The 56,978-nt window shown below is 66.9% G+C and carries 47 protein-coding genes (1 of these 47 running past the window's edge); 29 read left to right on the top strand and 18 right to left on the bottom strand.

Features of this window, described 5'->3' with window-relative positions:
• The 4 genes from otsA to AC1VXD_RS06375 all read right to left on the bottom strand — a co-directional run.
• Positions 1-884, bottom strand: the 5' portion of a protein-coding gene (otsA, locus tag AC1VXD_RS06390) for an alpha,alpha-trehalose-phosphate synthase (UDP-forming) (RefSeq protein ID WP_482991363.1). The gene continues 481 nt to the left of window position 1, outside the view; the window shows 884 of its 1,365 coding nt (coding positions 1-884); the start codon lies at positions 882-884; the stop codon falls past the left edge of the window.
• Complete coding sequence (locus tag AC1VXD_RS06385; RefSeq protein ID WP_482991362.1) at positions 881-2,662, bottom strand: glycoside hydrolase family 15 protein; 1,782 nt, start codon at positions 2,660-2,662, stop codon at positions 881-883. Before AC1VXD_RS06385 ends, otsA begins: the two co-directional genes overlap by 4 nt.
• A 39-nt stretch (positions 2,663-2,701) precedes the next feature.
• On the bottom strand, positions 2,702-3,460 hold the full coding sequence (otsB, locus tag AC1VXD_RS06380) for a trehalose-phosphatase (RefSeq protein WP_482991361.1): 759 nt from the start codon (positions 3,458-3,460) through the stop codon (positions 2,702-2,704).
• Positions 3,461-3,725: 265 nt separating this feature from the next.
• On the bottom strand, positions 3,726-6,170 hold the full coding sequence (locus AC1VXD_RS06375) for a TonB-dependent receptor plug domain-containing protein (protein WP_482991360.1): 2,445 nt from the start codon (positions 6,168-6,170) through the stop codon (positions 3,726-3,728).
• 243 nt (positions 6,171-6,413) lie between these two features.
• Between AC1VXD_RS06375 and AC1VXD_RS06370 the strand changes: the two genes are divergently transcribed.
• From AC1VXD_RS06370 to AC1VXD_RS06355, 4 genes are all read left to right on the top strand, one after another.
• Positions 6,414-6,890, top strand: coding sequence for a DUF3574 domain-containing protein (locus tag AC1VXD_RS06370; RefSeq protein WP_482991359.1), 477 nt, complete (start codon positions 6,414-6,416; stop codon positions 6,888-6,890).
• A 35-nt stretch (positions 6,891-6,925) separates the two neighbouring features.
• Positions 6,926-7,783 carry an XAC2610-related protein gene (locus AC1VXD_RS06365; protein WP_482991358.1) on the top strand — a complete coding sequence of 286 codons (858 nt, stop codon included), beginning with the start codon at positions 6,926-6,928 and terminating at the stop codon, positions 7,781-7,783.
• A 110-nt stretch (positions 7,784-7,893) separates the two neighbouring features.
• Positions 7,894-9,612, top strand: coding sequence for a thiamine pyrophosphate-dependent enzyme (locus AC1VXD_RS06360; protein WP_482991357.1), 1,719 nt, complete (start codon positions 7,894-7,896; stop codon positions 9,610-9,612).
• A gap of 626 nt (positions 9,613-10,238) precedes the next feature.
• Positions 10,239-11,846, top strand: coding sequence for a SulP family inorganic anion transporter (locus AC1VXD_RS06355; RefSeq protein ID WP_482991356.1), 1,608 nt, complete (start codon positions 10,239-10,241; stop codon positions 11,844-11,846).
• Positions 11,847-11,862: 16 nt separating this feature from the next.
• Here the strand turns inward: AC1VXD_RS06355 and AC1VXD_RS06350 are convergent, their stop codons facing one another.
• Positions 11,863-12,573 (bottom strand): glutathione S-transferase, encoded by a 711-nt coding sequence (locus AC1VXD_RS06350; protein WP_482991355.1) that lies wholly within the window; start codon positions 12,571-12,573, stop codon positions 11,863-11,865.
• Positions 12,574-12,914: 341 nt separating this feature from the next.
• On the opposite strand from AC1VXD_RS06350, the gene AC1VXD_RS06345 reads away from it, so the two are divergent.
• Together AC1VXD_RS06345 and clpB are read left to right on the top strand one after the other, a co-directional pair.
• A complete protein-coding gene (locus tag AC1VXD_RS06345; RefSeq protein WP_482991354.1) occupies positions 12,915-13,559 on the top strand; it encodes a DUF3014 domain-containing protein in 645 nt (214 codons plus the stop codon).
• A 184-nt stretch (positions 13,560-13,743) separates the two neighbouring features.
• Positions 13,744-16,329: an ATP-dependent chaperone ClpB gene (clpB, locus tag AC1VXD_RS06340; protein ID WP_482991353.1), complete on the top strand. Its 2,586-nt coding sequence runs from the start codon at positions 13,744-13,746 to the stop codon at positions 16,327-16,329.
• Positions 16,330-16,350: 21 nt separating this feature from the next.
• Here the strand turns inward: clpB and AC1VXD_RS06335 are convergent, their stop codons facing one another.
• From AC1VXD_RS06335 to AC1VXD_RS06325, 3 genes are read right to left on the bottom strand one after another with little or no spacing between them, the layout of a single operon-like run.
• Positions 16,351-16,926, bottom strand: a complete 576-nt coding sequence (locus AC1VXD_RS06335; protein WP_482991352.1) for a relaxation protein — start codon at positions 16,924-16,926, stop codon at positions 16,351-16,353.
• Between the two features lie 18 nt (positions 16,927-16,944).
• The gene (locus AC1VXD_RS06330) at positions 16,945-18,192 is read right to left on the bottom strand and encodes a Tle-like phospholipase domain-containing protein (RefSeq protein ID WP_482991351.1); all 1,248 of its coding nucleotides are present in this window, start codon (positions 18,190-18,192) and stop codon (positions 16,945-16,947) included.
• Complete coding sequence (locus AC1VXD_RS06325) at positions 18,189-18,872, bottom strand: hypothetical protein (protein ID WP_482991350.1); 684 nt, start codon at positions 18,870-18,872, stop codon at positions 18,189-18,191. Before AC1VXD_RS06325 ends, AC1VXD_RS06330 begins: the two co-directional genes overlap by 4 nt.
• Positions 18,873-19,111: 239 nt before the next feature.
• Here AC1VXD_RS06325 and AC1VXD_RS06320 point away from each other — a divergent pair, with 239 nt between their 5' ends.
• Together AC1VXD_RS06320 and AC1VXD_RS06315 are read left to right on the top strand one after the other, a co-directional pair.
• Complete coding sequence (locus AC1VXD_RS06320; protein WP_482991349.1) at positions 19,112-19,675, top strand: hypothetical protein; 564 nt, start codon at positions 19,112-19,114, stop codon at positions 19,673-19,675.
• Between the two features lie 91 nt (positions 19,676-19,766).
• A complete protein-coding gene (locus AC1VXD_RS06315) occupies positions 19,767-21,053 on the top strand; it encodes an O-acetylhomoserine aminocarboxypropyltransferase/cysteine synthase family protein (protein WP_482991348.1) in 1,287 nt (428 codons plus the stop codon).
• Positions 21,054-21,236: 183 nt separating this feature from the next.
• On the opposite strand, the gene ybaL is transcribed toward AC1VXD_RS06315, so the two are convergent.
• Together ybaL and AC1VXD_RS06305 are read right to left on the bottom strand one after the other, a co-directional pair.
• A complete protein-coding gene (ybaL, locus tag AC1VXD_RS06310) occupies positions 21,237-22,934 on the bottom strand; it encodes a YbaL family putative K(+) efflux transporter (RefSeq protein WP_482991347.1) in 1,698 nt (565 codons plus the stop codon).
• A 219-nt stretch (positions 22,935-23,153) separates the two neighbouring features.
• Positions 23,154-25,541: a TonB-dependent receptor plug domain-containing protein gene (locus AC1VXD_RS06305; RefSeq protein ID WP_482991346.1), complete on the bottom strand. Its 2,388-nt coding sequence runs from the start codon at positions 25,539-25,541 to the stop codon at positions 23,154-23,156.
• Between the two features lie 336 nt (positions 25,542-25,877).
• Between AC1VXD_RS06305 and AC1VXD_RS06300 the strand changes: the two genes are divergently transcribed.
• Positions 25,878-27,743 (top strand): ABC-F family ATP-binding cassette domain-containing protein, encoded by a 1,866-nt coding sequence (locus AC1VXD_RS06300; protein WP_482991345.1) that lies wholly within the window; start codon positions 25,878-25,880, stop codon positions 27,741-27,743.
• A 98-nt stretch (positions 27,744-27,841) separates the two neighbouring features.
• On the opposite strand, the gene ampR is transcribed toward AC1VXD_RS06300, so the two are convergent.
• On the bottom strand, positions 27,842-28,705 hold the full coding sequence (gene ampR / locus AC1VXD_RS06295; protein WP_482991344.1) for a LysR family transcriptional regulator AmpR: 864 nt from the start codon (positions 28,703-28,705) through the stop codon (positions 27,842-27,844).
• Positions 28,706-28,879: 174 nt separating this feature from the next.
• On the opposite strand from ampR, the gene blaL2 reads away from it, so the two are divergent.
• Both blaL2 and AC1VXD_RS06285 read left to right on the top strand, forming a co-directional pair.
• Complete coding sequence (gene blaL2, locus AC1VXD_RS06290) at positions 28,880-29,785, top strand: L2 family extended-spectrum class A beta-lactamase (RefSeq protein WP_482991343.1); 906 nt, start codon at positions 28,880-28,882, stop codon at positions 29,783-29,785.
• 60 nt (positions 29,786-29,845) lie between these two features.
• The gene (locus tag AC1VXD_RS06285; protein WP_482991342.1) at positions 29,846-30,487 is read left to right on the top strand and encodes a hypothetical protein; all 642 of its coding nucleotides are present in this window, start codon (positions 29,846-29,848) and stop codon (positions 30,485-30,487) included.
• Positions 30,488-30,642: 155 nt separating this feature from the next.
• On the opposite strand, the gene AC1VXD_RS06280 is transcribed toward AC1VXD_RS06285, so the two are convergent.
• Positions 30,643-31,383 carry a DUF3011 domain-containing protein gene (locus AC1VXD_RS06280; RefSeq protein ID WP_482991341.1) on the bottom strand — a complete coding sequence of 247 codons (741 nt, stop codon included), beginning with the start codon at positions 31,381-31,383 and terminating at the stop codon, positions 30,643-30,645.
• Positions 31,384-31,542: 159 nt separating this feature from the next.
• Here AC1VXD_RS06280 and aspS point away from each other — a divergent pair, with 159 nt between their 5' ends.
• The 12 genes from aspS (at position 31,543) to AC1VXD_RS06220 (ending at position 44,387) form a co-directional block, all read left to right on the top strand.
• Positions 31,543-33,294 (top strand): aspartate--tRNA ligase, encoded by a 1,752-nt coding sequence (gene aspS / locus AC1VXD_RS06275; RefSeq protein WP_482991340.1) that lies wholly within the window; start codon positions 31,543-31,545, stop codon positions 33,292-33,294.
• A gap of 16 nt (positions 33,295-33,310) precedes the next feature.
• On the top strand, positions 33,311-33,634 hold the full coding sequence (locus AC1VXD_RS06270; RefSeq protein ID WP_482991339.1) for a DNA primase: 324 nt from the start codon (positions 33,311-33,313) through the stop codon (positions 33,632-33,634).
• A gap of 32 nt (positions 33,635-33,666) precedes the next feature.
• A complete protein-coding gene (locus AC1VXD_RS06265; RefSeq protein ID WP_482991338.1) occupies positions 33,667-34,188 on the top strand; it encodes a GNAT family N-acetyltransferase in 522 nt (173 codons plus the stop codon).
• A 78-nt stretch (positions 34,189-34,266) separates the two neighbouring features.
• Complete coding sequence (locus AC1VXD_RS06260) at positions 34,267-34,899, top strand: esterase/lipase family protein (RefSeq protein ID WP_482991337.1); 633 nt, start codon at positions 34,267-34,269, stop codon at positions 34,897-34,899.
• A 136-nt stretch (positions 34,900-35,035) separates the two neighbouring features.
• Positions 35,036-35,767, top strand: coding sequence for a YebC/PmpR family DNA-binding transcriptional regulator (locus tag AC1VXD_RS06255; protein ID WP_482991336.1), 732 nt, complete (start codon positions 35,036-35,038; stop codon positions 35,765-35,767).
• A 105-nt stretch (positions 35,768-35,872) separates the two neighbouring features.
• A complete protein-coding gene (gene ruvC, locus AC1VXD_RS06250; RefSeq protein WP_324808187.1) occupies positions 35,873-36,394 on the top strand; it encodes a crossover junction endodeoxyribonuclease RuvC in 522 nt (173 codons plus the stop codon).
• Positions 36,395-36,407: 13 nt separating this feature from the next.
• Complete coding sequence (gene ruvA, locus AC1VXD_RS06245; RefSeq protein WP_482991335.1) at positions 36,408-37,001, top strand: Holliday junction branch migration protein RuvA; 594 nt, start codon at positions 36,408-36,410, stop codon at positions 36,999-37,001.
• 55 nt (positions 37,002-37,056) lie between these two features.
• Complete coding sequence (locus AC1VXD_RS06240; RefSeq protein WP_482991334.1) at positions 37,057-38,976, top strand: potassium transporter Kup; 1,920 nt, start codon at positions 37,057-37,059, stop codon at positions 38,974-38,976.
• 586 nt (positions 38,977-39,562) lie between these two features.
• Positions 39,563-41,173 carry a sensor domain-containing diguanylate cyclase gene (locus AC1VXD_RS06235; RefSeq protein WP_482991393.1) on the top strand — a complete coding sequence of 537 codons (1,611 nt, stop codon included), beginning with the start codon at positions 39,563-39,565 and terminating at the stop codon, positions 41,171-41,173.
• A gap of 34 nt (positions 41,174-41,207) precedes the next feature.
• Positions 41,208-41,930: a pseudouridine synthase gene (locus AC1VXD_RS06230; RefSeq protein ID WP_079221222.1), complete on the top strand. Its 723-nt coding sequence runs from the start codon at positions 41,208-41,210 to the stop codon at positions 41,928-41,930.
• Between the two features lie 114 nt (positions 41,931-42,044).
• Positions 42,045-43,115, top strand: a complete 1,071-nt coding sequence (locus tag AC1VXD_RS06225; RefSeq protein ID WP_482991333.1) for a sensor domain-containing diguanylate cyclase — start codon at positions 42,045-42,047, stop codon at positions 43,113-43,115.
• A 111-nt stretch (positions 43,116-43,226) separates the two neighbouring features.
• A complete protein-coding gene (locus AC1VXD_RS06220; RefSeq protein WP_482991332.1) occupies positions 43,227-44,387 on the top strand; it encodes an AAA family ATPase in 1,161 nt (386 codons plus the stop codon).
• A gap of 9 nt (positions 44,388-44,396) precedes the next feature.
• Here the strand turns inward: AC1VXD_RS06220 and AC1VXD_RS06215 are convergent, their stop codons facing one another.
• A complete protein-coding gene (locus tag AC1VXD_RS06215; protein WP_200753503.1) occupies positions 44,397-45,344 on the bottom strand; it encodes a DMT family transporter in 948 nt (315 codons plus the stop codon).
• Between the two features lie 79 nt (positions 45,345-45,423).
• Here AC1VXD_RS06215 and AC1VXD_RS06210 point away from each other — a divergent pair, with 79 nt between their 5' ends.
• Positions 45,424-46,035, top strand: a complete 612-nt coding sequence (locus AC1VXD_RS06210) for a Pr6Pr family membrane protein (RefSeq protein WP_482991331.1) — start codon at positions 45,424-45,426, stop codon at positions 46,033-46,035.
• Here AC1VXD_RS06210 and AC1VXD_RS06205 read toward each other — a convergent pair.
• Together AC1VXD_RS06205 and AC1VXD_RS06200 are read right to left on the bottom strand one after the other, a co-directional pair.
• A complete protein-coding gene (locus AC1VXD_RS06205; protein WP_482991330.1) occupies positions 45,956-46,819 on the bottom strand; it encodes a DUF72 domain-containing protein in 864 nt (287 codons plus the stop codon). The genes AC1VXD_RS06210 and AC1VXD_RS06205 overlap by 80 nt on opposite strands.
• Positions 46,816-46,953 (bottom strand): hypothetical protein, encoded by a 138-nt coding sequence (locus tag AC1VXD_RS06200; protein ID WP_482991396.1) that lies wholly within the window; start codon positions 46,951-46,953, stop codon positions 46,816-46,818. Before AC1VXD_RS06200 ends, AC1VXD_RS06205 begins: the two co-directional genes overlap by 4 nt.
• Positions 46,954-47,063: 110 nt before the next feature.
• Between AC1VXD_RS06200 and AC1VXD_RS06195 the strand changes: the two genes are divergently transcribed.
• The 3 genes from AC1VXD_RS06195 (at position 47,064) to AC1VXD_RS06185 (ending at position 51,289) form a co-directional block, all read left to right on the top strand.
• Positions 47,064-48,635 (top strand): serine hydrolase, encoded by a 1,572-nt coding sequence (locus AC1VXD_RS06195; protein WP_482991329.1) that lies wholly within the window; start codon positions 47,064-47,066, stop codon positions 48,633-48,635.
• Positions 48,636-48,786: 151 nt separating this feature from the next.
• Complete coding sequence (smrA, locus tag AC1VXD_RS06190) at positions 48,787-50,619, top strand: multidrug efflux ABC transporter SmrA (protein ID WP_482991328.1); 1,833 nt, start codon at positions 48,787-48,789, stop codon at positions 50,617-50,619.
• Positions 50,620-50,692: 73 nt separating this feature from the next.
• The gene (locus AC1VXD_RS06185) at positions 50,693-51,289 is read left to right on the top strand and encodes a hypothetical protein (RefSeq protein ID WP_482991327.1); all 597 of its coding nucleotides are present in this window, start codon (positions 50,693-50,695) and stop codon (positions 51,287-51,289) included.
• A 446-nt stretch (positions 51,290-51,735) separates the two neighbouring features.
• Here the strand turns inward: AC1VXD_RS06185 and AC1VXD_RS06180 are convergent, their stop codons facing one another.
• A complete protein-coding gene (locus AC1VXD_RS06180; protein ID WP_482991326.1) occupies positions 51,736-53,544 on the bottom strand; it encodes a DUF885 domain-containing protein in 1,809 nt (602 codons plus the stop codon).
• Between the two features lie 159 nt (positions 53,545-53,703).
• Between AC1VXD_RS06180 and AC1VXD_RS06175 the strand changes: the two genes are divergently transcribed.
• The gene (locus tag AC1VXD_RS06175) at positions 53,704-54,474 is read left to right on the top strand and encodes a DUF4349 domain-containing protein (protein WP_482991325.1); all 771 of its coding nucleotides are present in this window, start codon (positions 53,704-53,706) and stop codon (positions 54,472-54,474) included.
• Positions 54,475-54,593: 119 nt separating this feature from the next.
• Here the strand turns inward: AC1VXD_RS06175 and AC1VXD_RS06170 are convergent, their stop codons facing one another.
• Positions 54,594-54,887: a hypothetical protein gene (locus AC1VXD_RS06170; protein WP_005408721.1), complete on the bottom strand. Its 294-nt coding sequence runs from the start codon at positions 54,885-54,887 to the stop codon at positions 54,594-54,596.
• A gap of 68 nt (positions 54,888-54,955) precedes the next feature.
• On the bottom strand, positions 54,956-55,900 hold the full coding sequence (locus AC1VXD_RS06165; protein WP_200753776.1) for a LysR substrate-binding domain-containing protein: 945 nt from the start codon (positions 55,898-55,900) through the stop codon (positions 54,956-54,958).
• Positions 55,901-56,015: 115 nt separating this feature from the next.
• Here AC1VXD_RS06165 and AC1VXD_RS06160 point away from each other — a divergent pair, with 115 nt between their 5' ends.
• Positions 56,016-56,888 (top strand): DMT family transporter, encoded by an 873-nt coding sequence (locus AC1VXD_RS06160; RefSeq protein WP_108768286.1) that lies wholly within the window; start codon positions 56,016-56,018, stop codon positions 56,886-56,888.
• Positions 56,889-56,978: the final 90 nt, after the last annotated feature.

Raw genomic sequence — 56,978 nt, 5'->3', positions numbered from 1 at the left:
AGGTAGGTCAGCGAGCCCCGCTGGTCGGGGTGCCGCTCCAGGTAGCGCTCGAAGCCCTGGAAGCGTTCGGGCAGGCCCTTGGAATAGTCCAGACGGTCCACGCCGATGGCGAGCTGGCGGTCGCGCAGGCTGCTGCGCAGGTTCTTCACCGAGGACTTGGTCGCTGCCGTGGCGGCCTGGCGGGCAATCAGGTCGGTATCGATGCCGATCGGGAAGGCGGCCGCGCGGAAGCGGCGGCCGCCCGGGGCTTCCAGCCGGCCGTCGTCCAGCACGCGGCCACCGCCGAACAGGCGCAGGTAGGTCTGGAAACGGTCGGCATCGCGCTGGGTCTGGAAGCCGACCAGGTCGTAGGCATACAGCGAGGAGAACAGCCGCAGGTGGTCGGGCATGGCCTGCAGCAGGTCCGCCGACGGCATCGGGATGTGCAGGAAGAAGCCGATCCTGCAGCCGATGCCGCGCTCACGCAGCATCGCGCCCAATGGAATCAGGTGGTAATCGTGGATCCAGACGATGTCGTCCTCGCGCAGCAGCGGCGCGAGCTTGTCGGCAAACAGCGCATTGACCTTGTGGTAGGTCTCGCGGGTGCCGCGGTCGTAGTCGACCAGGTCCAGCCGGAAGTGCAGCAGCGGCCACAGCGTGCGGTTGGAGAAGCCGTTGTAGTAGCCATCCACATCACGCTTGGCCAGGTCCATGGTGACGTACTCGATGTCACCGTCCTTCTGCTGGTGCAGCGTGCCGCTGGCATCCTTCGCGTTCTTGCCGCTCCAGCCGAACCACATCCCGCCGCGCTCCTTCAGTGCGGCCAGCAGGCCCACGGCGAGGCCGCCGGCGCGGCTTTCACCGGGCACGGCGACCCGGTTGGAGACAACCACCAGGCGGCTCACGAGGCCTCCTGCCAGGAACGCGACAGGCGCATGGCGGCGGTGATCAGGCCGACGTGCGAGTAGGTCTGCGGGAAGTTGCCCCACGCTTCGCCACCATCGAAGGCCAGATCCTCGGAGAGCAGGCCCAGATGGTTGCGCTGCTTCAGCAGCAGCTCGAACATCTCGCGCGCTTCGTCCATGCGGCCGATCGCTGCCAGTGCGTCGATGTACCAGAACGTGCAGATGGTGAAGCTGGTTTCCGGTTCGCCGAAATCATCCGGCGCCACGTAGCGGTACAGCGAATTGCCGTGCTTGAGATCGCGGCCGATGGCTTCGACGGTGGCTATGAAACGCGCGTCCAGCGCATCGATGAAGCCGATGTCGGCCAGCAGCAGCAACGAGGCATCCAGGCGGTGGCCATCGAAGGTATCGGTGAAGTGGCCGAGCTCTTCGCTCCACGCCTTTTCCATGATGCGTGCGTGGATGGTGTCGGCACGCTCGCGCCAGTAGTTCGCGCGGTCGTCGAGCTTGAGGCGAACGGCGATCTTGCACAGGCGGTCACAGGCCGCCCAGCACATCGCGCTGGTGTAGGTGTGCACTTCGGTGCGGCCGCGGAATTCCCACAGGCCGGCATCGGGCACGTCGTGCAGGGCGAAGGCCTGCTCACCCAGCGGCTCCAGGCGCGCGAAGGTATGCGCATCGCCCGGATCCTGCAGGCGACGGTCGAAGAACAGTTGGGTCGATGCCAGCACCACGCTGCCGTAGACATCGTGCTGGCGCTGCACCCAGGCCAGGTTGCCGCGGCGAACCGGGCCCATGCCGCGGTAGCCGGACAGGCTGGGCACTTCGTCCTCGTCCAGCTTGGCCTCGAAGCCGATGCCGTACAGCGGCTGCAACGTGCCATCGGTGGTGGCGAGGTTGAAGATGTAGCCGAGGAACTGTTCCATCGTGCGGGTGGCGCCGAGGCGGTTCAGCGCACGCACCACGAATGCCGCATCACGCAGCCAGCAGTAGCGGTAATCCCAGTTGCGCACGCTGCCGGGTGCCTCGGGAATGGAAGTGGTCATCGCCGCGATGATCGCGCCGCTGTCCTCGTACTGGCACAGCTTCAAAGTGATCGCGCTGCGGATGACTGCGTCCTGCCATTCCAGCGGAATGGACAGGTAGCGCACCCATTCGCGCCAGTAATTGGCGGTGCGCTGGAAGGCTTCCTGCACGTAGCCGCTGATGGAGCGGTTGAGCGATTCATCCACGCCCAGGATCAGGTGGACGGGGTGGTTGAGCACGAACGGCAGGCCTTCGCGCACCATGCGTACGGGCACGTCGGTGGTCAGCCGCAGCACGTGCTCGGGCAGGATCCAGCGCACGTGGTTGCTGCCCCAGGTCGATTCGGGCACGCGTGCGCCCCAGTCGGCCAAAGGACGCGCCAGCACGGTGATGCGCGGGCTGCCGGTTAGTGGACGTACCTGGCGGATCAGGCTGACCGGACGGTAGAAGCGGTCGTTCTGTCGCCAGCGCGGGGCGAAATCGAGGATTTCCAGCGAACCGCCGTGGCTGTCGTGCAGCACGGTGCGCAGGATCGCGGTGTTGGTCAGGTATTCCTGCTCGCTGCGGGCGAAGTCTTCCAGCTCGATGGCGAAGTCGCCGCCGGTCTGCTGGTTGGGACCGAGCAGGGCACAGAAGGTGGGATCGCCGTCGAAGGTGGGCAGGCAGCTCCAGACAACGCGGGCATGTTTGTCGATCAGGGCGCCGAAGCTGCCGTTGCCGACCACGCCCAGATCAAGATCGGGTTGGGTCATCACGCGGTACATCTCGGTTGCGGCCGTGGGGTGGCCGGGTCAGTACGCATTCTCACGCAGCCAGGCGTGCACGCTGCGTATGTCGGGCAGTGCGAACACCGCCGCGCTGGGTTCACGTTCGCCGATCAGCACGCTCCAGCCGTGCTGTCCGTTGGCGGCCTCGAAGCCGAACTCATCGGTGAGGTCATCTCCAAGGAATACGGGCAGGCGGCCACGGAAGGGCAGGTACTGCATCAGCCGGCGCACGGCGCGGCCCTTGTCGGTGCCGACGGGCACGAATTCAATCACGTGATCGCCGGGTTGCAGCCGATAGCTTGGCCGGCCGCGGGCATGCCTTTCGGCAAAGGTGCGTACCTCCTTGCCGGCATCCGGTGCGCCGCGCCAGTGCAGGGCCAGGCCAGCGCCTTTTTCCTCCACCAGCACGCCGGGGTAACCATGGGCGAAGCGCATGGCCTGCTGGTGCAGGGCATGCAGCCATTCGGCCGTGTCGTCGTCCTGTTCTTCACGCAGCACGCGCCCGTCCTGGGCACGCAGCTCGTGGCCGTGCAGGCCAGCGGCCGGCAGCTGCAGGGGGGCGAACAGCTGGTCCAGCTGTTCCAGTGGGCGGCCACTGACGAGAGCCACTGCGCCTTCGAGGCGATCACTGATACGGCCGATGGCTTCACGCACATCCGGCAGGAGCTGCACGGCATCCGGGCGCGCAGCGAATTCTATGAGGGTGCCGTCGACATCGAGGAACAGCGCACAGGCGTCGTCCAGCAATGGCGGTGGCGGACGCAGGGGGAGCGATTCAGCCATACCGACCAGCTTGCCAGCAGCGGCGTGTAGGGCAGGTCGAGGCGGGGCGACAACTCGTCGGGGATGCCGATCATCGTTCGGTGGGTGCCGACCACTGCCAACCGGTGGGTGCCGACCCTTGGTCGGCACGAAGGGGCAGTGCGGACCAACGGTCCGCACCCACCCGAGGAGGTGGGTTTCGCAGCGACCATGATATCGGTAGGTGCCGACCGTTGGTCGGCGCCGAAGGCAGTGCGGGCCAACGGCCCGCACCCACCGAGGGCGGTCAAAACGTGTAACGCACGCGGCCGTAGTAGTACGCGCCGTTGCTGCCGATCGGCGACAGCACGTCGTACGGCAGGTTGCCGTAGTAGTAGATGTCCTCGTTGGACTTGTCCGGATAGTTGTCCGTCAGGTTCTGCCCGCCGATGGCCACGCTCCACTGCTTGTTGAAGCGGTATTCCACTTCGGCATCCAGCTGCCACTCCGCCTGGTAGGTCTGGCGCGGGATGTAGCCATCACCGAAGTTGAACACGCGGGTGGCACTGCCGTAGCGGTTCACGCGGCTGCTCAGCGACCAGTGGTCGTTGCTCCAGGCGGCCGACAGGCTGGCACGGGTACGCGGGGTCGCGTCGGTCAGCGTGTTGGTTTCTTCGATGCCGAACAGCACGTAGTCCGCGTCCAGCGCCCGCAGCTGGGCCGGGGTGGCCAGCACGTTCTTCAGCGTTGTCCTGGTGTAGGCGTAGGTGCCGGTCAGCAGCAGCTGTCCATCGCCCAGCGCCTGGCGCCAGTTGGTCACCAGCTCGGCACCGCGGGTGCGGGTGTCGGCGGCGTTGACGAAGAAGCTGGCGCTCTGCAGGCCGGTGACGCCGTAGTTGGCGGCCACGAAGTCGGTCAGTGCATCGCCGGTGATGCTTTCCGACAGCGCGATGCGGTCGTCGATGTCGATCTGGAAGAAGTCCAGCGACAGGTCGAAGTGCTCCCCGATGCGGCTGGTGAAGCCCAGCGAAGTGTTCAGCGACTTCTCCGGCTTCAGGTCCTGCGCGCCGAGGCCGCGGGCGATCGGGTTGTTGACCGACAGCAGGCGGCCCTGCACCAGCTGGCCGGCGGCGTTGTAGCCGGTGGAGGTGGATTCGTAGCCGATCTGCGCCAGCGACGGCGCGCGGAAATTGTTGGAGATGGCACCGCGCAGGGCGAAGGCCGGGGTGAACTCGTAGCGCAGGCCCAGCTTGCCGGTCAGCTCGCCACCGAAGTCGTCGCTGTGCTCGTAGCGTGCGGCCAGGTCGGTGGAGAAGTGGTCGCCGAACTGGCTGGCCAGGCTGGCATAGGCACTGGCCACGTCACGTGCCAGCGACGCAGCATCCTGCGGGGTCAGGCCGCCACCGGCCTGCGAGCCGGTCGGGCGATCGGTGTACGGGCCGGCCGCGTAGCTGGACGGATCACCCGGACGGGTCTGGTAGCGCTCATGGCGCACTTCCGCGCCCAGGCCCAGGGTGTGGGTGATGCTGTCGCTCTGTGAGAACACGCGGCTCAGGTCGAGGTTGCCCACGGTCTGCGCGTACTGGTAATCAGCGGTCTTGAAACGGGTCGGGCTGGTCGGGCCGAGCGAAGCGTTGATCGAATCGCGCAGGCGGTAGGTGAAGTCGTTCTGACCGTAGTCCACGCTGCCGTCATAGCTCCACTCGCCCCACTGGCCGCGCACGCCGGCCACGGCCTGCACGTCGCGGTTCTCGCCTTCGGAAATCGGGCGGTAACCGTTCGGGTACACCTCCTTCCAGTTGGCGTCGCTGTCGGGGTAGCGGAAGTAGTTCGCGCCTTCGGTATCGCGCTGGTTGAAGGTGCCGAAGGCATAGAACGTGGCGGTCTTGCCCACCGCGATCTCGGTGTTCAGCCACAGGTTGATGTCCTTGCTGGCGCCATCGCCGAGCACGTAGTTGCGCTGGCCCTGCAGCGCCAGATTGGCTTCGGTCTGGTCCCACGGCGGGATCAGGTCGTAGCCGGCGCGGTTGGTGCCGTTGCGCTTCTTGTATTCCAGGCCCACGCGCAGGAAACCACCATCCTCGCCCAGCGAGGTGCCAACCTTGGCGCTGATGTTGCCGGCCTGGCCATCGGTGAGGGTGCGGCCGATCGGCTTGAGGTCGGTGTGGTTGGCACCGTAGCTGGCTTCGATCTCGCCGCCGTCGCCGCCGTTGTCCAGGATCACGTTGATCACGCCGGCCACCGCATCGGAGCCGTACAGCGCGCCGGCGCCATCGCGCAGCACTTCGATGCGCTTGATGGCGCTGACCGGGATCGAGTTGAAGTCGACCGGGGTGGTGCCCTTGCCGATCTTGCTGTCGGTGTTGACCAGCGCGGTGTGGTGGCGGCGCTTGCCGTTCACCAGCACCAGCACCTGGTCAGGCGACAGGCCGCGCAGCTGCGCGGCACGCACGTGGTCGGCACCGCCGGAGTTGGACTGGCGCGGGAAGTTGAACGACGGCAGCAGGGCCTGCAGCGCACTGCCCAGCTCGCCGTTGACCACGCCGGCCTTGCGGATGTCCTCGGCGGTGAGCACGTCCACCGGCGAGGTGGATTCGAGCACGGTGCGGTCGGCGGCGCGGGTACCGGTGACGATCACCGTGTCCAGGTTGGTGGCAGCATCCTGGGCAGAGGCCTGGGCAGAGGCCAGGGCGGGGGGCAGGGCGAGCGCGATGGCGAGGCCGAGCGGCGACGCGGACAGGCGGGGGGACATGCAGACTCCGGCAACGACGACGTGGGGAAGGGGCGGGGGAGAGATGGTTTCACTTACATCCATCCGGATGAAGCGATATATTATCTTGGCGTGAGGAGGGGGTGTGACGCAAGCCCCGCTTCCGATCGCATCAGCTGAAGCCCCTGCGGCATGAGTTATTGGTTGCAGCCGCAACCGAAACGCAGGTGTACCCTCCGTGCCCCTTCGACCTGCTTTTACCCCTTCCCCGGAGTGCTGTCCCCCATGAAACACCTTGGCCTGATCTTTGCCGTGCTGCTGGCCACCAGCGGCTGCGCCAGCCTGTCCTCGAAGACACCCAGCGCCCATGCCGCCACCGCCGAGATGCAGGGCGATGCCGCGCGGCCGTCCAACGGCACGGGCTGGGTGCGCAGCGAGCTTTACTTCGGCGTGGGCGAGGAGCAGGGGGGCGGCGACCGTCCGCAGGCCGACACCATCAGCGAGGCGCAGTGGCGCGCGTTCCTGGACAAGGAGGTGACCCCGCGCTTCCCCGATGGCCTGACTGTGTTCGATGCCTACGGCCAGTGGCTGTTCCGCGGCGATGCCTCGCCCAACCGCCTGCGCACCAAGGTGCTGGTGGTGCTGCACGAAGACAGCCCGCAGCGCCGCGCCGACATCGAAGCGATACGCCTGGCGTGGAAGCAGCAGACCAAGCACCAGTCGGTGCTGTGGTCGCGGCAGGCGGTTGACGTATCGTTCTGACCTGGAGGCGCCAGCGTGGCGCCGCAGGAGTGACCATGAAACACAGTGAAATCGTGGTTGGCCTGCTGCTGGCGGGCCCGATGGTGCCGCTGGCGCACGCCGATGACAGCGATGCGCCGCTCCGCTTTGAAGCTTCGCCCGGCATCCGCGTGCAGGCTGAGGTCACCGAGGACGGCAGCATCGACGTGCAGCTTCTGCCCTCGGGCAGACGGCTGAGCCTGCCGGGCGCCCCCGATGCCGACGGCAATTCCCGGCTGTCGGCCGAGGATGTTGATTTCGATGGGCGTCCCGAGCTGGTGGCGCGGGCGCCGGTCGGCATGGTCAACGAAGCGGTGGCGGTGTATCGGTTCGACCCGGCCAGCGGCGGTTTTCGCGCACTGCAGGCCGAGACACACGGGCATGACAACTGCGGCGGCCTGATGGGCCTGACCGTCGACGCCGCCTCGCGCACCCTGACCAGCAGCTGCCGCAGTGGACCGATGTGGTACACGGATCAGTATCGGTTCGACGGTACGAAGTTGTATCTGTACCGCTCCGAAGACGTGCTGCGGCTGGGCGATGCGCTCGATGCCGCCCTGCAGTGGGAGCAGACCGACGAGCAGGGGCCGCTGGCGGTATGGCGTACGTACGATGGATCCGGCCACGTGCTGGAAAGTGCCATCGCCGATGGGCTGAGCGCGCCCGCCAGTGGCGAACCGCTGCGCGGCCAGCAGGCCACGGTGGGGCCGGCGCGCCTGTTCCTGTTCGACCGGCCCGGTGCGGCAAGCACCAAGCGCTACCTGGTGCAGGGCGATCGCGTGGAGATGCTGGATGCGCAGGACGGCTGGATGAAGCTGCGCTATCGCAATCCGAAGCGGGGCGCGATCGAGGGCTGGATCAACGTCAACGATTGACGTGTCGCCGGTCCGCAGTTTGCTCAACAAGGCGGTCGGCTTCTTGCCCACGGGGGCATCACCTGGCCGGGTCTAGCCTCGGGTATCTCCCCCGAACCGGCTGTGCCCCCATGAGCAAGCGCGTTGCAGAGATCGTCATCGACACCCTCCAGCAGGCGGGTGTCCGCCGCTGTTACGGCATCGTGGGCGATACCTTGAACCACGTGACCGATGCGATGCATCGCAGCGACATCGAATGGGTGCACGTGCGCCACGAAGAGGTGGCTGCCTTTGCCGCCGGTGCCGATTCCCTGGTGAGTGGACAGCTGACCGCCTGCGCCGGTTCCTGCGGGCCCGGTGGCCTGCACTTCATCAACGGGATCTTCGAAAGCAACCGCAACCGTGCGCCGATGGTGCTGATCGCCAGCCAGATCGTCACCAGCGAACTGGGCATGGAATTCCCGCAGGAAGTGGATTTCAAGGCGGTGTATGGCAGCTGCACGGTGTTCTGCGAGCAGGTGCACAGCCCCGAGCAGGCGCGGCGCGTGGTGGCATTGGCTTGCCAGGCGGCCATCAGCCGCCGCGGTGTGGCGGTGGTCATCCTGCCGGCGGATATCAGCGAGGCCGAGGTGAAGCACGATGTGCCGTTCTCGGTGCACTACACCCAGCCGGTGCTGCGCCCCTCCGATGCGGAACTGCAGCGCATCGCCGAGCTGCTGGGCCAGGGCAAGCGCATCGGCATCTATGCCGGCGCCGGCTGCCAGGGCGGGCATGCGCAGCTGCTGGAACTTGCCCGGCGTCTGCAGGCGCCGGTAGCGCACACGTCGCGGGCCAAGGATTTCGTCGAACCGGACAACCCCTACAACATGGGCATGACCGGCATCTTCGGCATCGAATCGGGCTTCCACACGCTGATGGAGTGCGACACGCTGCTGCTGCTCGGCGCCGACTTCGCCTGGGGCCAGTTCTACCCGGACAAGGCGACGATCATCCAGGTCGACCGCGATGGCAGTCATCTGGGCCGCCGCCACCCGGTCAATCTGGGCGTGGTCGGTGATATCGCACCGACGCTGGATGCACTGCTGCCGCTGCTGCCGCCGCGCGAGGACAGCACCTTCCTCGACGAGTGCATCACCCACCGCGACAAGGCGCTGCAGAAGCGCGAGCAGGAAGAACAGCCCGGCGAAGGCGAGCTGATCCATCCGCAGCACCTGACGGCGCTGCTGTCGAAGCACGCCAGCGACGATGCGTTGTTCACCGCAGATGGTGGCTCGCCGATGGTCTGGGTGCTGCGCCATATCCGGGTGAACGGCCGCCGCCGCACCCTGACCAGCCTGCTGCACGGCACGATGGCCAATGCGATGCCGCAGGCACTGGGCCTGCAGAAGGCTTTCCCCGGTCGCCAGGTGATTTCGCTGTCCGGCGATGGTGGCCTGGCGATGCTGCTGGGCGATCTGCTGACCGCGGTGCAGGAAAACCTGCCGATCAAGGTGGTGGTCTTCAACAACGGCTCGCTGAATTTCGTCGAGCTGGAACAGAAGGTGGAGGGCCTGCTGGACAACTACACCGACCTGAAGAATCCCGATTTTGGTCGCCTGGCCGAGGTGATTGGTTTCCACGGCCGTACAGTGACCCGCAGCGAGGACCTGGAGGAAGCGGTGCTGGACTTCCTGGCCCAGCGCGGCCCGGCGCTGCTGGATGTGCATACCAGCCGCGCGGAGCTGGTGATGCCGCCGCAGATCGAAGCCAAGCAGGTGGCGGGCACGGCGTTGTATGCGGCCAAGGCGGTGTTGAATGGCCGCTTCGATGATGTGAAGCACCTGCTGGTGGACAACTTCCTGAAGAAGTAAGGGGGATGCAGGGCTGCGCCCTGCACCTGCCGAATCAACGTCGACGTCAAAAGCGGGCTATCCGTGGGTTGGCGGGGTGGGTCCGGTTGAGGGGGACGCTGCAAGTACGTCCCTGTAAGCTCGGTCGCCGCATCCATGCGGCTCACGCCCCCTCAACCGGACCCACCTCGCCTTCGACAGTTTCCCGCGATCTGTCGGAACGGCATTCTGCTCTGGTAGGTGTCGACCTTGGTCGACACGGTGGATCCACGCCATGCGTGGATATCGAAAGGATGATCGGAGTGATCTTCTGTGGAGCCGAGCCATGCTCGGCTCTAAAACGAGAGCCTGCCTTTGATCTTTTGATTCTCTTCCGTGGCTGGCACGCGCAGGAAACTGTCAGGGACCGGGCGGGGTGTGCTGCGCAGGACCGTTGGCGCCATGGATGGCGCCATCGAGCCCCCCAGGGACGGGTTTACGGCGTGTCCTGCGCAGCCCATCCCGCCCGGCCCAGTCCGGAGTTCGCCGTTCGAGACCCAGCCACGAGGGGCGCCGCCGTTGGCTGGAAGCCATCATTCCACGACGGAATTGGCGCCCGGGCCCCGCTGGGCCTACCATCGGCGGTCCCCACCGCCATCGCCCCTTCCATGTCCGCTCCCGCTCCCGCCGCACCACGCCGCTGGTTCGTCGCCGGCGATTTCAATGGCTTCTTCGGCCTGGTCGTCGACAACCTCTCCATCCTTGGCTTCATCGCCATGGCCCTCATCGGAATGTTCCAGTTCCCCGCCGACGTGGTGTTTGGCCGCATGTTTCCCGGCACCGCCTTCGGTGTGCTGGTCGGCAACCTGCTCTACACCCTGATGGCGCGCCGCTTGGCCGCGCGTACCGGCCGCGATGATGTCACCGCCATGCCGCTGGGCCTGGACGCGCCGACCAGCATCGGCATGGCTTTGCTGGTGCTTGGCCCGGCCTTCGTCGCCTTCAAGCAGCAGGGCATGGACCCGCACGCTGCGGCCATCGCCACCTGGCAGCTGGGCATGGCAGCGCTGGTCATCATGGGCATGCTGAAGTTGATCCTGTCCTTCTTCGGGGAAGCGGTGACCCGCGCACTGCCGCGTGCGGCGCTGCTGGGCTCCATCGCCGGCATCGCCCTGGTGCTGATGGGCCTGCTGCCGCTGCTGGAAACCCTGCGTTCGCCGCTGGTCGGTTTCACCACCCTGGGCCTGCTGCTGTACGTGCTGATCGCCAAGGGCAAGCTGCCGATTCGTGGCCCGGGCGTGCTGCTGGCCTTCGTGTTTGGTACCGTCCTCTACTACGGCCTCGGCCTGGCGGGGCTGGGCGTGCCGGGCTTCCAGGTGCCGGCCTGGGTGCCGCCGCAGGTGGTGCTGCCGCTACCCACGCTGGGCTTCATCGACGGCCTGCCGACGGCGATGACCTACCTGCCGCTGCTGCTGCCGTTCGGCCTGCTGATGGTGGTCGGTGGCATCAACGTATCCGAGAGCGCGCGCGCGGCCGGCGATGACTACCGTACCCGCGACATCCTGCTGGTGGAAGCGGTGGCCACGCTGGTGGCCGGCGTCTGTGGCGGCGTCGCCCAGACCACGCCGTACATCGGCCAGCCGGCGTACAAGCACATGGGCGCGCGCAGCGGCTACACGCTGCTGACCGGCCTGTTCGTCGGCATCGGCGGCATGCTCGGCATCATCTCCGGGCTGGTGCAGTGGCTGCCGCTGGCGGTGCTGGCGCCGATCATCGTCTACGTGTCCATCGACATCACCACCCAGGCCTTCCAGGCCACCCCGCGCCAGCATGCCGGTGCGATGGTGCTGGGCTTCCTGCCATCGGCGGCGTACCTGCTGGCCATCAAGGCGCCGGGCTGGATTCCCGCCGATCAGATGGGCGCGCTGCTGACCCACGTCGATGGCCACGGCCTGCCGGAACTGGCGGTGATCTTCGCGCTGGGCAACGGCTTCATCATCACCTCGATGCTGTGGATCGCCACGGTGTCGGCGATGGTCGATGGCCGCCTGCGCCGCGCCTGCGGCTTCCTGCTGGTGGCGGCGGTGCTGACCCTGTTCGGCCTGATCCACTCGGTCGACCCGCGCGGTGGCATCTACCTGCCGTGGGATCTGCAGGGTCTGGCGCGCATCATCAGCTGGCAGTTCACGGGTGCCTACGTGGCGCTGGCCGTACTGCTGGGGCTGCTGTCGCTGCAGAAGCAGCCGGTGCAGCCGTTGGCTGACGCCGGACATTGAGGGGCCATGGCGGGCGTCAGGTGGCCCCGTCCAGTTCGGGGTAATGGCGGAAGATGCCGTTGGTGTTGAATGCCAGCCGCCGCTCCGAGGCCAGGTACGCCGCGATGTTCGGCCGCTTCGCCACCCGCTCCTGCAGCGCCCGCAGCAGGGGCAGGGTGGGCGACAAGGCCTGCATCCGCTTCGGGAACATGTAATCCAGCCCGCTCAGCAGCTGGAACAGCGAGAGATCCACATAGGAATGCTCGCGCAGCGGGTGGCGGCCACCATTGGCTTCGATCACCTGTTCAAAATAGCCAAGGAATTTCGGTAGGCGCTCGCCGCGCATCGCCGTGGCGCGCGCCCGAGCCTCGGCTTTCTGGTCCTCGTAATACTTCGATGCGGCAATCGGATGATGGGTGTCGTGTACTTCGGCGACGAGGTCGGCAATCGTCAACTGCAGCTGCAGGGCCTGCATCCGCCGTGAAGCAGCCTGCGGCACCAGATCCAGCGTGGGGCCGAGGAAATCCAGGATCGCCGCGACCTGTGCGATCACCTGCCGCCCGGCTTTCAGGAACGGCGGTGCGAAGGGTTGGCCGCCGTCTGCCTTGCCCTGCAGGAACGGCTCCATCACCGCATCGCCGTGGAGGCGTGCCATGTCTTCGTACGCGGCACCGGCATCTTCCAATGCCAGACGTACGAACTCGCCACGGCCCTGGATGCCGGTCCAGTAATACAGGGCGTAGTGCATGTCGATCTCCGCAAGGAATTTCCTGCAGCCTCGCGTGTCGCCCGCAAAGCAGGCGTGAGCATGGCGTTCATGCCAAGCACAACGCAGGCCAAACAGCGGGGGAACCGCCTGCGGTGAAGCGGGTCATACTCGGATCGTGCACGTGAAAAACGAGGTGCTGCATCATGCAGAAGAGTGGAAAGGCAGTGTGGCCCTGGGTATTGGGCGTAGTGGTGGTAGGCGGTGCGGGGGCGTGGTTGTTCCGCGATCAGTGGCAGGGTCTGGCGGATCAAGTGGAGGTGCCAACGCAGGCTGCACAGCCCTCGACCGCTGCGCCACCTGCAGCGCCCGCCGCTGAACCCGTGTCGTCGACAGCCGCCATCCAGCATCCGCTGGACACCGACGCTGCAGCCGACCCTGCGCTGCCGACGATGGAAGACAGCGATACCGCAGCATGGACCGCACTGAGCGGCCTGTTCAATGGCGAAGGTGGACTGGCCGTGCTGCTGCGTGACCACCTGATCCAACGTCTGGTCACCCACGTGGACAACCTGGACAAGACCAGCGTGCCGCCGTCTGCGCTGGCCACGCGGCCGCTGCCCGGCAGCCTGCAGGTGGAAGCCGGTGAGAATGGCGAGCAGATCGCCGCAGGCAACGCGGCCCGCTATGTACCCTACGTCCAGGCGTTCACCGCGCTCGATCCTGCTGCAACGGGTGCGGCGTACAGGCGCTTCTACCCACTCATCCAGCAGGCCTACGTCGACCTCGGGCGGCCGCAGGGCTACTTCAACGACCGCCTGGTGGCGGTAATCGATCATCTGTTGCAGACCCCGGAGCCGGCGCGTCCGCTGGCGGTGGTGCGTGATGAGCGGGGCCGCTACCGCTTTGCCGACCCGGATCTGCAGTCGCGCTCGGTGGGGCAGAAGGCCCTGCTGCGGCTGAATGCGGACCAGCAAAAGCTGGTCAAGCAGCAGCTGCGCGCCATCCGCGGGGCGATCACCCGCTAGCCGCATGCGGGTCGCCGGGGCGTCTGATCCAGATCAACGCTCCGCCAACACCCCATCGGTCATGCTGGATGCTGCTTGAACGGCTCGGATGCCCAGTCGCAGCCACCCTTGAAACCGGGTGGGGCAACCGCATCTTCCCTGCATCGCCGGCGCGGCCGGCACTGATGACCGATGAGGATTCGCCATGCGAATGGACAAGCTTACTTCGCGTTTCCAGCAGGCGCTGGCCGACGCGCAGTCGCTGGCCGTGGGCCGCGACAACAGCATCATCGAACCGGTTCACCTGTTCAGCGCGCTGCTGGACCAGCAGGGCGGCAGCACGCGCCCGCTGCTGGCCCAGGCCGGCGTGAACGTGCCGGTGCTGCGCGAGCGCCTGGCCGAGGCGCTGGATGCGCTGCCGAAGGTGTCCGGCCAGGCCGGCAACGTGTCGATGGGCAATGACCTCGGACGCCTGCTCAACCACACCGACAAGCTGGCCCAGCAGAACGGCGATGCCTTCATCGCCAGCGAGTGGTTCGTGCTGGCTGCGCTGGAAGACAGCGGCACGCTGGGCATGGCGCTGCGCGCCGCCGGCGCCGACAAGGCGCGCCTGCAGACCGCCATCGACAAGCTGCGTGGCGGCGAGAACGTGCAGTCGGAAAACGCCGAAGAACAGCGGCAAGCGCTGGAGAAGTACACCATCGACCTGACCGCGCGCGCCGAGAGCGGCAAGCTCGACCCGGTGATTGGCCGCGATGAGGAAATCCGTCGCACCATCCAGGTCCTGCAGCGCCGCACCAAGAACAACCCGGTGCTGATCGGCGAACCCGGCGTGGGCAAGACCGCCATTGTCGAAGGCCTGGCCCAGCGCATCATCAACGACGAAGTGCCCGAGGGCCTGCGCGGCAAGCGCGTGCTGTCGCTGGACATGGGCGCGCTGATCGCCGGCGCCAAATTCCGCGGTGAGTTCGAAGAGCGCCTGAAAGGCGTGCTCAACGACCTGGCCAAGAGCGAAGGGCAGATCATCCTGTTCATCGACGAGCTGCACACCATGGTCGGTGCGGGCAAGGCCGATGGCGCGATGGATGCGGGCAACATGCTCAAGCCGGCGCTGGCCCGTGGCGAGCTGCACTGCGTGGGTGCCACCACGCTGGACGAGTACCGCAAGTACATCGAAAAGGATGCTGCACTCGAGCGTCGCTTCCAGAAGGTGTTCGTGGGTGAGCCGTCGGTGGAGGACACCATCGCGATCCTGCGCGGCCTGAAGGAAAAGTACGCGGTGCACCACGGCGTGGAGATCACCGATCCGGCCATCGTTGCCGCCGCCACGCTGTCCAACCGCTACATCACCGATCGCCAGCTGCCCGACAAGGCCATCGACCTGATGGACGAGGCCGCCTCGCGCCTGCGCATGGAGATCGACTCCAAGCCGGAGGAACTGGACCGCCTGGAACGCCGTGTGATCCAGCTGAAGATCCAGCGCGAGATGCTGAAGAAGGAAAAGGATGATGCCTCGCGGCAGCGCCTTGCTGATCTGGAAAATGACATCGAGGGCCTGGAGCGCGAGTTCTCCGACCTCAATGAAGTCTGGAAGTCGGAGAAGGCTGCGCTGCAGGGCGCGACCAGGATCAAGGAACAGGTCGAGCAGGCGAAGCTCGATCTGGAAGCTGCGCAGCGCCGGCAGGATTTCGCCCGCATGAGCGAGATCCAGTACGGCCTGCTGCCGCAGCTGGAAAAGCAGCTGGCCGCTGCGCAGGAACTGGATGCCAACGACTTCAAGCTGGTGCAGGACAAGGTCACCGACGAGGAGATCGCCGAGGTCGTGTCGCGCTGGACCGGCATCCCGGTCAACAAGATGCTGGAAGGCGAGCGCGACAAGCTGCTGCGCATGGAAGACGTGCTGCACAACCGCGTGGTCGGCCAGGAAGAAGCGATCAAGGTCGTCTCCGATGCGGTGCGCCGTTCGCGCGCCGGGCTGTCCGACCCGAATCGCCCGGGCGGCTCGTTCCTGTTCCTCGGCCCGACTGGTGTGGGCAAGACCGAGCTGTGCAAGTCGCTGGCCGAATTCCTGTTCGACAGTGCCGATGCGATGATCCGCATCGACATGAGCGAGTTCATGGAAAAGCACAGCGTCGCCCGCCTGATCGGTGCGCCCCCGGGTTACGTGGGCTACGAGGAAGGTGGCTACCTGACCGAGGCCGTGCGCCGTCGCCCGTACTCGCTGATCCTGCTGGACGAGGTGGAAAAGGCCCACCCGGATGTGTTCAACATCCTGCTGCAGGTGCTGGACGATGGCCGCCTGACCGATGGCCAGGGCCGCACTGTGGACTTCCGCAACACCGTCATCGTGATGACTTCAAACCTGGGCTCGCACCAGATCCAGGACATGGGCAGCGATGACAGCCCGGAAGCCTACACGCAGATGAAGGCCGCGGTGATGGGCGTGGTGCAGGCGCACTTCCGTCCTGAATTCATCAACCGCCTGGACGACATCGTGGTGTTCCACCCGCTGGACAAGCAGCAGATCAAGCAGATTGCCCGCATCCAGATGCGTGGCCTGGAGCGGCGCCTGGCCGAGCGTGGCTTGAAGCTGGCGGTGTCCGATGCAGCGTTCGACCTGCTCGGCAACGTCGGTTTCGATCCGGTGTATGGCGCGCGGCCGCTGAAGCGTGCGATCCAGGCACAGCTGGAGAACCCGCTGGCACAGAAGATCCTCTCGGGGGCCTTCGTCAACGGCGATACCATCGAGGTCGGCAACGACGGCGGCCACCTGGTGTTCGCCAAGGCGTGACGCGGTTGCGTTCGTCCCCGTCTACGGGCGGGGACGAATCTGCCGGTAGCGCCCGTCCTCGCCGATGCCTTTGCTGCGGGTGTCGACGTTGGCGCAGAGCTGTTCTTTTCCGCACAGCACCACGTCGGCGCGGTTGTAGGCACGCAGTAGTGCGGCCTCGACCTGGTTGCGCTCGATCTCCGCGCGATACTGACCGCCCAGCCACGCGGCACCCCCGAGCAGGATCGCCACGGCAGTCGCGGCCGTGGCCACGGTCTTCCAGACGACGCTGCGCGACGCAAGTTGCAAGCGCTTCACTTCCGCAGCCAGTGCTTCGGTGCTGCGGCCCACGCCCTTGGTCGATGCCGCCAGTTGCTGCTCATAGGCGCTTACCGGCGCGAGCAATGCCTGCTTGACGGCCGCTGTGCTGTCCCGGCTCAACCCAGCCACGGCAGCATCGGCGCTGGCTCTGAACTGCGCAGGCAGTGATTGTGCAAGCCCATTCAACGCGGCCGCCAGCTGCGATTGCTGCTGGCCCATGTCCGTGCACATCCGCTGGTAGCGCTCCATCAGCAAGGCGGTCTTGCTGATCAGATCTTCCAGTTCGCGTTCATCCATGAGGGTGTCTCCGGTAGGTCAACGGCGCATGGCCGAGGCTGTCTGTTCCTGTTGTGCGGCCTGCTGGGCGGCCTGCTCCTGGCTGTGCGCGCGCGCCTGGTCCTCGGCATTCACCTGGGACTGCGCCTGCTGGTCCAGCACCTGGCCAGCATTGAGCGTGGACAGCTGCTGGTTGAGGACCTTGAAGCGGTCGGGGTCGGCGTTGAGCAGTTCATTCAAGCGCTGGCCCAAGGGGGAGGGCGTCTGGAACTCTGGCTGCTCGCGTAGCGGTCCGCCGTGGGAGCCCGGCGCATTCCGTTGCTCGGCCGGATTGAACGGATGCGCGGCAAGTCTTGCTGCCTCCGCTTGGCGCTCGGCGTAGGCACCGGGTTCGTCCAGGCCACGGAGCTTGTCCACGGCGTCCAGCACCAGACCGGGGGAGCCACGGGTAATCACCGTCGCGGTGGCGCGCACCTGATGGATGCTTGTTCGATAGGCATCGACCCTTCGCTGATCTTCGGGATCAGTGATCCGCGCCGAAGGGTCATCCAGTACAGACTTGATTTCGACGCCATTCTCGACGCGATCTACAAAATGCTTCATCCGGTGCGAATCGGACAGAGCGAGCGCCGGCAGTGGGTTGCCACCTGTGCTGCCTATTCCGCCGGCCAAGCGGGAAGCAAGCTCCGCATTGCGCAATAGGGTGAGCTCTCCGGGCGCGGCATACATCTCGACGCTTCCGTAATGCTTGCCTGCCGCGCTGACGAAGTCACCGGCGGTGACATGATTGACGAAGGGGGCCGCATTCGCAGGCTGGCCACTCGGGATGCGATAGCCCAGGCTGGCCGCGCCATACGGATTGAATCCTTCGCCCGGGATGTTGTAATGATGTCCGGTGACTTGTGCCATGCAAGCGCCGAGCGAGTGGCCGGTCACCGAGAGTTTGGTGCCATCTCGTTCGGCCATTTCCTTGGCCTGTCGTGTCAGCTCCAAAGCATCCTTTACTTGAGCATTAAATCGCGTAGTGACCATGCCGAGATCGACCGCGCCATCCATCAGCAACTCACGGTCGAATTCGGTGCCGCGATGGGCAACGACGTAATCGCCAGTGTCCATGTTCCTGTAAATGTATCCCTGGTAGCCGTTGGGCATATCAACCTGCCTGACGACCTCGTATCGCTCTTGCCCATCCTTGCCCGCCTTCACCGTTCCTGGCGTTCCGTCGGCCTTGCGCGGCGGTGGGTCATAGACAGCCATTGCCAGATCGGCGCTTGCTGATCTGCTCATTTTTCATACTTCCTTGTATTGATCGAGATGGTGTACGAGAAGAAATTGTCCTTATCAGACGTCGGGATTTCACGCTCGAATCGCTCTTGCGAGAAGGCTGCCGCCGGGTGTGCCTGCCCATCATCGAATACCGGCTTAATCGACTTTTCTGCGAATCTTGTTTGCGCACCCGTCTCCGGAGTGGCGCCGATTGAAAAGTAGATGAGCTTGCCGGTAGAGGGCATTCTCAGATTTGCATTGATGCCTGTGAACTTCCACTTGCAATCGCCCCGCCCAAAATAGTTCGCGACCTTCAATCCGTCGCGGTAGTACACCCCTGCAAATGTTGTGGAATCCAGTCGGGTTAGCTGGATGGGAAGCGAGTACTTCTCGAGCCCATATCTCACGCCCTCGACGTTGTCGATAGGCGGGAGGCAAGCTTCGTCTGCAATCTCAAAGTCCACGGACGTCGCGGTGATGAACATTTCTTCAGGCGCATCATGCGTCGTGATGACGACCTCATACGCTTCCTTGGGCGAAGGATTGGCCTCATAGGGCGGCGGCTCGCGCTCCTTGATCCCACACGCCGTCAGCAGCGGCAGCAATGCCAGCAACAGGGGGCAGAGCGCATGGGAAACCACCCGTGACCTGGCCGACTGCCTTTCCATCATCAACCGATCCATCATCAATCGACCCAGCATCCTTGAATGCTTCTACGATACGGCTGCGGATGGGCGGAATTCAAATCAATACACGTCTACACTCAATTGAGTGACGAAAATCTCACTTTTAACGTTGTAACTGATTTCGGGCAAGACGCTTGTCGTGCGAATACGTCACAGACACTCACGGGTTGTCGCATACGGCTCGGCGAACATTCCAAATGGCTTCATGCTGTGCGCGTCCCATGCAGTTGCCGCTTACCAGGAGAAGGAGTTCCATGAAGAAGTTTCGCGCGGTCCCGTTGTGTCTTGCCCTGGCCTTGAGCCTGATCACCGCCACTGCGATGGCAGCCAGCAGCGAACAGGTGCTGATGCCAAGGTTCGAGGGCTACGTCAAAGCTTTCGAGGCATCCGATCCGAAGACCGGCGACATCACCGAGTTCGTGCCTGAGGGACAGACGGTGGAAGCCTGGACCGACATGATTACGGTCAACATCGCGCCGGGCTCCGCATCGGTTTCGCCGCGCGAATTCCTGGGCATCATGGAAGCCGGCTGGCGCGGTGCCTGTCCGAACACGCAGGCAAACTGGCTGCGTGAGGGCGAAGAACACGGTCGTCCGATGGCGGTGCTGATGCTCAGTTGCCCGCTCAACCCCGCCACCGGCAAGCCTGAAACCTCCTGGATCAAGGGCATCCAGGGCCAGGAGGGCTTCTATACCGTGCAAAAGGCGTTCCGTACCGAGGTGAAGGAAGCTGACGTCGTGACCTGGGTGAAGTGGCTCAGTGGCGTGATGTTGTGCGGTAGCGGCGAGGGGCCTGCGTGCCCGGGCGACGGCCGCTGATAACCCGCAGTAAGGGCCTGATTGCCAGTGGGACTGACCCGCGCGACACGGCTGCCCTATGGTGGCCGTTTCCCGGATGGAGTCAGGTACGATGAGTGACCCGCAGTGGCAACTGGAAACCCTGGCCGTGCACGGCGGCTATCGTCCCGACCCGACCACACGTGCGGTGGCGGTGCCGATCTACCAGACCGTGGCCTATGCCTTCGATGACACCCAGCACGGTGCGGACCTGTTCGACCTGAAGGTGCCGGGCAACATCTACACCCGCATCATGAACCCCACCACCGACGTGCTGGAACAGCGCCTGGCCGCGCTGGAAGGCGGCATCGGTGCGTTGGCTCTGGCCTCGGGACAGGCGGCCATCACTTACGCCATCCAGACCATTGCCGAGGCCGGGGACAACATCGTAGCGGCCAGCGCGCTGTACGGCGGCAGCCTCAACCTGCTGGCGCACACCCTGCCGCAGTACGGCATCACCGCGCGCTTTGCCGATCCGGCGGACCCCGCTGCGTTCGCCGCGCTCATCGACGAACGCACCAAGGCCGTGTTCGTCGAATCCATCGGCAACCCACGCGGGAACGTCACCGACATCGCCGCGATCGCCGAGGTGGCGCATGCGGTCGGCGTGCCGTTGATCGTCGACAACACCGTGGCCACGCCGTTCCTGCTGCGCCCGTTCGAGCATGGCGCCGACATCGTGGTGCATTCGCTGACCAAGTACCTCGGCGGCCACGGCACCAGCCTGGGCGGCGCGATCGTCGACTCGGGCCGTTTCGACTGGGCCGCGCAGCGCAAACGCTTCGCCCGTTTGAACGAACCCGACCCCAGTTACCACGGCGTGGTCTACACCGAAGCGCTCGGCCCGGCGGCGTACATCGGCCGTGCGCGGGTGGTGCCGCTGCGCAATACCGGCGCCGCACTGTCGCCGTTCAACGCCTTCCTGATCCTGCAGGGCATCGAAACCCTGGCCCTGCGCATGGAGCGGATCAACGCCAACGCACTGGCGGTGGCGCAGTACCTGCAGGCGCACGCCAAGGTGGCCTGGGTGCGTTACGCCGGCCTCGCCGACGACCCAGAACATACCGCCGCGCAGCGCTACCTGGGCGGGCACGGCTCCGGCGTGTTGACCTTTGGCCTGCCCGGCGGCCGTGAGGCCGGTGCGCGCTTCCTGGATGCGCTGAAGCTGTTTACCCGGCTGGTAAACCTGGGAGACGCGAAATCGCTGGCCACGCATCCGGCCTCGACCACGCATCGCCAGCTGGATGCCGACGAACTGGCACGTGCCGGCGTCAGCGAAGACACCGTGCGGCTGTCGATCGGCATCGAACACATCGGCGACCTGCGCGCCGACCTGGAGCAGGCGCTGGCGGCGGCCTGATAGCTGCAGGCTTGGTCGTCATCGCCAGCGACCATCACCACGCGGGGCAGGATGGGTTACGGTGGAACTGCCTCTCCAAGGCGTGGCAGAACTGGCAACTCCAGCAAGACGAATCCCCGACGGGTGCGGGCCCGCCGGGGATTTTTTTTTGTGTCGACCAAGGTCGACACCTGCCAACAGCCGTTACACCACCGGGATGCTGTGCTGCCCCAGATTGCGGTACGGCGGCGTCGACATGATCATCTCCGCCAGCGAATACGCCAGCTCGCGCTCGGCCATCACCGTGCCATCGGCACCGTGTTCCAGCAGATGCTTCACTTCCGCATCGCTGTGCGCCCGCGCCAGCAGGGTCAGGTCCGGGTTGATCGCCCGCAGCTTGGCCAGCGCCTCACCGGCTTCCAGTGGCTGCGGAATGGCCAGCACCGCGATCTTCGCGCGCTCCGGATGGGCCTCGGCCAGCACCCGGTCGGCCGCCGCGCTGCCGCGGATCGCCGCCAGGCCCTTGGCATGCGCCTGCTCGACATGTTCCTTGTTGTCATCGATCACCAGCACCGGCACGCCACGGTCGCGCAGCACCTGCGCCAGCTCGCTGCCCACGCGGCCGTAGCCGATCACGATGGCGTGGCCATGCAGGTCGCGCGAGGGCCCGGTGGCCTCTTCGGGCTCGGCCGCCTGCGGCGACTGCTCCTGCCTGGCCTGCCAGCGATCCAGCAGGCCGAATACCAGCGGGTTCAGCATGATCGACACCAGCGCGCCGGCCAGCACCAGCGACTGGCCTTCCTTGGGCAGGATCTGCAGCGCCACGCCCAGGCCGGCGATGATGAAGGCGAATTCTCCGATCTGCGCCAGGCTGGCCGAGATGGTCAGCGCGGTGCTGGTGGGGTGGCCAAAGGCGCGCACGATGAAGAACGCCGCCGCCGACTTGCCGAACATGATGATGGCCACCGTCGCCAGCACCTGCCACGGGTGCTGCACGATGATGTTGGGGTCGAACAGCATGCCCACCGAGACGAAGAACAGCACCGCGAATGCATCGCGCAGCGGCAGCGAATCGGTGGCGGCCTTGTGGCTCAGCTCGGATTCGTTGAGCAGCATGCCGGCGAAGAACGCGCCCAGCGCGAAGGACACGCCAAACAGCATGGCCGAGCCGAACGCCACGCCCAGTGCGATGGCCAGCACCGACAGGGTGAACAGCTCGCGCGAACCCGTACCGGCGATGCGCTCCAGGATCCACGGGATGACCCGGCGGCCGACGACCAGCATCACCGCCACGAACAGGCCCAGCTGCACGAAGGTCCAGCCGATGTCAGCCAGCACGCTGCCGACGGTATGGGTCTCCTTGGCTGCATCGGGCCCGAACACGCCAGCCAGCACCGGCATCATCACCAGTGCCAGGACGCAGGCCAGGTCCTCGACGATCAGCCACCCTACCGCGATCTTGCCGCGCATGGTTTCCAGCAGGCGACGTTCTTCCATCGCACGCAGCAGCACCACGGTACTGGCGGTGGCCAGCGAGAAACCGAAGATGACCCCGTGCAGGGCAGGCCAGCCCATCAGCCAGGCCACGCCCCAGCCCAGCAGGGTGGCCACGGCGATCTGGCCGATGGCACCGGGGATGGCGATGGCCTTCACCGCCATCAGGTCCTTCAGCGAGAAGTGCAGGCCGACGCCGAACATCAGCAGCATCACGCCCAGTTCGGCCAGCTGGTTGGCCAGCGCCTGGTCGGCGACGAAGCCGGGGGTGAACGGGCCGACGCAGATGCCAGCCACCAGGTACCCGACCAGAGGAGACAAGCGCAGCTTGTTGGCCAGCGCGCCGAAGATGAAGGCGAGCCCCAGGCCAACGGCCACGATGTTGATCAGGTCGGTGTCATGGTGCATCGGCACTCGCAGGAAATCGGGGGGATGTCCCGATTTTCACCGATGAGGCCAGATACGGCAAACCCGCCGGCCACGTGCCGCGGCCGGCGGGTTTGCCCACGCATTTCTCCTCTACCCCCGCCGTCGGCGCGCCCCTTCAACAAGAAGGGGCTCTCCTCCAGATACGGCAAGGGTCGGCCGGCCAGCGGCCGGCACTACCAGCGAGATGCCCGTTACCGCTTACCAGTTGTACTTGATGCGCCCGTAGACATACGCGCCGTTGAAGCCGAACGGTGAGTAGTTGCTGTAAGGCAGCATGCCGAAGGTCGAGTTCTGCAGGTCTTCGGTGCGGTCCGGGTACTCGTCCAGCAGGTTGTCCGCGCCCAGGGTCAGGGTCCAGTTACTGCTCGGCTTGTAGCTCACCGAGGCGTCCAGCACCCACTTGTCACCGTAGGTCTGGTCGCGCAGGGCGGTGGCCGAGTTGCGCACGGTGAATTCGCCGTAGCGGGTCGCGGCCAGGCCCAACTCCCAGTGGTCCGAGCGCCAGGTGCCGCTCAGCACGGTCTTGTCGCGCGGGTAGCTGTCCTCGATGCGGCCGATCTCATCACGGCCGATCAGCGACTGGGTCAGGCCCAGGGTGCCGAACACGGCCGGGGTGCCGCCCACGCGCTGCACTTCGGTCTCGTTGTAGCTGTAGGCCGCGGTCAGCTCCAGGCTGCTGGCGGCGAACGGCACGGTGTAGCTGGAGACGAAATCAACACCGCGGGTGCGGGTGTCCAGGCCGTTGGTGAAGTAGGAGAACGCGGTCACCTGCGGCAGGCCCAGCGTGCCCAGCAGTGCGCTGGTGGCGGCGTTGGTGGTGATGCTGGACGACAGCGCGATGCGGTTGTCGATATCGATCTGGTAGGCATCGACGGTGATGTACAGGCGGTCCACCGGCTGCAGCACCAGGCCCAGGCTGTAGGAGGTGGACGTTTCCGCCTTCAGCGGGGATGCGCCCAGCGCCTGTGCGGCCTGGCTGGTGGTGGGGAAGGTGCCGCGTTCGACGAACACGCCGTTGGTGAACTGGCTGGTCACCGCCTGGTAACCCTGCTGGGCCAGCGACGGGGCGCGGAAACCGCTGGAGGCGGTGGCACGCAGCGCGACCTTGTCGGTGAAGGCATAGCGCGCCGACAGCTTGCCGGAGAAGCGGTCGCCGAAGTCCGAGTAATCCTCGTAGCGGCCGGTCACGCCGGCGGAGAACTTGTCGGTCAGGTCTGCTTCCAGGCCGGCATAGACCGCGTAGTTGTGGCGGTCGGCGTGCACTTCATTGGTGGGGGTGAAGCCGGCGAAGCCCTGCGCACCGGTGCCGGTGTAGGAGTTCAGTTCGCCCGGATTCTGGTCCCACTTTTCCTTGCGGTATTCACCACCGAGGGACAGGGTGACCGGGTAGGCCAGGCCCCAGTCCAGCGACTTGGTGAAGTCGGCATTGAAGATGTCCTGCTGGTACTTCAGCGTGCCGTCGTAGAACGAGCTCGGGCTGGTGGTGCCCAGGCTGTAGTTGATGCTGTTGCGGGTGTTGAAGTCGAGGGTGTTCTCACCGTGGTTCAGGCTCAGGTCCCAGGTCCAGCCGCTGTCGGTGCTGCCCTTGACGCCTGCCACCAGCGAGCGGTCCTTCGAGTACTGGTTGATCTCCGGCACGTAGCCGTCCGGGTAGATCTGCGACAGCAGCGCGGTCTGGCCGCTGTGGTTGGGCGAGCGGTAGAACGCGAACGAGGTGATGTCGCGATTGCTGAGCAGCGCGCTGGCGTAGCCGGTGACGTGGTCGCTGAAATCAAAGCTGGCATTGGCCGAGGCCGCAGTGGCATCCACGCGCGGGTCGCCAACGACGAAGGTGGTTTCACCGATGGCCGGGAAATTGCCGGTGTTCGGGGTGGTACCGCGGTAGGGGCCGGCGCGGTTGCTTTCGTCCTGCTGGCTGATCTGGCCGGCCACGTGCACGCGGCCACGGCCGTTGGCGAACTCGACGCCGGTGTCGCCGGAGAGCTGGTACTTGTTGCCGTCACCGGCCGAGTACTGGCCGTAGTCCACGGCCAGGCTGCCGCCACTGCCGCTGCCCTTCAGCACGATGTTGATGACGCCGGCGATGGCGTCCGAGCCGTACTGGGCCGAGGCGCCGTCACGCAGCACTTCCACGCGCTCGATGGCGGCGATCGGGATGGCGTTGATGTCCACCGCCGAGGAGCCACGGCCGATGGTGCCGTTGACGTTGATCATCGCCGAGGTGTGCTGGCGCTTGCCGTTCACCAGCACCAGCACCTGGTCGGGCGAGAGGCCGCGCAGCTGCGCCGGGCGCACGCCACTGGTGCCGTCGGTCAGGGCCGGGCGCGGGAAGTTCAGCGAGGGCAGGGCGCGCGACAGCGCGGTGGCCAGTTCGCCGGAACCGGTGGACTGCAGGATTTCCGGGGTGATGATGTCGATCGGCGACTGCGACTCGGCGACCGTACGGTCGGCCACGCGGGTACCGGTGACGATCACCGTGTCGAGGGTGTTGGCGGCGGTGCCGGTCTGCTGGGCAGCAGCGGCGAACGAAGCGCCACCGAGTGCGGCAGCGATGGCGGCGGCGATCAGGCTGGTCTTGCGGTTCATCGGGGTGGGGCTCCGGTTGGCGGGAACTGGCACCGGAATCGACATCACGGGGGTGAGGCGGACGACGGTTGTTGCGGTGCGCAATACAGCAATTAACGGGAATTTAAGCAGCTGTCAAATGCGCGTCATGTGAAAAAACGTTGCAAAAGCAAGCATTTAGCTGTGGCGGGCATTGGCGGGGGAGGGGCCCGGGAGGCGCGCGGACTCGACGAGGGAGAGATGTGGAGCGACCGCGTCGCTTCCCGGGGCGCGTCAAGTATTCGTTAACGCTAGAATTGCGTCGCAGGAACAGTGCTCACCAGCACATTCCATTTGGTTATATGGACCCCTTCCCCCATGATTTCGCTTCGTAATTTCGCCTTGCGCCGCGGCGAGCGGCTGCTGTTGTCCAATGTCGACCTGACCCTGCACGCCGGTTACCGGGTGGGTGTGGTCGGCCGCAACGGTGCTGGCAAGTCCAGCCTGTTCGCGGCGGTGAAGGGCGAGCTGGAGGCGGACAAGGGTGACGTCGATCTGCCCGGCAAGGTGCGCATCGCCAGCGTCGCCCAGGAAACCCCGTCGCTGCCCGACCCGGCGCTGAGCTTCGTGCTGGGCGGCGATACCGAGGTGGCCGCGGTGCTGGCCGCCGAGGCTGATGCCACCGCCCGCGAGGACTGGGAAGCCGTGGCCGAGGCGCATACGCGCATGGCCGAGCTGAACGCCTACGACGCCGAAGCGCGCGCCGGCAAGCTGCTGCACGGCCTGGGCTTCCCGGCCGAGACCCACCACCGCGCGGTGTCCTCGTTCTCCGGCGGCTGGCGCGTGCGCCTGAACCTGGCGCGCGCGCTGATGATGCCCAGCGACCTGCTGCTGCTCGACGAACCGACCAACCACCTCGACCTGGACGCGGTGTACTGGCTGGAACAGTGGCTGCTGAAGTACCCCGGCACCCTGCTGCTGATCTCGCATGACCGCGAGTTCCTCGACAACGTGGCCACCCACACCCTGCACCTGCACGGTGGCGGCGCCAAGCTCTACCCGGGCGGCTACACCGATTTCGAGCGGCAGCGCGCCGAACAGCTGCGCCAGCAGCAGATCGCGCACGAGAAGGAGCAGGCCGAGCGCGCCCACCTGCAGAGCTTCATCGACCGCTTCAAGGCGCAGGCCAGCAAGGCCGCGCAGGCGCAGAGCCGCATGAAGCGCCTGGCCAAGCTGGCCGGTACCGAAGCGGTGCGTGCCGAGCGCGAGTTCCGCATCGAGTTCGCCCCGCCGGCAAAACTGCCGTTCTCGCTCATTCGCCTGAACCACGTCGAGGCCGGCTACGGCGCCGATGCGGTGATCCTGCACAACGTCGGCTTCGGCCTGGAAGCCGGCCAGCGTATCGGCCTGCTCGGCCCCAACGGCGCGGGTAAGACCACCCTGGTGAAGACCCTGGTGGGTGAGCTGATGCCGATTGCCGGCGAGCGCTCGGCGCACCCGGACCTGAAGATCGGTTACTTCGCCCAGCACACGGTGGAATCGCTGCACGAAGGCCAGTCGCCGATGGAGCACTTCCGCGAGATCGCCCCGGATGCGCCGAACCAGTCGTTCCGCGATTTCCTCGGCAAGTGGAACTTCCCCGGTGACCGCGCGTTCGAGCCGGTCGACGGCTTCTCCGGTGGCGAGCGCGCGCGCCTGGCGCTGGCGCTGATCGCCTGGCAGCAGCCGAACGTGCTGCTGCTCGACGAACCGACCAACCACCTTGATCTGGAAATGCGCGAAGCGCTGGCCGAAGCGCTGGCTGATTTCGACGGTGCGATCGTGATGGTCTCGCATGACCGCCACCTGATCGGCCTGGTCTGCGACACCTTCTGGCGCGTGGCCGATGGCGTGGTCGAGCCGTTCGACGGCGACCTCGATGCCTACGCCGCCTGGCTGCGTACCCGTCCGCAGGCGCAGGGCACCAAGGCGCGCATGGAGCAGGTGGAAGAGCCGGCGGTGGTCAAGACCGTCCCGGTAGCGCAGGTGGTGCAGAAGAAGCCGGCCAACCCGCACAAGCTGGCCGCGGCCGAAACCAAGGTGTCCGAGCTGGAAAACAGCCTGGCCGAGCTCGACCGCCAGCTGGCCGACCCGGCCAACTACGCCGATGCCACCCGCATGGCCGTGCTCGGCCGCGACCGCGAAACCACCGCCGCGCAGCTGGAAAAAGCCGAAGCCGCGTGGATGGAGCTGCTGGAGTCGTGATTGCAGCGGTAGCGCCGGGCCATGCCCGGCGGCTTTGCCACCCGCTGCGCTCGCCGGGCATGGCACATGAAGCAGCCAAGCGTAGGCTCGGCTCTATATCACCCCTGCGCCTGCAGCCATTCGCGGAAGCGGCGGGCGGGTTCGCGTTCGGCGCGTGAGCGCAGCCGCGTCAGCCAGTAGCGGCCCAGTTCCACTGTGGTCGTGAACGGCTGCAGCAGGCGGCCTTCGGCCAGTTCCTGTTCGAACATGCGCAGCGGCAGCAGGGCCACGCCGGCGCCACCGGCCGCGGCCATCGCCACGGTCAGCGACGAATCGAACACCGGGCCGCGTGCTTCCACGCCGCTCACCCCGGCCGTCTGCAGCCAACGCGGCCACTCATCGCTGCGGTACGAACGCAGCAGCGGCACCGTGCCCAGGTCGCGCGGCTGCTTCAGCCGTCGCGCCAGCGCGGGTGCGCACAAGGGCGCGAACGGCGCATCGAGGATCGCAGTGCAGGCCTGGCCCTGCCAATCACCGTCACCGAAGCGGATCGCCAGGTCCAGGCCTTCGCCGGCCAGGTCGATGCGGTTGTTGTGGGTCTGCAGGCGCAGCTCGATATCCGGGTGCGCCGCTTCAAAGGCCGCCAGCCGCGGCAGCAGCCAGCCGGTGGCGAAGGTGCCGACCACGCCCAGGGTCAGCACTTCCCGCGCCGGACCGCCGGTGTAGCGGGCGATGCTGGCCGAGATGCGTTCGAAGGATTCATTGAGCACCGGGAACAGCGCCGCACCCTCGTCGGTCAGGGCCACCCCGCGCGGCAGGCGGTGGAACAGGCGGATGCCCAGCCGGTCTTCCAGCCCACGGATCTGGTGGCTGAGTGCGGCCTGGCTGACGCACAGCTCCAGGGCCGCGCGGGTGAAGTTCTGGTGCCGGGCGGCGGCCTCGAAGGCGCGCAGGGCGTTGAGCGGCAGGGTAGGGTGCAGCATGGCCAGGTGTGAGGCGGGATGATGGCTGATCCTAGCGTGACCAGTCACGCCCTCGCCATGGCAGAGGTCTGTTAGCGAAAGGCATGAATGAAATTCATGCCTGCCCCTGAAAATTGCCGCTGGTGGCGGGGCAGCGGGCTTCCAATAATCGGGTCTCGTTTATCGGAGCCCGCCATGCACGCCCGCCGTCGATTCCTGCAGTTCAGTGGTGCCGCCCTCGCATCCTCCCTGCTCGCACCCGCATTGGCGCGGGCCGCTGGCCCCGCGCCGGGTGCGCCTGCCGCGATTGCCAGCGCCGCCGATTTCGCCGCGCTGGAAAAAGCCAGTGGTGGCCGCCTGGGCGTGACCGTGCTCGACACCGGCAGCGGCCGTCGCATCGGCGGGCATCGCCAGGACGAGCGCTTCCCGATGTGCAGCACCTTCAAATCGATGCTGGTGGCCCATGTGCTGAGCCTGGCCGACGCCGGCCGCATCTCGCTGGACACCCGCGTGGCGATCGCCGAAAAAGACCTGTTGTCCTACGCCCCGGTGGCCCGCCGCCACGTCGGCAAGGACCTGAGTGTGCGCGACCTGTGCCGCGGCACGCTGACCACCAGCGACAACACCGCTGCCAACCTGCTGCTCGGGGTGAGTGGCGGCCCGCCGGCGCTGACCGTCTTCCTGCGCGCGCAGGGCGACACAGTCACCCGTAACGACCGCTACGAGCCGGACATGAACCGGTTCGCCAAAGGTGATCCGCGCGATACCACCAGCCCCGCGGCGATGGCGGCCAGCCTGGCCCGTTTCGCAGTAGGGGATGGTCTGTCGGAGAAATCCCGGCTGCAGCTCGCCGACTGGCTGATCGACAACCAGACCGGTGATGCCTGCCTGCGCGCCGGCATCGGCAAGCGCTGGCGAGTGGGTGACAAGACTGGCAGCAATGGCGAGGACACCCGCAACGACATCGCCGTGCTGTGGCCGCGTGCCGGTGGTACGCCGTGGGTGGTGACGGCGTACCTGCAGGGGGCCTCGGTGGACGACGACCAGCGCGCGGCGGTGCTGGCGCGGGTGGGTGCGCTGGCCGATGCGATGATTGCCTGAGACGTGTGGGACAGGGCGCTGCCGTTTGCGCCTGCCGGGCATGGCCGTTAGGGTTGGGGCATGAATGTACGTGCCCCTCTGCTTTCCGTTGCCGCGCTGTGCAGCCTGGCCGCCTGTTCGCAGCAGCCGCCTGCGATCAATCACGACCTGTCCACGGCCCCGGCCGATGCGTTCATGGCGGCCATCGCCGCCCACTGCGGGCAGGCCTACGCCGGCAAAGTGGTGGAAGACACACCCGCACCGACCGGCGAGGATCCCTTCGCCGGCAAGCGCCTGGTGATGCATGTGCGCGGCTGTGCCGACCCGGGGCACGAACTGCGCATTCCGTTCCATGTCGGTGCCGACCATTCGCGGACCTGGATCATCACCCGTACCGAAAACGGCCTGAAGCTCAAGCACGACCACCGTCATGCCGATGGCAGTCCGGATGCGATCACCCTGTATGGCGGCGACAGCAAGCCACCGGGTACCGCCGAGCGTCAGCAGTTCCCGGCCGATGGCGATTCGGTGGCGATGTTCCGCCGCGCCGACATGCTGGCGTCCACGTTCAACACCTGGGCGATGGAAATCGAACCGGACCAGCGCTTCGTCTACGAGCTGACCCGGCCGGAGGGGCGCCGCTTCCGCGTCGAATTCGACCTCAGCACGCCGGTACCGCTGCCGCCGGCACCGTGGGGCGACCAGGCCCCGCCGGCGCACTGACCAGCGCACAGGGTCGGATCCTTGTCGCAGGCAAGGGCTCTGACCCGGCCGGCTGGGTAGCGCCGGGGCGCGCCGGGCGGCTTTCCTGCGGTTGACCGCGTCGCTGCGCTCGCCGGGCATGGCCCGGCGCTACCTTCGGCAGCGCGACCCCGTTCTCAACGCGTACCGAAACGCGCCCGGCAGCCGTTGCTCACCCACACCTGCCCACGCGAATAGCCCCAGCTGCGGCCTTCCTGGCAGGCGCTGCCGGAGAGCTGCTGCTGCAGCACCGGGCGGCCTTGGCGCTCGTCCCAGTCGCAGTTCTGGGTGCGGTTGTTGTTGCTGCTGCAGGTGACGGAGTAGTTGCTGTTGCCGCCGCCCCAGTTGCCGCCATTGCCGCCGCCCCAGCCGCCGCGCGATTCGGCGAACTCGCCACGGCAGCCGCGGTTGACCCAGATGCTGCCGCGCCGGACGCCCCAGGTCTGGCCCTCCACGCAGGCCGAGCCGGAAATCTGCCGGACCAGGGTCGCGCCGCGCCAGTTGGTGGGACAGGTACGCTCGCGGTTGTCCTGGCTTTCGCACCGGATGGTGCCGCCGCTGCCGCCGCCCCAGTTGCCGCCATTGCCACCGCCCCAGCCGCTGCGGCCCTCGACGAACTCGGCCCGGCAACCATTGGTGACCCAGATGCTGCCGTTGCGGCTGCCCCAGGTGCGGCCCTCCACGCAGGATGAGCCGGACAGCTGGCGCACCATCTGCGCGCTGCGCCAGCCGGTATTGCAGACCCGCTCGCGGTTGTTCTGGCTCTCGCAGCGGACGACGCCATTCTGCGCAGCGGCGGGGGCGATGGGCAGGGCGAGGCCGGCAAGGCCGCCCACGGACAAGGTCAGGGCCAGGCTGGCCAGGGACAGCGGTTTCATGGCGAATCCCCATACGGTGTGTGGTGCGCGACTATAAGGACGGGGCGGATAAAGCCCGTGTGACTGTCCGCATTTGCCCCGGCCGGGGGCTCGGCCGCAGAATACGGGGCTTTCCGGTCCCCGTCGGGCGCCGGCGTTCTCCAGCGGAGCTTTCCCCCCATGCGTACCCACTTCTGCGGCCTGGTCGATGAGACCCTGATTGGCCAGACTGTCACCCTCGCCGGCTGGACCGACGTGGCCCGTAACCAGGGCGGCGTCTGCTTCATCGATCTCCGCGATCATGAAGGCATCGTGCAGGTGACCGTCGAGGTCGACAACGCCGAAGTGTTCGCCGTGGCCGCCTCGCTGGGCTATGAGGACGTGCTGCAGGTCGAAGGCGTGGTGCGCGCCCGCCACGCGGTGAACGACAAGATCGCCACCGGCAAGGTGGAAGTGATCGCCACCGCCATCACCGTGCTGAACAAGGCCGCCCCGCTGCCGTTCCACGCGCACGAGAACCCGGGCGAAGACACCCGCCTGAAGTACCGCTACCTGGACCTGCGACGCCCGGAAATGCAGCGCATGCAGCGCACCCGCATCAAGCTGGTGCAGGCCCTGCGCCGCCACCTGGACGAGCGCGGCTTCCAGGACATTGAAACCCCTATCCTGACCAAGGCCACCCCGGAAGGCGCCCGCGACTTCCTGGTGCCGGCGCGCATGCACCCGGGTGAGTTCTACGCCCTGCCGCAGAGCCCGCAGCTGTTCAAGCAGATCCTGATGGTGGCCGGCTTCGACCGTTACTACCAGATCGCGCGCTGCTTCCGCGACGAGGCCCTGCGTGCCGACCGCCAGCTGGAATTCACCCAGCTGGACATGGAATTCGCCTTCGTCCGCGAGCAGGACGTGCAGGACTTCGTGGAGTCGATGATCCGCGCCATCTTCAAGGAAGTGGTCGACGTCGAGCTGGCCGCCCCCTTCCCGCGCATGACCTGGGCCGAGGCGATGCGTCGCTACGGTTCGGACAAGCCGGACCTGCGCATCGCGCTGGAACTGGTGGACGTGGCCGAGCTGGTCAAGGACAGCGAGTTCGCCGTGTTCACCGGCCCGGCCAATGACGCCGAAGGCCGCGTGGCCGCGCTGCGCATCCCGGGCGGCGCCACCCTGTCGCGCAAGCAGATCGACGAATACGCCGCGCACGCCGCCAAGTACGGCGCCAAGGGCCTGGCCTACATCAAGATCGCCGACAACGGCGAAGTCAGCTCGCCGATCCAGAAGTTCTTCAGCGAGGCATCGTTCGCCGCCCTGGTCGCCCACGTCGGCGCCGGCAACGGCGACATCGTGTTCTTCGGTGCCGGTGGCTACAACAAGGTGTCCGACTTCATGGGCGCCCTGCGCCTGAAGGCCGGCAAGGACTTCGGCCTGGTCGCCGACGGCTGGGCCCCGCTGTGGGTCACCGACTTCCCGATGTTCGAATGGGACGACGAAGACCAGCGCTACGTCGCCCTGCATCACCCCTTCACCGCACCGGCCGTGGACGACATCGCCGACCTGCGCGCCAACGCCCGTACCGCCGTGTCGCGCGGCTACGACATGGTGCTCAACGGCAATGAAATCGGCGGCGGCTCGATCCGTATCCACCGCCCGGACATGCAGAGCGCGGTGTTCGAGCTGCTGGGCATCGGTGCCGAAGAGGCCCGTGCCAAGTTCGGCTTCCTGCTCGACGCGCTGAACTACGGCGCGCCGCCGCACGGCGGGATCGCCTTCGGCATTGACCGCATCGCCGCCCTGATGGCCGGGACCGAGTCGATCCGCGACGTCATCCCGTTCCCGAAGACCACCGGTGCGCAGGACCTGATGACCGATGCGCCGTCGCCGATCGTCGATACGCAGCTGGCCGAAGTGCACATCCAGGTCCGCCCCAAGACCAACTGATCAGGAGATCCAGGCAATGACCGAGTTTGCGTTTTCGCTGGAGTGGGAAAAGCTGGGCAATGAAGGCTCCGAGGCCAACCTGGTCACCGAGCGTGCACGCGTCTTCGGTGGTTGGCTGGTCCGTGTTGGAAACAACCCGGCGGCGATGGCCCTGACCTTCGTCGCCGACGGCGAAGGCCGTTGGGACGGCGAAGACTTCGGCGTCGAGGATTACGAGGACGACGAAGAGGAAGAGTTCGACGAGGACGAGGAAGAAGAAGGCGAGGACGAGGAAGAAGAGGAATACGAGGAAGAGGACGAGGAAGAAGAGGGCGAAACCGAGTCGTCGGAACGGGCTTGACCCCGACCGTCGCCCTGGCGTCCACTCGACCCATGTATTCCATCCGCCGCGCCACCGTGGACGATGCGCCGACCCTGTCGGTGCTGGCTGCCCGCACGTTCACCGAGACCTTCGGCCATCTGTACCCGCCGCAGCACCTGCAGGACTTCCTTGAGGAGTCCTATACGGTGGAACGGCAGCGCACCATCCTGGGCCACCCCGATTACGCGGTGTGGCTGCTGGAGCTGGACGGGGAGGCGGTCGGCCATGCCGCTGCCGGCCCCTGCGGACTGCCGCACCCGGACGTGAAGCCCGGTGACGGTGAGCTCAAGCGCCTGTACCTGATCAAGACCCAGCAGAGTTGTGGCTGGGGCAGCCGCCTGCTGGAAACCGCACTGGCCTGGCTGGAACAGGACGGCCCGCGCACCCTGTGGCTGGGGGTGTGGTCGGAAAACTTCGGCGCCCAGCGCTTCTATGCCCGCTACGGCTTCGAGAAAGCCGGCGAGTACCTGTTCCCGGTCGGCGAAACAAACGACCTCGAATTCATCCTGCGCCGGGTTCCGCGTCCGGCGTAAGGTCGTTCACCGGCGCTTGCCGGTCGATTCTGTTCAATCGCCGTACGTCCCGCCCCGCCGAACGCCAGGCTGTAACGCATGACTCCCCCCGTACTGCTGCTGCATGGCATCTGGAACGCCCGCGCCTGGGTCGGGCCACTGGCCTGGCGCCTGCGCGCCCGTGGTTTCCAGGTGCATACCTTCGGTTACTCCTCGATCTTCGGTGGCCCCGATGTGGCCGTGCCGCAGCTGCTGGAGCGGCTGGCCGACGCCGGCCCGCTGTCGCTGGTCGGCCACAGCCTGGGCGGCCTGCTGGCGCTGGAGGCCCTGCGCCGCCAGCCGGAGCTGGACGTGCAGCGCGTGGTCTGCCTGGGGTCGCCGCTGCGTGGCAGTGGCACGGCGCGCTCGCTGTCCGACCATGGCTGGGGCCTGGCCCTGGGGCGCAGCAGCGAACTGCTGCTCGATGGCCTGCCGGACTGGCAGGGCAGGGCGAAGGTCGGCCTGATCGCCGGCTCGGTGCCGCATGGCCTGGGCAGCCTGCTGGGCGCGCTGGATGACGTATCCGACGGCACCGTGGCCCTGGCCGAGACCCAGCTGCCGGGCCTGGCCGACCACTGCGTGGTGCGCACCAGCCACAGCGGCCTGGTGGTATCGCCCGACGCCGCACGGCAGACCGCGCATTTCCTGCGCCACGGCCAGTTCGACCACAGCCGCGACGCCGCGGCGGCGTAATGCGATCCGCCGGACATGGCCCGGCGCTACCGTGGGGCACCATTCCCGGCGGCAACTGCCCGCCCTAGACACGGTTGCCGCCGCCGATCAGGTAGAATCCGCGCCTTGATCCTGAAGCAGCCAGACGGTAACACCCATGGGAAGAGGTCCCTCGATCGAAAACCGCAAAAACGCGTCTGACGCGAAGCGCGGAAAGATTTTCACCAAGATCATCCGCGAGATCGGCGTTGCCGCGCGCGGCGGTGGAGGCGACCCCAACAACAACCCGCGCCTGCGTGTTGCCATGGACAAGGGCCTGAGCGTGAACATGTCCAAGGACGTGATCGAGCGCGCCATCAAGAAGGCCACCGGTGAGCTTGAAGGCGTCGATTACGAGGAAATCCGCTACGAGGGCTACGCCCCGGGCGGCGTCGCCGTCATCGTCGACTGCCTGACCGACAACCGCGTGCGTACCGTGGCCGATGTCCGCCACGCGTTCAGCAAGTGCGGCGGCAACATGGGCACCGAAGGCTCGGTCGCCTTCATGTTCAAGCGCCTGGGCGTGCTGCATTTCGCCGCCGGTGCCGATGAGGAAGCGATCACCGAAGCCGCCATCGAGGCCGGCGCCGACGACATCGTGGTCTACCCGGAAGACGGCGCGATCGACGTGATCACCAGTGCCGACGTGTTCAACGCGGTCAAGGATGCAATGGCCGGGGCCGGCCACGTCGCCGACCACGCCGAGATCACCTTCCGCGCGGACAACGACATCAAGGTCGAGGGCGACGTCGCCCTGCAGGTCAAGAAGCTGCTGGACATGCTGGAAGACCTGGACGACGTGCAGGACGTGTACTCCAACGCCGAACTCGGCGCCGACGCCTACGCCTGAGCCGTCCTCGACGGTCTGGGCGCGGGCCGTTGAACGGTCACCGCGGACAGTCATGAGCCCATACGCCTGCCAGCGTTTCCCGTTCCACCCGGCCAGGAGTGCCGCATGACCCGCATCCTCGGCATCGACCCCGGTTCCCAGCGGACCGGGGTCGGCATCATTGATGTCGACGCTACCGGCAAGGTCAGCCACGTGCACCATCAGCCGCTGGTGCTGCTGGGCGCCGACGATTTCCCCCAGCGCATGAAGCTGCTGGTGCTGGGCCTGGCCGATCTGTGCCAGCAGTTCCAGCCGGACGAAGTGGCCATCGAAAAGGTCTTCATGGCGCGCAACCCCGATTCGGCGCTGAAGCTGGGCCAGGCCCGTGGCGCGGCCATCTCGGCGGTGGTCCTGCGCGACCTGCCGGTGCACGAATACGCCGCCAGCGAGATCAAGCTGGCCGTGGTCGGCCGCGGTGGCGCCGAAAAGCAACAGGTTCAACACATGGTCGGGCTCATGCTCAACCTGAAAACCAAGCTGCAGGCCGACGCGGCCGACGCGTTGGCGGTGGCAATCACCCATGCCCACGTAAGGGCGACGGCCAACCGCCTTGGGCTCAGTGCCCGCCAGGCCTGGGGCCGCAAATGAGGAGCTGCACGCAATGATCGGTCGACTGCGCGGCATCGTCGCCTACAAGGCACCGCCGTGGCTGGTGGTGGACGTGAACGGGGTGGGCTACGAATTGGAGGCGCCGATGAGCACCTTCTACGACCTGCCCGAACTCGGCCGCGAGGTCACCCTGTACACCCACTACGCGCAGAAGGAAGACAGCGTCTCGCTGTACGGCTTCCTGCGCGAGGGTGAGCGCCGGCTGTTCCGCGATGTGCAGAAGGTCAGCGGCATCGGCGCGAAGATCGCGCTGGCCGTGCTGTCCGGCGTCACCGTCGAGGAGTTCGCGCGCATGGTCCAGGCCGGTGACATCACCGCGCTGACCCGCATCCCGGGCATCGGCAAGAAGACCGCCGAGCGCATGGTGCTGGAGCTGCGCGACCGCGCCGCCCAGTTCGGTGCCGGCGGCGCCCTGCCCACCGGCAGCGGCCCGGCCCCGGCCGATCCGCTGTCCGACGCCACCGTGGCCCTGCAGCAGCTGGGCTACAAGCCGACCGAAGCAGCGCGCATGGCGCGCGAAGCCTTCAATGAAGGCGACGAAGTGGCCACCGTCATCCGCAAGGCCCTGCAGTCGGCGCTGCGCTGAAGCGCGCGCTGGCTCTTTCCCACTCCCCCATCGCCTGAGCTTCGCCAGGAGTCCCATGTCCAGCAGTCAAACCCCGCACGCAGCCGCCCCCGGCGGCCATGGTCACGCGCCCCCGGCCGGGGGATTGGCGCTGATCATCGGTGCGATCGGCGTGGTCTTCGGCGATATCGGTACCAGCCCGCTGTACACCCTGAAGGAGGCGTTCTCGCCCCACTACGGGCTCAACAGCGACCACGACACCGTGCTGGGCGTGCTGTCGCTGGCGTTCTGGGCGCTCAACATCGTGGTCACCCTGAAGTACGTGACCATCATCATGCGCGCCGACAATGACGGCGAGGGCGGCATCATGGCGCTGATGGCGCTGACCCAGCGCACGCTGCGCAACGGGTCGCGCTCGGCGTACGTGGTCGGCATCCTCGGCATCTTCGGCGCCTCGCTGTTCTTCGGCGATGGTGTCATCACGCCAGCGATCTCCGTGCTCGGCGCGGTCGAAGGCCTGGAAGTGGCGGCCCCGGGCCTGCATGCCTTCATCGTGCCCATCACCGTGGTGGTGCTGATGGCCGTGTTCGCGGTCCAGCGCTTCGGCACCGAGCGGATCGGCAAGCTGTTCGGGCCGATCACTACGATCTGGTTCCTCTCGCTGGCCGCCATCGGCATCTACAACATCGTCGATTCGCCGGAAGTGCTGAAGGCCTTCAACCCGTGGTGGGCCATCCGCTTCTTCATGGAGCACGGCTGGCACGGCATCTTCATCCTCGGCGCGGTGGTGCTGGCGGTGACCGGTGGCGAAGCGCTTTACGCCGACATGGGCCACTTCGGTGCCAAACCGATCCGCCACGCCTGGTACTTCTTCGTGCTGCCGTGCCTGGTGCTGAACTACCTGGGGCAGGGCGCACTGGTGCTCAACCACCCCGAGGCCCTGAAGAACCCGTTCTTCGAGGCCGTGCCGGACTGGGCGCTGTACCCGATGATCATCCTGGCCACCATGGCCGCGGTCATCGCCTCGCAGTCGGTCATCACCGGTGCGTTCTCGGTGTCGCGCCAGGCGATGCAGCTGGGCTACATCCCGCGCATGCGCATCAAGCACACCTCGCACGACACCATCGGCCAGATCTACATCCCCGGCATCAACTGGGGCATCGCGGTGATGGTCATCGGCCTGGTGCTGGCGTTCCGCAGCTCGTCCAACCTGGCCGTGGCCTACGGCATCTCGGTGTCGGCCACCATGCTCATCGACACCCTGCTGCTGGCCCTGGTGGCCCGCTCGCTGTGGCCGAAGGCGCGCAACTGGATCCTGCCGCTGTGCGTGGTGTTCTTCATCATCGACCTGGGTTTCGTCATCGCCAACGGCGCCAAGCTGCTGCAAGGCGCGTGGTTCCCGGTGGTGCTGGGCATCTTCCTTTTCACCATGATGCGCACCTGGCGCCGTGGCCGCGAGCTGCTGCGCGATGAGATCCGCAAGGACGGCATCCGCATCGACACCTTCCTGCCGGGCCTGATGCTGGCGCCGCCGATGCGCGTGCCGGGCACCGCAGTGTTCCTCACCGCCGACCCGACCGTGGCCCCGCATGCGCTGATGCACAACCTCAAGCACAACAAGGTGCTGCATGAGCGCAACGTGTTCCTGCACGTGGAAACCCTGCCCATTCCCTATGCGGTGGAAGGGCAGCGGCTGAAGATCGAATCGGTGGGCGATGAGTTCTACCGGGTCTACGTGCGCTTCGGCTTCATGGAAACCCCGGACGTGCCGCTGGCGCTGATGCGTTCGTGTGACCACGGCGGCATCTACTTCGACCCGATGGACACCACGTTCTTCGCCAGCCGCGAAACCATCGTCGCCACCGCCAACCGCGGCATGCCGATCTGGCGCGACAAGCTCTTTGCGCTGATGCATCGCAACGCCGCCCCGGCGACGGGCTTCTTCCGGATACCGGGCAACCGCCTCGTCGAGCTGGGTGCGCAGGTGGAGATTTAATCTCCATCTGCGCTGCGTCCCACGATTTGCTGCGCAAATCGCGGGCCCCGCGCGCATTCCACCTTATCCCCGCGCCTGTCGGCGCGCCCCCTTGAACAACAAGGGGGGCTCCACTTGCGGAGATGCCGCGCGGCTGAAGCTGAGCCCACTTTCCTCCTCTGTTCCATCCACGCATGGCGTGGATCTACCGTGTCGACGAAGGGCGACACCCATTAGATCCGACCCCGTGCCGACCAACGGTCGGCCCCCACCAACAGCAGCAGGCTCCAACAGCCGCGACCAACTGTCGAAGGCGGGGTGGGTCCGGTTGAGGGGGTGTGAGCGGCATGGATGCCGCGACCAAGCCCCCATGGATGGGTTTACGGCGTCCCCCTCAACCGGTGCTTACGCTCTGGCTCGAAGCAGGTGCAGGGCTGCAAGCCCTGCCGTACTACCACCATTGGCCTACACATTCCTGGCTCATTCCGCTGCGATAATGCCCGCCAGGGGCGACGCGCAGCGGGCGCGGGCGTAAGCAGAAGCAGGATGTAGCGTGGTCGGCAGGCAGTGGCGTTACGGAACGGGGGCGGTGCTGGTCGTGCTGCTGATGGTGCTCGCCGCGCCATGGCTCGGCCATGCACGAACGGTCGAAAACGGCCGCGATTACCTGCTGGTCGGCGCCGCCACCGATGAGCCCACCCCGCATCGCGCCTGCACGCCGCAGATGCTGTCCGGCGACCGCCAGCAGGTCACCGTCGACGCCCCGCCCGAAGGCTGGTCCGGCGAGCCGCAGGCGCTGGATGTGTTCAACGTATTCGCTGGCGAAGTACGCCTCAAGCATGGCGACCGCGAAATCTGCGGCAACATGCACGACGCGCGCACCCGTGATTCGCGCTTCCGCGCTGGCATCGGCATGGTCGCGGTTCCGCCGGCCGGCAGCCATGAACCGTTCGTGGTGTCCTGGCAGAAGCCGTTGAAGGCACGCTGGGTGCCGACGCTGCTGCTGGGTGCGCCCAGTCCCGTGCAGCAGAACGACACCGCGCGCCTGCTGGTGCGCGCGGCCTGCATCGCGGTGGCCATCGCCCTGGCGCTGTCGGCGCTGATGGCCTTCCTGACCACGCGTGACCGCATGTTCCTGTTCTACATTGCCGCTACCGTGGTGCTGGTGCTGTGGCAGTCCATCCTCGGTGGCCTCAGTGGCTACCCCGAACCCTGGCTGCCAATCGGCGACCGCGGTCCCTGGTGGCTGCTGTCGCTGACGGCGGCGACCCTGGCGCTGGTGCTGCCCGCGCTGTGGCGGCTCAACGGCGGTGACCGCGTGCTGCCGCGTTCGCGCCTGGCCCAGCAGCTGCTGCTGTGGGGCCTGATGGGCGTGGCCGTGCTCGTGCCTTGGCTGCAGCGGGAGCGTCTGGCGGTGGTGGCGCTTGTGCTGCAGGCCTGCTTCATCAGCGGCTGCCTGTTGTCTCTGGCCATGGGCGTATGGGCGCGCGTGCGCGGCGATGCCTGGGCCGTGGCCGGGCTGGCCTCGCTGTCGCCGATGCTGGTGCTGGTGGTGGCCGATGCGACCCGCGCGCAGTGGCTGTTCGAATACCGGGTGGAGGCGCTGCAGCTGGCTGTCACCTGGCTGCTGATGATGGCCGCCTACGCGCTCAACCAGCGCCTGGGGCGGCTGCGCCAGCAGCGCGACGAGATGCGCCACCTGGCCGAGACCGACGTGCTGACCGGCCTGCCCAACCGCCGCGCCGGCCTGCAGCAGTTGGACCAGCAGCTGCAGCGGGTGCAGCGCGAGGGCGGCACGCTGGTGATCGGCTTCCTCGACATCGACCTGTTCAAGGACATCAACGACCGCCACGGGCACGCGGTCGGGGACCAGGTGCTGGTGGCCGTGGCCCAGGCGCTGCGTGCGGCCGTGCGCCACCAGGACGAGGTGGTGCGCATGGGCGGGGAAGAGTTCCTGCTGCTGCTGCCGGGCATGCCGCGAGACCTCGCCGCCACCCGCCTGGAGCAGCTGCGCCAGCGCATCACCGAACTGTGCCAGGAGCTGCAGGTGCCGGGCCTGGAAGTGACCGCCAGCATCGGCCTGGCGCAGTGGCGACCGGGCGAGGACGACCTGGCCGCCCTGCTGCGGCGGGCCGACCATGCCATGTACGTGGCCAAGCGCAGCGGTCGCAACCGGGTCTTCGACGGCGAAACCGTCGATCCATTGCTGCCGGCGTGACCCGGGCGGGGCGGCGATGGCCGATAATGGGGCCATGACCACCCGACTCAACAAATACATCGCCGAAACCGGCTTCTGCTCCCGCCGCGAGGCCGATCGTCTGATCGCCGCCCGCCGGGTCACCGTCAACGGCCATCCCGGCGGTACCGGCGCCGTGGTCGGCGAAGGTGACACCGTGCTGGTCGACGGCCAGCCGCTGCAGGTGCGCGTGGCCCGCAAGCCCGGCGCCCGCCGCCACGTCTACATCGTGCTGAACAAGCCGGTGGGCGTGACCTGCACCACCGAAAGCTCGGTCAAGGGCAACATCGTCGACTTCGTCGGCCACGAGCAGCGCATCTTCCCGATCGGCCGCCTGGACAAGGATTCCGAGGGCCTGATCCTGATGACCAGCAACGGCGACATCGTCAACCAGATCCTGCGCGCCGAGAACGGCCACCAGAAGGAGTATCTGGTCGCGGTCAACAAGCCGGTCACCGATGAATTCCTGCGCGGCATGGCCCGCGGCGTGCGTGTCCACGACCAGATGACCCTGCCGTGCCGCACCTCGCGCATCGCCAAGTTCGGCTTCCGCATCACCCTGGAGCAGGGCCTGAACCGGCAGATCCGTCTGATGGCCGCCGCGTTCGATTACCGCGTCACCCAGCTGCGCCGCGTGCGCATCGACAACATCAAGATCGGTGCGCTGAAGCCGGGCCAGTGGCGCAACCTGACCGAACAGGAACTGCGCGGGCTGCTGCCCAAGCAGCAGGACTGGTGACAGTCCCACTGTAGAGCCGAGCCCACGCTCGGCTGCCCGTCAAGCGGCCCGCCCGGCAGGTCCGGGCGCGACATCAGCTAGACTCGCAAGTGACCTGCCGGAACGTGACGCTGCATGATCAAGCCCGACAAGCCGACTGATGAGTCCCGACGCCTGGAAGCGCTGCGTCGCTACCAGATCCTGGACTCGGAGCGCGAAAAATCCTTCGATGACCTGGTGGTCATCGCCAAGGCCGTGTGTGGCACGAGCATGGCCGCGGTCACCCTGATCGATGTTGAACGGCAGTGGTTCAAGTCGATCAACGGAACCTCGGCGGTCGAGCTGCCGCGTGACGATTCGATGTGCGGGCACGCGATCCTGAAACCGCGAGAGGTCATGGTGGTCGAGGATGCGCAGCAGGACGTCCGTTTCCACGACAACCCACTGGTCACCGGCGACCCGCACGTGCGCTTCTATGCCGGTGCGCCACTGATCAGCAGTGATGGTCAGCCATTGGGCACGCTGTGCGTGTTCGATCCTGAGCCCCAGTACCTGGATGCGAGCCAGGCCGAGGCACTGGCCGCGCTGTCGCGCCAGGTCATGCTGGTAATGGAACTGCGCCGCTTCGCGCGGGATATCCAGAGCCACATGGTGCAGCGCGACGATTACGAGCGCCTGCTGTCCGAGTACCACGACGTGCTGCTGGCGCAGAACGCCGACCTGACCGAACAGAGCCGCACCGACGCGCTGACCGGCCTGCCGAACCGGCGCGCCATGGCCGCCGCCCTGCAGGACGCGGTGACCAGCGCCGACGGCCAGCCGCGGCAGACCTGCGTGGCCTTGGTGGACATCGACCACTTCAAGCACATCAATGATTTCCAGGGCCATGCCACCGGCGACCGCGTGCTGGCCGCGCTGGGCGCGCTGCTGCGCTCGCATTTCTCCGGCCGCGGCATGGCCGCGCGCTATGGCGGCGAGGAATTCGTGGCGCTGATGCCGGATGTGGACCTGCGCACCGCCGAACTGCAGTGCGAGTTCCTGCGCATGGCCGTGGCCGCCCTGCCGCTGGGCTTCCCGGTGACGGTCAGCATCGGCGTGGCCCAGTACCAGGCGGGCGAAACCACCGACCAGACCCTGGCCCGTGCCGACGCCGCGCTGTACCGGGCCAAAGGCAACGGCCGCAACCGGGTGGAACTGGCGTCTTAGCCCATCGCGTCGGGATGGGGTCGGACGGTCCGCCCTGTGCGGGTGACGGGCCCGTCGCAGCCCCTGCGATACCCTCATCGCACCATGACGCTCCCTGCGAGGACGCCACGCATGCTGCAGACCCTGGCCATTGCCCACTACCGTTCGCTGCACAGCCTGGTATTGCCGCTGCAGCAGTTGAACGTTGTCACCGGCGACAACGGCAGCGGCAAATCCAGTCTTTACCGTGCACTGCGCCTGCTGGCCGAAACCGCGCAGGGCGGGGTGGCCGCCGTGCTGGCCCGCGAAGGCGGGCTGGCGTCGGCGCTGTGGGCAGGCCCGGAGAACATCGACCCGCGGGTGTCGCGGGGTGAGATTCCGCTGCAGGGAGGCCCCCGGCAGGAGTCGGTGGGGTTGAAACTAGGCTTTGCCACGGATGACTTCGGCTATGCCATCGACCTGGGCTACCCGCCACCGAGCCCCTCCGCGTTCGCGCGCGATCCACAGATCAAAGCCGAGGCGATCTGGGCCGGCCCGTTCCTGCGCAGCGCCAGTCTGCTGGTGGACCGCCGAGGCGCGCTTTTGCGGCAGCGCCATGGCGCCGGATGGGACGTGGTCGATGACCGCCTGTCTCTGTTCGACAGCCTGTTCACCCAGGCCGGTGATCCGCAGCGCATGCCCGAAGCCATCGCGCTGCGCGAGTACATCCGCCGCTGGCGTTTCTACGATCACTTCCGCAGCGATGCCGATGCGCCCGCGCGGCAGCCGGCGATGGCTACGCGCACGCCGGTGCTGCACCACGATGGGCGCGACCTTGCCGCCGCTTGGGTGACGATCCTTGAAATCGGTGATCCGCAGGCCCTTGCACGCACCGTCGACGATGCATTCCAGGGCGCGACGGTGAGCTTTCAGGAAGGTGATGGAAGGCTGGCCCTGCGCTTCCATCAACCCGGCCTGCTGCGTCCGCTGTCGATGGCCGAACTGTCCGACGGTACGCTGCGCTTTCTGTTGCTGGCCGCTGCGTTGCATACGCCGCGGCCACCGCCGCTGCTGGTACTCAACGAGCCGGAAACCAGCCTCCATCCTGACCTGCTGCCCGCACTCGCGCGTTTGATCATCGCCGCCAGTGCGCGCAGCCAGGTGTGGGTGGTGTCCCATTCCAGTCGGCTCATCGCAGCACTGGAACAGGCGCCGGACTGCCACTCGTTGCATCTGCACAAGGAACAGGGCCGCACGCTGTTGAGTGGTCAGGGGTTGCTTGACGCTCCCGCATGGCATTGGCCGCGGCGTTGACGCCGCGCGTCACTCGGCGATGTTGCGCGCCTCGGCCGTGCCCAGGATCTCCGGGTGCTGCACCCGCTTGCGACGGTTCAACAGAGGGTGCAGGAACACCGCACCGACGATGATCGCCACGCCCAGGTAGAACCACGGCGTCACTTCATGCTGTTCGCGCAGCAGCACCACCGCCAGCAGCACGGCATAGACCGGCTCCAGGTTGGTCACCAGCTGCACGGTGTAGGCGCTCAGATGGCGCAGGGCGACCAGGGCCAGGGCAAACGGCAGCAGCGTGCAGACCCCCGCCAGCACCAGCAGCAGGATGCCGTCGTGCAGGTTGGGCACCACCCACAGCGGGCTGGCCAGTGCCGGCAGCAGGTACGGCAGCACCGGTGCCAGCAGGGTCAGGGTGAGGGTGCCGGCGCCCAGTTCCAGCGCGGTGACCGTCAGCGGGTCGGCATGGCTGACCATGCGCTTGTTGAGCGAGCCGAACACCGCCACCAGCAGCGCCGACAGCGCACCGACCAGCACGCCCAGGCGCATGCCATCGGGCACACCGCCGACTACCAGGGCCACGCCCGGCAGCACCGCCAGGCCGAAGGCGAGTTCGCGCAGCTGGAACGGGCGCTTGGCCACCCAGGGTTCGATGATGGAGGTGAACACCGGCGCCAGCGCGATGCAGGTGGCGGCCACCGAGGCATTGGCCAGCTTCACTGCGCCATAGAAGGTCAGCCAGTGCAGGGCGACCAGCGCACCGATGCCAGCATAACCGGCCACCAGCCGCAGGGGCAGGGTGCGCAGCCCGCGCCAGACCCGCGGCAGCAGGGCCAGCATCGCCACCACCAGCAGCATGCGCCACCACACCAGCGGCAGGGCGGGCAGGGTGATCAGCTTGCCGAGGATGGCGGTGACACCCCACAACAGGACACAGAAATGGATCTGCCAGAGCGCTTTGCGGGTGTCGGGGGTTGTCATCGGTGTATTGTGCGGCAAGCACGGGGTGGCCGGCGATGGGGAGGGCCGCCTGCTGCATTCCGTCCACGGAGTCCCTGCCATGCCTGCCGACCGTTTGCTGCGGGGTTGGGCCGCGCTGACCGCGCTGGTCGCCGCCACCTCACTGCTGCTGCAGTACCTGTTGCTGGTCAACCGCCCCGGCGGCAGCGTGGGCATCGCCGCGGCGACGCTGCGGTTCTTCGGCTACTTCACCATCCTCAGCAACCTGGCCGTGTGCCTGGGCTCCCTGCGCCTGGCCTCGGGGCGAGCGCTGCGGGCGACCGCGGCGGCGCTGCTGGCGCTGTGCATCGGCGTGACCGGCCTGATCTATGCAGTGGCCCTGCAGGGGCTGTGGCAGCCCACCGGCCTGCAGTGGTGGGTCGACATGGGCCTGCACTACGCCGTGCCGCTGCTGTACCTGGGCGGCTGGCTGCTGCTGTTGCCGCATGGAAGCCTGCGCTGGCGCGCGCTGGGCAGGGTGCTGCTGGCGCCGGTGGCCTACCTGGGCTGGGCGATGCTGGTGGCCGCGCTGATCGGGCAGGCCCCGTATCCTTTCCTGGAATGGCAGCGGATCGGCCCTGCCGCGTTCGCGCTCAACGTGCTGCGCGTGGCCGGCGTATTCGTGCTGGGCTGGACGCTGCTGTGGGCGCTGGATCGCTGGCGCCGTCGCTGAGCCGCTGCAGGGCCATCGCGGCGGCGGGATTGCGTGCCTTGCCCGCGCCGATGCACAGCAGGTAGACCTCGCGCGGCTGCGGCACCGCCGGTTCGGCGAGGCAGGGCAGGTCGTCCACGGGTTCGCCGCGTGACCAGCGCCGTGCACGTTCGGCCCAGCGCTGTTGCTGCGGACGCGGCAGGCCTTCGCGCAGGCGCGCCTGGCTGCGCTTGATCCGCGCGTAGACGAAGCCGGCGCTGACGTCGCCGTGCAGCGGGGCCTCGTCACTGTCCTCGATCACCAGGGCCACGCCATGGCGGCGCGCGGCGGTGACCAGCGCGGGGCCGTGCACGTGCGCGTTGCGCACTTCCAGCGCGTGCTGCAGCGGCACGCCCTGCAGCGTCTTCGGCAGCGCGGCCATCAGCGCTTCCAGTGCCACCGCATCGGCCGGGTGCTTCGGGTCGAACTGCCACAGCAGCGGACCCAGCCGATCCCCCAGCGCCAGCGCGGCCTGCAGGAACGGCGCAGCCGCGTCAACGGTGGAGGACAGGTCGCGGCGCTGCACGAGGTAGCGCGGCGCCTTCATCGAGAACCGGAATCCATCCGGCGTCTGTGCCGCCCACCGGGCGCACTGCGCTTGGGTGGGCGTGCGGTAGAACGTGCCGTTGATCTCGATGCAGCGCAGCGCGTGGCTGGCGTGCGCCAGCTCCTCGCGCTGTGGCAACCCTTCGGGATAGAACATGCCGCCGCGCCACTCCGGGAACACCCAGCCGCCGATGCCGCAGCGGATCGCGGCGGGCGTCACTGGCCGTGGTCCGCAGGCCAGGGAACGTAGCTGGCGGACGCCCGCTGCAGCCAGTCGATGGCGGCCCGTGCATCGCGGCAGCGCAGGAACGGAACGATGGTGGAACCGCTGCTGGATGGATCGCTGTGGACCATGACACCCCTCCTATGGCACACGGCAGGATTGGCCGGCGGCCGTTACCATCGCGCGAAACCCCGGTGACGGCCTGCACATGGCCGCAACCCCTGTTCGGAGATGGTGCTGGATGAACAACTGGATTGGAGGCGCCGTGCTGCTGGCCTGCGCGACGATGGCAAATGCGGCCGAGACCGCGCCGACCCCGGCGCAGCTGCAGGACCTGGATGCGACCGTCGAGCGCGTGCGCGCGCAGTTCGAAGTGCCCGGCGTGTCCGTGGCCGTGGTCAAGGATGGCAAGGTCGTGCTGGAACGCGGCTGGGGCGTGCGTGAGCTGGGCAAGCCGCAGCCGGTACAGGCCGATACCCTGTTCGCCATCGCCTCCAACACCAAGGCCTTCACCGCCACCTCGCTGAACCTGCTGGCCGAGGACGGCAAGCTGAAGATGGACGACAAGGTGATCGACCACCTGCCGTCGTTCCGCATGTCCGATCCGTTCGTGACCGGGCAGATGACCCTGCGCGACCTGCTATCGCACCGCAGTGGCCTGAGCCTGGGCGCAGGCGACCTGCTGTTCTGGCCGACCACCTCCTACAGCAATGCCGAGGTTGTGCAGCGGCTGGGCCAGGTGCCGCTGAAGGGCGGTTTCCGCGAGCGCTATGCCTACGACAACATCCTCTACGCGGTCGCCCAGCAGGTGATCGAGAAGGTGTCGGGCATGAGCTACCAGCAGTTCCTGCAGACGCGCATCTTCGACAAGGTGGGCATGGCCGGCACGCGCTACAACGCCGACCACCTGCAGGCCGGCGACAACGCGGCGGTCGGCCACGCCAAGTACGCTTTCAAGGATCTGCGCACCGTTGCGCCGCTGACCTGGTCGAACAACGCCGGTGCCGGCGGCATCTATTCCAGTGCGCATGACATGGCGCGCTGGATGCAGGTGCAGCTGGCCGAGGGCGCGCTGGCCGATGGCACGCCGCTGTTCAGTGCAAAGACCCAGAAAGAGATGTGGCAGATGATCACGCCGCAGGCCATCGCCGCGCCGAGCGTGCCCGAGCTGGAGCCGGCACGCGCCAACTTCGCCGGCTATGGCGAGGGCTGGAGCCTGAGCGATTACCGCGGGCAGAAGCTGGTCTGGCATACCGGCGGCTGGCCGGGCATGGTCTCGCGCCTGACCCTGGTGCCGGGGCAGAAGCTGGGCGTGGTGGTGCTGACCAACCAGGAATCGGGTGCGGCATTCAACGCCATCACCCTGAGCGTGCTCGATGCCTACCTGGGCGGCGAGAAGCATGACTGGGTCGATGCATACGCCAAGGGCGTGGCGAAGGGCCAGGAAAAGGCCGATGAAGCCTGGGCCAAGCACCAGGCCGAGCGTGCCAAGGGCAGCACGCCGTCGCTGCCGCTGGCCGCCTACGCCGGCACCTACCGCGATCGCTGGTATGGCGACATGGTGGTGTCGGCCGAAGGCAAGGGCCTGCGCCTGCGTTTTGCCAAAACCGCGCAGCTGACCGGTCGCCTGGAGCACTGGCAGCACGACACCTTCATCGTGCGCTGGGATGACCGCTCGCTCAACGCCGATGCGTTCGTGAACTTCAGCCTGGACCCGGACGGCAAGGTGCGCGAGGTGCGCATGCAGTCGATCTCGGACCTGACCGATTTCAGCTTCGATTTCCAGGACCTGCTGTTCACCCCGGTCAGATGAAGGTAGCGCCGGCCCATGGCCGGCGAGCGCGCAGCGCGTTTGCGGACATCCGCCGGGCATGGCTCGGCGCTACCGGATCAAAGGGCGATCGTCGGGTCGCGTACACACCGTCCATGGGATAATCCCCGCGCTGATCTGGCGAGGGAATGTGATGTTTCGTTGGTTTGAATCCCTGATTCCGGTGTTCCCGCCCGTGGACGGCCGCACGCCGCCGCAGAAGGTGCTGCCGTTCTACCTGCACTACCTGCGCCCGGTATGGCCGGTCCTGCTGGCCACCCTCATCGCCGGCCTGCTGCTGGCGCTGGTGGAAGTGGCGATGTTCGATTACCTGGGCCGCATCGTCGACATGGTCGCCGAGCAGCCCGGTGCCGGTTTCTTCCAGCGCCACGCCAACGCTCTGGGCTGGATGCTGTTCATCACGGTCATCGCGCGGCCGATCCTGGTCGGCCTGCACAACCTGCTGGTCAACCAGGCCATCGTGCCAGGCCTGAGCAACCGCTCGCGCTGGCTGATGCACAACTACGTGGTGCGGCAGAGCCTGAGCTTCTTCCAGAACGACTTTGCCGGCAGCGTCGCCAACCGGGTGATGCAGACCGGTACCTCGCTGCGCGAATCGGCCGTGCAGATGGTCGATTCGCTCTGGTACATCGTGGTCTACACCGGCACCGCGCTCTACCTGTTCGCGCAGGCGGACTGGCGCCTGATGGTGCCGCTGATCCTGTGGCTGCTGGCCTATGCGGTGATCCTGGCGTACTTCGTGCCGCGCGCGAAGGAACGCGCATGGATCGCCTCTGAGGCGCGTTCGAAGGCGATGGGCCGCATCGTCGATGGCTACACCAACATTCCGACGCTGAAGCTGTTCGCCCATGGCGGCCGCGAGCAGGCCTACGTGGCCGAATCGATCCAGGAACTGGCGGTCAAGCACCGCGCGCAGACCCGCATCACCACCGGCATGGACCTGACCATCGCCATCGTCAACGGCTTCCTGATCGCCGGTACCTGCGGCCTGGCGCTATGGCTGTGGAATGGCGGGCACATCACCGTGGGCGCGATCACCCTGGCCACCGGTCTGGTCATCCGCATCCACAACATGTCCGGCTGGATCATGTGGACCATCAACGGCATCTTCGAGGACATCGGCACGGTGCAGGATGGCATCACCACCATCGCCCAGCCGCTGACCGTGCAGGACCGCGAGGACGCCGTGCCGCTGCAGGTGGCCCACGGCGGCGTGCACTTCCAGGACATCCACTTCCACTACGGCAAGAAGGGCGGCGTGATCGCCGGCCTGGACCTGGTGGTGAAGCCCGGCGAGAAGATCGGCCTGGTCGGTCCGTCCGGCGCTGGCAAGTCGACCCTGGTCAACATCCTGCTGCGCCTGTACGACCTGGAAAGCGGCCGCATCCTGATCGATGGCCAGGACATCGCCCACGTCACCCAGGAAAGCCTGCGCCAGCAGATCGGCGTGGTCACCCAGGACACCTCGCTGCTGCACCGTTCGATCCGCGACAACCTGCTGTATGGCCGGCCCGATGCCAGCGACGAGCAACTGCGTGCGGCCGTGGCCAAGGCGCGTGCCGAAGCTTTCATCGACACGCTGGTGGACGGCCAGGGGCGGCGTGGTTACGACGCTCATGTGGGCGAGCGCGGTGTAAAGCTGTCCGGCGGCCAGCGCCAGCGCATCGCCATCGCCCGCGTGCTGCTGAAGGACGCACCGATCCTGGTGCTGGACGAAGCCACTTCGGCGCTGGATTCGGAAGTGGAAGCGGCGATCCAGGACAGCCTGGACGAGCTGATGGGCGGCAAGACGGTGATCGCGATCGCGCATCGCCTGTCGACCATCGCGCGCATGGACCGGCTGGTGGTGATGGACCAGGGTCGCATCGTCGAAACCGGAACGCACGCCGAGCTGATCAATGCAGGCGGCCTGTATGCGCGGCTGTGGGCGCGGCAGACCGGTGGGTTTGTGGCGGCGGATCAGTAACCGCCTATGGGGTCGGATCCCTTTCCGCAGGAAAGGGCTCTGACCCCAGTCTGAGCCAGACCAAGGAGGTCTCATGAGACCCAATCCCGGACGCATGATCGTAGTCGTCCTGTTTGTTGGCGTTTCGGCAACGTCTCCCGCGTTCTGCCAGAACGTAACGCCCGCCACCGACCCTGTCGTACAGACTTTTGCAAAAAAGGAAGGGCTGACGGCGGACGAAGCTGACAGACGACTGCGCCTTCGAATGGCGGCCGGAGAAGAGCTTCAGAAGATCATGGAGGTCATGCCGGACAGGTTTGCAGGCAAGACGTTCACCGAGAACCCGATGTTCGTGACGGTCAGACTGACCGGAGCTGACCCGGTACCTTCCAGGATTGTGGAGACGCGATATGGACGGCTCACCTATCATTTCGTGGTTGGTGCTGCGCATTCGCTGAACGAGCTTGAAAACGTCGTGAAATCTGGAGAGATCCAGAAGCTGTTTCCGGAGCATCAGGGACTGATGGTTGACGGGAGCCGCGGCGTCATCGTGGTTGAGTTGCCGGCAAAGGATTTTGAGAAGATTTACGAGGGCGAGGAACGTGAGGCCAGCCGCATGCTTTCTGTTCCGATCGAACTGAGGAAGTCCAAGGCTCCGGTGAAGCTGCTCCAGGCGCCGGAGATGCGGTAGGCCGGGCCGATCCCCTCTTTCTTGCCAGCAGTGAAGTGAGTGCCATTCACGCATGGCGTGGATCTACTGGCAAACCGGGAACATCCATGCCACGCATAGATCCACGCGATGCGTGGATGCGGGGCAGTAGATCCATGCCATGCGTGGATGAACCCATCCGCAGTGCGGACCAACGGTCCGCACCCACCACCGGAGGCAGTAGATCCACGCCATGCGTGGATGAACCCATCCGCAGTGCGGACCAACGGTCCGCACCCACCACCGGGGGCAGTAGATCCATGCCATGCGTGGATGAACCCATCCGCAGTGCGGACCAACGGTCCGCACCCACCACCGGAGGCAGTAGATCCACGCCATGCGTGGATGAACTCCATCCATGAATGCCGAACAAAAAAAACGGCCCGGATCTCCCCGGGCCGTTCCATTTCCATCTCACACCCAATCGATCACTCGATCGGCTGGTCCAGCATCAGCTGGCGTGCGAAGCGCACCGGCGGTGCGCCGTAGGACAGCATCTGGTCGTGGTAGGCCTTCAGGTTGAACGTGTCGCCCAGCTTGTCCTGCATCGCCTTGCGGGTGTCGAAGTGTTCCTGCGCACCGACGAAGTAGGTCGGCAGCTGCGCCGAGGTCAGCTGCGCGCGCACCCACTTGCCCGAGGCTTCGCTTTCCTGCTGGAACGCATCGTGGGTCATCAGGTGCATCGCCCTCTCGCGATCCCAGTTGTCCACGTGCACGCCCTGGTCGAGGATCGCGTTGGAGATCGTGCGCAGGTAGAACTTCAGCTGCACCAGGTGGAACAGCGGGTCGTTGTCGAGGTAACCCTGCTCCTGCATCATGCGCTCGGTGTAGACCGCCCAGCCTTCGGCAAACAGGCCCGAACGCAGCACCGCACGCAGGGTCGACGGGAACTTGGCCGAGTGCCAGCCTTCCAGGTAATGGCCCGGGGTGCCTTCGTGGATGCTCAGCAGGTGGATCATGCGCGAGTTGTACTCACGCAGGAACGAGTCGACCTGCTTGTCGTTCCAGTCGTCCGGAATCGGCGAGACGGCGTAGAAGGTCTTCAGGTTCTTGTCCAGCGGGCCCGGCGAATCGCAATAGGCCACGGCCACGCCACGCTGGAATTCCGGCATCAGGATGATGTCGACCGGTGCATCGGGCAGGGTCATCAGGTCGTGTTCGCGCACGAACGCGGTGGACTGCTCCAGCGCGGCCTTGGCATCGTCGACCACCTTGTCGCGCGCCGGCTTGTCGGCGTATGCCAGTTCCAGCGCGGCCTCGATGGCCTTCTGCTGCTGCTCGTCGGTCGGCTGCGCCGGCATCTCCGGTGCGCCCGGCTTGTCCTTCAGCACGGTCTGCGCGATGCCGTACATATCCTCGCGCACGCGCTTGAGTTCGGCGCGCGCACGCTCACCGATCTCCTGGCGCGACAGCGAGGAGTTCAGCGCGAACTTCAGCTTCTGGTCGTACTTTTCAGCACCGATGCGGAAGTCACCCTTGGCGTTCGGCACCAAGGTCTTGTCCAGCCAGGTCTGCTGCTCGTCCACGGCCTTCTTCAGGCCGTCAATGGCCGCCTGCAGGCGCTGCTGGTCGGCCTGCGGCAGATCACCGATGTGCGGGGTGATGAAGGTATCGACGATGCTGAGGATGCCCTTGTTCTGCTTGGCCACCGTCTCGGCGTGGATCTTCGGCACGCGTGCCGGGTCCAGGTTCTCACGGGCCTGGGCAAAGATCGCGGGCAGCTTTTCCATGCGCGCGGTGGCCGACTTCAGGCGGTCGGGCAGCGGTGCGAATTCGCGCGCCATCAGGCCGTACAGAGCGCTGCCAGCCAGGCCGTTGTAGACCTGCGGGTCCCACTTGCCGGACTGCAGCACTTCGCTGTTCCAGATTTCCGACTGCAGCTGGTTGCGCAGAATCGCCGCATCGACCTGGTTCTCGCGGCCGAGCTTGGCCACGTCGATCTTGTCCAGTTCGGCGAGCAGGCCCTTGTAGGCCGCCACGGTCTTCTGCTGGCCGGCCGCGCTCAGGTCGTCGATCTCGCTGTCATGGCGGTGGTCGCCGATCTGCGTCGCGCTGACCGGGGACAGCTGCATCCAGGTGTCCAGCGCACGCTTGGACAGGTCGGCGAAGGCGGTGTCGACCGCCGCGTCGCCGGCCTGCTGGCTGGCGGCCGGGGTGGAACCGTTGGTCGGGGCGTCGGCCGGCTGGCAACCGGCCAGGGCGGCGACCAGGGCAAAGGCAAGGAGATGCGGGCGCATCAGCGTTCCTGTACTGGGATCAATCCCCGAGCATAGGCCGCGCAGGGCGCTTTGTCCCCCTGCCATAGGATTACCATGAGCGCTGGCAGGACTCCCATCGCCCCGGAGGGCGACCCCATGCAGATTCACGGAAGAAGCAGTTTCAGCACGCGAGGTGGGTTGGCAGCCCTCGTTCTGGCAGCAGCGCTGGCGGGCTGCGCGGCGCAGGGCGACCACGCCGCGTCCGCTGGCGGCGCCGCGGCTGAGGCGGTGGCCTCACCGGACGGCGCGTTCCTCGCCTACGAGCACGACGTGCAGGTGCAGCTGGAAGCTACGCAGATCGCATCGCGCATCCAGCAGGTCACGCAGGCCTGCCAGGGTGCGAAGTTCGGTGATTGTGCGGTGCTGGAAGTCGACCATCGCAGCGGTGAGCGGCCCAGTGGCGAGGTCAAGGTGCGCATCGCGCCGAAGGGCGTGGAGCCGCTGATCGGCCTGGCCGGTGAAGGCGGGCAGGTACAGGCGCGCAATACCCGCGCCGAAGATCTGGCCCAGCAGGTGGCGGATACCGCGCTGACCAAGGCCCGGCTGGAAAAGGAACACGCCCGGCTGCTGTCCTATCAGGACCGCCAGGATCTGAAGATCGAGGAACTGATGGCGATCACCACGCGCCTGTCGGAAATCGAAGCGGGCGTGGAGCAGGCCAACAAGGACGCCGCGCAGCAGCGCCGCCGCATCGACACGCAGCTGGTCACGCTGCACTTCGATACCACCTCCGGCCAGCGCGGCCGCAGCGAGATCGGCGAAGCGCTGAGCGAGTCGGGCAGCATCCTCAGCACCAGCATCGCGTTCCTGATCCGCGCGGCGGCGGCCCTGCTGCCGGTGGCCATCCTGGCATTGCTTGCCGGCTGGGGCATCCGCGCATGGCTGCGCAGGCGCCGTCGCAAGGCGTGATCGAACGCAGGGTGGGAACGCCGGGCCATGCCCGGCGAATCTCAGTGCAGTGGTAGCGCCGGGCCATGCCCGGCGAACCCTCAGCCTAGTGGTAGCGCCGGGCCATGCCCGGCGAGCCCTCAGCCCTCGTCGGTCTCGTATTCGACAAACACATCCAGCTCCAGCGCCAGTTCCTGCACCGCATCGCGCACCTTCTGCGCGGTGCTTTCGTTGCCGACTTCCACTTCCAGTTCGTGGATGCCCGGGCCGATGTCATCGGACAGCCCGGCCGAACTGGAATCATCGTCATCCATGTGTGGCATCAGGTCGTCGGTTTCTTCGACATGTTCGATGCCCTCCAGGCCCAGCAGCAGGTCGCTGATGGCGCGGGCGTCGTCTTCGGTTCCGGTGATGCGCAGTCGCAGCATTGCCATGGCAGGTACACGGTGTGGGGTTGCCTGCAGCCTAGCCAGCGGGGGGCAAAGATCGGGTGAGGGTGTAGTCAGCCGGCCGTGGGCGGGCGCCCGAGCAGGCTGTCGGGCAGGGCCGGGATGGGCGTGCGTTCGTCCTGCGCCTGGGTCAGCAGCCAATCGATGAACAACCGCGCGGCCGGGCTGGGCGGCTGCGCCTCGGCATGCACCACGTAGTAGGCATAGCGCGCCTTCAGTGCCGGGCCAGGCAGACGCACCACTTCATAGCGCTGCAGGTAGGGCTGGGCGACGTGGGTGCGCGCCAGCACCGCGCCCATGCCATAGACCGCCGCGCGCATCGCATCGGTGCTGTCGGCGAAAGTGTGCATGGGCGGCAAGGGCGAGGGCGGCCGCACGCCGGCATGGCGGAACCAGTCGCGCCAGCCCTGCGGCGAGAGATCGGTCAGCAGCGGCAGCTCGGCGATACGCGCCGGGTCCTGCAGTGCTTCCACACCAGGCAGAGCCGGCGAAGCCACCGGGAACAGGCTGTCATCCATCAGGTGCTGCGCATGCAGGCCCGGCCACTGGCCCAGGCCGTAGCGGATGCCCACCTCCGGCCCGTTCTCGTCGTAGCGGTCCAGGCCGCTGCCGGTGTGCAGTTCGATGCGGATGTGCGGATGGGCCTGGGTGAAGCGCGGCAGGCGTGGCAGCAGCCAGCAGTAGGACAGCGAGCGCAGGGTGGCGATGCGCAGCGGCACGCTGTCGGCGTCCGGCTGCAGGTGGTGGGCGACGGCGGCGACATCGGTGAACGCGGCGCTGGCGGCGTCGGCCAGCTGCCGGCCCTCGGCGGTCAGGCGCACGCCGCGCGCGTGGCGCAGGAACAGACGCACTTCCAGCACCTCCTCCAGGCGGCGCACATGGTGGCTGACCGCACTGGCGGTCAGGTGCAGCTCCAGCGCGGCCTGGGCGAAGTTCTGGTGGCGTGCGGCCACCGCGAACACGGCCAGCGCGGGGAGCAGGGAAGGGCGTAGCTGCATGTCGAGCCTCAAACCATATTTGTGGCTGGCAGCGATACTACGCGCTTGTGCGGCAGGCGTCTGCGGATGATCCTTTCAGCCCAGACACGGTGCAGGCGCAGGACGGAGGCAGGGCATGAACGCGGTACCGCAGGTGGCAGAACGCGATTGGCGAACCCCCTTGGAATTGACCCTGCTGGGTGCGATCTGGGGCTGCTCGTTCCTGTTCATGCGCGTGGCCGTGCCCTCGTTCGGCCCGTTCGCGCTGGTCGAAGTCCGTCTGGTGCTGGGCGCGCTGGTACTGATGCCGTTCCTGTGGCGCGCCCGTGCGCAGTTCCCGCCGCGTCGCTGGCTGTGGCTGGCCCCGATCGGCCTGATCAACTCGGCGCTGCCGTTCGTGCTGTTCGCCTATTCGGCCGAGCAGGCACCGGCGGCCATCGGCGCAATCTGCAATGCGATGACCGTCCTGTTCGCCGCGCTGATCGCCTTCCTGTTCTTCGGTGAGAAGATCGGCGTGCGCCGTGCCAGCGCGCTGCTGGTCGGCTTTGCCGGCGTCGTGGTGCTGGCCACGGCCAAGGTGTCGGGCCTGAGCATCGGCATGGCGGTGTTGGCCGGCGCGGCCGCCTCGCTGCTGTACGGCCTCGGCGTGAACCTGGTGAAGCGGCACATGACCGGCCTGCCATCGGCTGCTGCGGCGGCGGCAACGCTGGGCTGTGCCTCGCTGTGGATGCTGCCGATGGCGGTGACCCACTGGCCGCAGGCCGCGATTCCGGGCAAGGCCTGGGGCGCAGCGATCGCGCTGGGCGTGGCCTGCACCGGCCTGGCCTTCCTGATGTTCTACCGCCTGATCGGCCGCATCGGCCCCTCGCGTGCGTCGACGGTGACCTATCTGATCCCGCTGTTCGGCGCGGCGTTCGCGTGGCTGTTCCTGGGCGAGCCGGTGACCCTGCAGATGCTGATTGCCGGCGGCCTGATTCTCGGCAGCGTGGCCGTCAGCCAGAAGGGCTGACGGCGGTAGCGCCCGGCCGTGCCCCGCGAGCGCACCGGCCCCATTTTACCTTACGCCGCGCCTGGCCCGGCGGAAACACACCCGCCCCCG

The organism is Stenotrophomonas sp. STEN054 (assembly GCF_056854535.1).
This window is presented reverse-complemented; position numbering and strand designations above follow the sequence as displayed.

Coding starts and splice junctions, on each gene's coding strand:
- AC1VXD_RS06315 (WP_482991348.1), top strand. CDS start 19,767: ATGAGTGACCCGCAGTGGCAACTGGAAACCCTGGCCGTGCACGGCGGC.
- AC1VXD_RS06255 (WP_482991336.1), top strand. CDS start 35,036: ATGGGAAGAGGTCCCTCGATCGAAAACCGCAAAAACGCGTCTGACGCG.
- AC1VXD_RS06235 (WP_482991393.1), top strand. CDS start 39,563: ATGGTGCTCGCCGCGCCATGGCTCGGCCATGCACGAACGGTCGAAAAC.
- AC1VXD_RS06170 (WP_005408721.1), bottom strand. CDS start 54,887: ATGGCAATGCTGCGACTGCGCATCACCGGAACCGAAGACGACGCCCGC.
- aspS (WP_482991340.1), top strand. CDS start 31,543: ATGCGTACCCACTTCTGCGGCCTGGTCGATGAGACCCTGATTGGCCAG.
- AC1VXD_RS06325 (WP_482991350.1), bottom strand. CDS start 18,872: ATGCTGGGTCGATTGATGATGGATCGGTTGATGATGGAAAGGCAGTCG.
- AC1VXD_RS06230 (WP_079221222.1), top strand. CDS start 41,208: ATGACCACCCGACTCAACAAATACATCGCCGAAACCGGCTTCTGCTCC.
- AC1VXD_RS06180 (WP_482991326.1), bottom strand. CDS start 53,544: ATGCGCCCGCATCTCCTTGCCTTTGCCCTGGTCGCCGCCCTGGCCGGT.
- AC1VXD_RS06385 (WP_482991362.1), bottom strand. CDS start 2,662: ATGACCCAACCCGATCTTGATCTGGGCGTGGTCGGCAACGGCAGCTTC.
- blaL2 (WP_482991343.1), top strand. CDS start 28,880: ATGCACGCCCGCCGTCGATTCCTGCAGTTCAGTGGTGCCGCCCTCGCA.
- AC1VXD_RS06360 (WP_482991357.1), top strand. CDS start 7,894: ATGAGCAAGCGCGTTGCAGAGATCGTCATCGACACCCTCCAGCAGGCG.
- AC1VXD_RS06305 (WP_482991346.1), bottom strand. CDS start 25,541: ATGAACCGCAAGACCAGCCTGATCGCCGCCGCCATCGCTGCCGCACTC.
- AC1VXD_RS06335 (WP_482991352.1), bottom strand. CDS start 16,926: ATGGATGAACGCGAACTGGAAGATCTGATCAGCAAGACCGCCTTGCTG.
- AC1VXD_RS06195 (WP_482991329.1), top strand. CDS start 47,064: ATGAACAACTGGATTGGAGGCGCCGTGCTGCTGGCCTGCGCGACGATG.
- AC1VXD_RS06165 (WP_200753776.1), bottom strand. CDS start 55,900: ATGCAGCTACGCCCTTCCCTGCTCCCCGCGCTGGCCGTGTTCGCGGTG.
- AC1VXD_RS06265 (WP_482991338.1), top strand. CDS start 33,667: ATGTATTCCATCCGCCGCGCCACCGTGGACGATGCGCCGACCCTGTCG.
- AC1VXD_RS06355 (WP_482991356.1), top strand. CDS start 10,239: ATGTCCGCTCCCGCTCCCGCCGCACCACGCCGCTGGTTCGTCGCCGGC.
- AC1VXD_RS06280 (WP_482991341.1), bottom strand. CDS start 31,383: ATGAAACCGCTGTCCCTGGCCAGCCTGGCCCTGACCTTGTCCGTGGGC.
- ruvC (WP_324808187.1), top strand. CDS start 35,873: ATGACCCGCATCCTCGGCATCGACCCCGGTTCCCAGCGGACCGGGGTC.
- smrA (WP_482991328.1), top strand. CDS start 48,787: ATGTTTCGTTGGTTTGAATCCCTGATTCCGGTGTTCCCGCCCGTGGAC.
- clpB (WP_482991353.1), top strand. CDS start 13,744: ATGCGAATGGACAAGCTTACTTCGCGTTTCCAGCAGGCGCTGGCCGAC.
- ybaL (WP_482991347.1), bottom strand. CDS start 22,934: ATGCACCATGACACCGACCTGATCAACATCGTGGCCGTTGGCCTGGGG.
- AC1VXD_RS06185 (WP_482991327.1), top strand. CDS start 50,693: ATGAGACCCAATCCCGGACGCATGATCGTAGTCGTCCTGTTTGTTGGC.
- AC1VXD_RS06285 (WP_482991342.1), top strand. CDS start 29,846: ATGAATGTACGTGCCCCTCTGCTTTCCGTTGCCGCGCTGTGCAGCCTG.
- AC1VXD_RS06370 (WP_482991359.1), top strand. CDS start 6,414: ATGAAACACCTTGGCCTGATCTTTGCCGTGCTGCTGGCCACCAGCGGC.
- AC1VXD_RS06320 (WP_482991349.1), top strand. CDS start 19,112: ATGAAGAAGTTTCGCGCGGTCCCGTTGTGTCTTGCCCTGGCCTTGAGC.
- AC1VXD_RS06270 (WP_482991339.1), top strand. CDS start 33,311: ATGACCGAGTTTGCGTTTTCGCTGGAGTGGGAAAAGCTGGGCAATGAA.
- AC1VXD_RS06365 (WP_482991358.1), top strand. CDS start 6,926: ATGAAACACAGTGAAATCGTGGTTGGCCTGCTGCTGGCGGGCCCGATG.
- AC1VXD_RS06225 (WP_482991333.1), top strand. CDS start 42,045: ATGATCAAGCCCGACAAGCCGACTGATGAGTCCCGACGCCTGGAAGCG.
- ruvA (WP_482991335.1), top strand. CDS start 36,408: ATGATCGGTCGACTGCGCGGCATCGTCGCCTACAAGGCACCGCCGTGG.
- AC1VXD_RS06375 (WP_482991360.1), bottom strand. CDS start 6,170: ATGTCCCCCCGCCTGTCCGCGTCGCCGCTCGGCCTCGCCATCGCGCTC.
- AC1VXD_RS06210 (WP_482991331.1), top strand. CDS start 45,424: ATGCCTGCCGACCGTTTGCTGCGGGGTTGGGCCGCGCTGACCGCGCTG.
- AC1VXD_RS06160 (WP_108768286.1), top strand. CDS start 56,016: ATGAACGCGGTACCGCAGGTGGCAGAACGCGATTGGCGAACCCCCTTG.
- AC1VXD_RS06215 (WP_200753503.1), bottom strand. CDS start 45,344: ATGACAACCCCCGACACCCGCAAAGCGCTCTGGCAGATCCATTTCTGT.
- otsB (WP_482991361.1), bottom strand. CDS start 3,460: ATGGCTGAATCGCTCCCCCTGCGTCCGCCACCGCCATTGCTGGACGAC.
- AC1VXD_RS06260 (WP_482991337.1), top strand. CDS start 34,267: ATGACTCCCCCCGTACTGCTGCTGCATGGCATCTGGAACGCCCGCGCC.
- AC1VXD_RS06300 (WP_482991345.1), top strand. CDS start 25,878: ATGATTTCGCTTCGTAATTTCGCCTTGCGCCGCGGCGAGCGGCTGCTG.
- AC1VXD_RS06200 (WP_482991396.1), bottom strand. CDS start 46,953: ATGGTCCACAGCGATCCATCCAGCAGCGGTTCCACCATCGTTCCGTTC.
- AC1VXD_RS06350 (WP_482991355.1), bottom strand. CDS start 12,573: ATGCACTACGCCCTGTATTACTGGACCGGCATCCAGGGCCGTGGCGAG.
- AC1VXD_RS06240 (WP_482991334.1), top strand. CDS start 37,057: ATGTCCAGCAGTCAAACCCCGCACGCAGCCGCCCCCGGCGGCCATGGT.
- AC1VXD_RS06330 (WP_482991351.1), bottom strand. CDS start 18,192: ATGAGCAGATCAGCAAGCGCCGATCTGGCAATGGCTGTCTATGACCCA.
- AC1VXD_RS06220 (WP_482991332.1), top strand. CDS start 43,227: ATGCTGCAGACCCTGGCCATTGCCCACTACCGTTCGCTGCACAGCCTG.
- ampR (WP_482991344.1), bottom strand. CDS start 28,705: ATGCTGCACCCTACCCTGCCGCTCAACGCCCTGCGCGCCTTCGAGGCC.